The 45,041-nt window shown below is 71.6% G+C and carries 36 protein-coding genes (1 of these 36 only partly in view); 22 read left to right on the top strand and 14 right to left on the bottom strand.

Annotated features, from left to right (window positions below):
- Positions 1 to 165: 165 nt before the first annotated feature.
- On the bottom strand, positions 166 to 1,128 hold the full coding sequence (locus ACFXMF_RS09025) for an alpha/beta hydrolase (RefSeq protein ID WP_360312759.1): 963 nt from the start codon (positions 1,126 to 1,128) through the stop codon (positions 166 to 168).
- A 171-nt stretch (positions 1,129 to 1,299) separates the two neighbouring features.
- Here ACFXMF_RS09025 and ACFXMF_RS09020 point away from each other — a divergent pair, with 171 nt between their 5' ends.
- Positions 1,300 to 2,514 (top strand): hypothetical protein, encoded by a 1,215-nt coding sequence (locus tag ACFXMF_RS09020; protein WP_380020588.1) that lies wholly within the window; start codon positions 1,300 to 1,302, stop codon positions 2,512 to 2,514.
- 43 nt (positions 2,515 to 2,557) lie between these two features.
- Here the strand turns inward: ACFXMF_RS09020 and ACFXMF_RS09015 are convergent, their stop codons facing one another.
- From ACFXMF_RS09015 to ACFXMF_RS08995, 5 genes are all read right to left on the bottom strand, one after another.
- Complete coding sequence (locus ACFXMF_RS09015; protein WP_360312763.1) at positions 2,558 to 4,267, bottom strand: FAD-dependent monooxygenase; 1,710 nt, start codon at positions 4,265 to 4,267, stop codon at positions 2,558 to 2,560.
- A 143-nt stretch (positions 4,268 to 4,410) separates the two neighbouring features.
- Entirely contained in the window at positions 4,411 to 5,292 is an 882-nt protein-coding gene (locus ACFXMF_RS09010; RefSeq protein ID WP_360312765.1) for an amino acid ABC transporter permease, read from the bottom strand.
- Positions 5,289 to 5,936 carry an amino acid ABC transporter permease gene (locus ACFXMF_RS09005; RefSeq protein ID WP_360312767.1) on the bottom strand — a complete coding sequence of 216 codons (648 nt, stop codon included), beginning with the start codon at positions 5,934 to 5,936 and terminating at the stop codon, positions 5,289 to 5,291. The genes ACFXMF_RS09010 and ACFXMF_RS09005 overlap by 4 nt, the downstream gene beginning before the upstream one ends.
- A 167-nt stretch (positions 5,937 to 6,103) precedes the next feature.
- Complete coding sequence (locus tag ACFXMF_RS09000) at positions 6,104 to 7,054, bottom strand: glutamate ABC transporter substrate-binding protein (protein ID WP_360312769.1); 951 nt, start codon at positions 7,052 to 7,054, stop codon at positions 6,104 to 6,106.
- Positions 7,055 to 7,160: 106 nt separating this feature from the next.
- A complete protein-coding gene (locus ACFXMF_RS08995) occupies positions 7,161 to 7,919 on the bottom strand; it encodes an amino acid ABC transporter ATP-binding protein (protein WP_360312952.1) in 759 nt (252 codons plus the stop codon).
- A gap of 244 nt (positions 7,920 to 8,163) precedes the next feature.
- On the opposite strand from ACFXMF_RS08995, the gene ACFXMF_RS08990 reads away from it, so the two are divergent.
- Both ACFXMF_RS08990 and ACFXMF_RS08985 read left to right on the top strand, forming a co-directional pair.
- Complete coding sequence (locus ACFXMF_RS08990; protein WP_360312771.1) at positions 8,164 to 8,841, top strand: response regulator transcription factor; 678 nt, start codon at positions 8,164 to 8,166, stop codon at positions 8,839 to 8,841.
- Positions 8,842 to 8,877: 36 nt separating this feature from the next.
- Positions 8,878 to 10,293: a HAMP domain-containing sensor histidine kinase gene (locus ACFXMF_RS08985; protein WP_360312773.1), complete on the top strand. Its 1,416-nt coding sequence runs from the start codon at positions 8,878 to 8,880 to the stop codon at positions 10,291 to 10,293.
- A 28-nt stretch (positions 10,294 to 10,321) separates the two neighbouring features.
- Here ACFXMF_RS08985 and ACFXMF_RS08980 read toward each other — a convergent pair whose 3' ends face one another.
- Both ACFXMF_RS08980 and ACFXMF_RS08975 read right to left on the bottom strand, forming a co-directional pair.
- Positions 10,322 to 12,229, bottom strand: a complete 1,908-nt coding sequence (locus ACFXMF_RS08980; RefSeq protein ID WP_379988896.1) for a bifunctional serine/threonine-protein kinase/glutamate ABC transporter substrate-binding protein — start codon at positions 12,227 to 12,229, stop codon at positions 10,322 to 10,324.
- Between the two features lie 211 nt (positions 12,230 to 12,440).
- Entirely contained in the window at positions 12,441 to 13,433 is a 993-nt protein-coding gene (locus tag ACFXMF_RS08975; protein ID WP_379988900.1) for a TAXI family TRAP transporter solute-binding subunit, read from the bottom strand.
- Between the two features lie 77 nt (positions 13,434 to 13,510).
- Here ACFXMF_RS08975 and miaB point away from each other — a divergent pair, with 77 nt between their 5' ends.
- Entirely contained in the window at positions 13,511 to 14,989 is a 1,479-nt protein-coding gene (gene miaB / locus ACFXMF_RS08970) for a tRNA (N6-isopentenyl adenosine(37)-C2)-methylthiotransferase MiaB (protein ID WP_360312779.1), read from the top strand.
- Positions 14,990 to 14,996: 7 nt separating this feature from the next.
- Here miaB and ACFXMF_RS08965 read toward each other — a convergent pair whose 3' ends face one another.
- Positions 14,997 to 15,584, bottom strand: a complete 588-nt coding sequence (locus ACFXMF_RS08965) for a histidine phosphatase family protein (protein ID WP_360312954.1) — start codon at positions 15,582 to 15,584, stop codon at positions 14,997 to 14,999.
- Positions 15,585 to 15,645: 61 nt separating this feature from the next.
- On the opposite strand from ACFXMF_RS08965, the gene ACFXMF_RS08960 reads away from it, so the two are divergent.
- Positions 15,646 to 16,365 carry a hypothetical protein gene (locus tag ACFXMF_RS08960; RefSeq protein WP_360312781.1) on the top strand — a complete coding sequence of 240 codons (720 nt, stop codon included), beginning with the start codon at positions 15,646 to 15,648 and terminating at the stop codon, positions 16,363 to 16,365.
- On the opposite strand, the gene ACFXMF_RS08955 is transcribed toward ACFXMF_RS08960, so the two are convergent.
- Positions 16,341 to 16,850, bottom strand: coding sequence for an antitoxin (locus ACFXMF_RS08955; RefSeq protein ID WP_380020586.1), 510 nt, complete (start codon positions 16,848 to 16,850; stop codon positions 16,341 to 16,343). The genes ACFXMF_RS08960 and ACFXMF_RS08955 overlap by 25 nt on opposite strands.
- 232 nt (positions 16,851 to 17,082) lie before the next feature.
- Between ACFXMF_RS08955 and miaA the strand changes: the two genes are divergently transcribed.
- From miaA to hflX, 6 genes are all read left to right on the top strand, one after another.
- Complete coding sequence (gene miaA, locus ACFXMF_RS08950; protein WP_360312785.1) at positions 17,083 to 17,991, top strand: tRNA (adenosine(37)-N6)-dimethylallyltransferase MiaA; 909 nt, start codon at positions 17,083 to 17,085, stop codon at positions 17,989 to 17,991.
- A gap of 102 nt (positions 17,992 to 18,093) precedes the next feature.
- Positions 18,094 to 19,881 carry a gamma-glutamyltransferase gene (gene ggt, locus ACFXMF_RS08945; RefSeq protein WP_379988901.1) on the top strand — a complete coding sequence of 596 codons (1,788 nt, stop codon included), beginning with the start codon at positions 18,094 to 18,096 and terminating at the stop codon, positions 19,879 to 19,881.
- Positions 19,882 to 19,969: 88 nt separating this feature from the next.
- The gene (gene dapF, locus ACFXMF_RS08940; protein ID WP_360312787.1) at positions 19,970 to 20,824 is read left to right on the top strand and encodes a diaminopimelate epimerase; all 855 of its coding nucleotides are present in this window, start codon (positions 19,970 to 19,972) and stop codon (positions 20,822 to 20,824) included.
- 121 nt (positions 20,825 to 20,945) lie between these two features.
- Positions 20,946 to 21,689 carry a hypothetical protein gene (locus ACFXMF_RS08935; RefSeq protein WP_380020584.1) on the top strand — a complete coding sequence of 248 codons (744 nt, stop codon included), beginning with the start codon at positions 20,946 to 20,948 and terminating at the stop codon, positions 21,687 to 21,689.
- A gap of 222 nt (positions 21,690 to 21,911) precedes the next feature.
- Positions 21,912 to 22,625, top strand: coding sequence for a DUF4097 family beta strand repeat-containing protein (locus ACFXMF_RS08930; protein WP_360312791.1), 714 nt, complete (start codon positions 21,912 to 21,914; stop codon positions 22,623 to 22,625).
- 165 nt (positions 22,626 to 22,790) lie between these two features.
- Positions 22,791 to 24,293 (top strand): GTPase HflX, encoded by a 1,503-nt coding sequence (hflX, locus tag ACFXMF_RS08925; RefSeq protein ID WP_360312793.1) that lies wholly within the window; start codon positions 22,791 to 22,793, stop codon positions 24,291 to 24,293.
- 88 nt (positions 24,294 to 24,381) lie between these two features.
- Here the strand turns inward: hflX and ACFXMF_RS08920 are convergent, their stop codons facing one another.
- Positions 24,382 to 25,464 (bottom strand): trypsin-like serine peptidase, encoded by a 1,083-nt coding sequence (locus tag ACFXMF_RS08920; RefSeq protein ID WP_379988898.1) that lies wholly within the window; start codon positions 25,462 to 25,464, stop codon positions 24,382 to 24,384.
- 215 nt (positions 25,465 to 25,679) lie between these two features.
- Here ACFXMF_RS08920 and ACFXMF_RS08915 point away from each other — a divergent pair, with 215 nt between their 5' ends.
- From ACFXMF_RS08915 to ACFXMF_RS08875, 9 genes are all read left to right on the top strand, one after another.
- Positions 25,680 to 27,278: a diaminobutyrate--2-oxoglutarate transaminase gene (locus ACFXMF_RS08915; protein ID WP_360312797.1), complete on the top strand. Its 1,599-nt coding sequence runs from the start codon at positions 25,680 to 25,682 to the stop codon at positions 27,276 to 27,278.
- Complete coding sequence (locus ACFXMF_RS08910) at positions 27,275 to 28,825, top strand: aspartate aminotransferase family protein (RefSeq protein ID WP_360312799.1); 1,551 nt, start codon at positions 27,275 to 27,277, stop codon at positions 28,823 to 28,825. Before ACFXMF_RS08915 ends, ACFXMF_RS08910 begins: the two co-directional genes overlap by 4 nt.
- A gap of 151 nt (positions 28,826 to 28,976) precedes the next feature.
- Complete coding sequence (locus ACFXMF_RS08905; protein WP_360312800.1) at positions 28,977 to 30,746, top strand: IucA/IucC family protein; 1,770 nt, start codon at positions 28,977 to 28,979, stop codon at positions 30,744 to 30,746.
- A 27-nt stretch (positions 30,747 to 30,773) separates the two neighbouring features.
- Entirely contained in the window at positions 30,774 to 31,469 is a 696-nt protein-coding gene (locus tag ACFXMF_RS08900) for a GNAT family N-acetyltransferase (protein ID WP_360312802.1), read from the top strand.
- Positions 31,466 to 32,938 (top strand): lysine N(6)-hydroxylase/L-ornithine N(5)-oxygenase family protein, encoded by a 1,473-nt coding sequence (locus ACFXMF_RS08895; protein ID WP_360312804.1) that lies wholly within the window; start codon positions 31,466 to 31,468, stop codon positions 32,936 to 32,938. Before ACFXMF_RS08900 ends, ACFXMF_RS08895 begins: the two co-directional genes overlap by 4 nt.
- Entirely contained in the window at positions 32,862 to 34,727 is a 1,866-nt protein-coding gene (locus ACFXMF_RS08890; RefSeq protein WP_379988899.1) for an IucA/IucC family protein, read from the top strand. The genes ACFXMF_RS08895 and ACFXMF_RS08890 overlap by 77 nt, the downstream gene beginning before the upstream one ends.
- A gap of 87 nt (positions 34,728 to 34,814) precedes the next feature.
- A complete protein-coding gene (locus ACFXMF_RS08885; RefSeq protein ID WP_360312806.1) occupies positions 34,815 to 35,672 on the top strand; it encodes a carbon-nitrogen hydrolase family protein in 858 nt (285 codons plus the stop codon).
- 170 nt (positions 35,673 to 35,842) lie between these two features.
- Positions 35,843 to 36,817: an SGNH/GDSL hydrolase family protein gene (locus ACFXMF_RS08880; protein ID WP_360312808.1), complete on the top strand. Its 975-nt coding sequence runs from the start codon at positions 35,843 to 35,845 to the stop codon at positions 36,815 to 36,817.
- A gap of 116 nt (positions 36,818 to 36,933) precedes the next feature.
- On the top strand, positions 36,934 to 38,994 hold the full coding sequence (locus tag ACFXMF_RS08875) for an ATP-dependent DNA helicase (RefSeq protein ID WP_379992099.1): 2,061 nt from the start codon (positions 36,934 to 36,936) through the stop codon (positions 38,992 to 38,994).
- 113 nt (positions 38,995 to 39,107) lie between these two features.
- On the opposite strand, the gene lexA is transcribed toward ACFXMF_RS08875, so the two are convergent.
- On the bottom strand, positions 39,108 to 39,764 hold the full coding sequence (gene lexA, locus ACFXMF_RS08870; protein ID WP_360312960.1) for a transcriptional repressor LexA: 657 nt from the start codon (positions 39,762 to 39,764) through the stop codon (positions 39,108 to 39,110).
- Positions 39,765 to 40,445: 681 nt separating this feature from the next.
- Here lexA and nrdR point away from each other — a divergent pair.
- Positions 40,446 to 40,940 (top strand): transcriptional regulator NrdR, encoded by a 495-nt coding sequence (nrdR, locus tag ACFXMF_RS08865; protein WP_360312812.1) that lies wholly within the window; start codon positions 40,446 to 40,448, stop codon positions 40,938 to 40,940.
- 119 nt (positions 40,941 to 41,059) lie between these two features.
- A complete protein-coding gene (locus tag ACFXMF_RS08860; RefSeq protein WP_360312814.1) occupies positions 41,060 to 43,912 on the top strand; it encodes a vitamin B12-dependent ribonucleotide reductase in 2,853 nt (950 codons plus the stop codon).
- A gap of 85 nt (positions 43,913 to 43,997) precedes the next feature.
- Here the strand turns inward: ACFXMF_RS08860 and def are convergent, their stop codons facing one another.
- Both def and ACFXMF_RS08850 read right to left on the bottom strand, forming a co-directional pair.
- On the bottom strand, positions 43,998 to 44,675 hold the full coding sequence (gene def, locus ACFXMF_RS08855; protein ID WP_360312816.1) for a peptide deformylase: 678 nt from the start codon (positions 44,673 to 44,675) through the stop codon (positions 43,998 to 44,000).
- A 56-nt stretch (positions 44,676 to 44,731) separates the two neighbouring features.
- On the bottom strand, positions 44,732 to 45,041 hold the final stretch of the coding sequence (locus tag ACFXMF_RS08850) for a hypothetical protein (RefSeq protein ID WP_360312818.1). The gene runs 1,310 nt beyond the window's last position; 310 of the gene's 1,620 nt are visible here — the last part of the coding sequence; its start codon lies beyond the right edge, outside the window — the gene reads right to left on this strand; its stop codon occupies positions 44,732 to 44,734.

The following is a 45,041-nucleotide window of genomic DNA, read 5'->3' as shown; positions in this document are numbered from 1 at the left end:
CTCTTTCCACATGCCGCCCCACCTGGGCATTGACCGGGCGCGGTTTGTTTTTCCGGCCCCCCACAGGCGGTGCCCGTGGGCCCGTCCCGCCGAGCGCAAGCTCGACGGGACGGCCGCCGCATGTCCGGGTGACGCGGGGCAGGGTGAGGCGGCCCCGCGTCCCGCTCAGCCCAGCGTGCGCTTGAGGAACTGCGCCATGGTCGAGCGATACTCGCGTGCCTGCGGAACCAGCGCGGTGAGTTCGCCCGCGCCGTGCACGAAACCGTCGAAGCGCTTGGCCTCGACCGGCACGCCGGCCGCCTCCAACTGCTTCGCGTACGCCTCGCCCTCGTCGCGCAGCGGGTCGTACTCGCCGGTGAGCACCAGCGCGGCGGGCAGCCCGGCCAGGTCCTCGGCGTGCAGCGGCGACGCGAGCGGATCGGTGCGCTCGCTGCGCGGGCTGGTCAGGTACAGCCCCACGGCCTCCTCCAGCGCCGCGCGGGTGAGCAGGTAGCCCTCGCCGTTCTCCGACACGGACGGCAGCGACAGGGTCAGGTCCAGGATCGCCGCGTCCAGCACCTGGGCGACCGGGGTCGGCTGGCGGCGGTCGCGCAGCATGATCGAGCAGGCGGCGGCCAGATTGCCGCCCGCGCCCGTGCCGCCGATCGCCACCTTGTCCGCGTTGACACCGAGCTGGAAGGCGCGCTCCTGCACCCAGATCCACGCGGCGTACGCGTCCTCCAGGGGCCAGGGGAACTTGAACTCGGGTGCCAGGCGATACTCGACGGAGATCACCACGGCGCCGCTCTCGGCGGCGATGTGCGCGCAGTGACCGTCGAACCGGTCCACCGCGCCGAGCCACCACGTGCCGTCGTGCAGGTACACGTAGCCTGGGCGACCGCCCTTGGGGGCGGGGCCGGCCGGTGTGTACACGCGAGCGGTGATCTTGCCCGGCTCGGGCTCCTTCACCGTGATGCTCACATCCCGCGTCGTCACACCTTCCGGCGCGGCCTCGGCGAACGCGAGGATGGACGACTCGAGGGCTTTGTTCGACGCGGCGCGGCGCTCCGCCAAGGGCAGGTCGGCCAACAGGGGCGGCGCGGCGGCGACAGCGTCGAGGATCGGCTGGATCTGCGGTGCGACGGGCATGCGACTCCTCCGAACGGATTACGAAGAAGCACAGTAGAACTTCGCGCCCGGAGTTGACAGAGCGTCAGACTCCGGACGCGTGACATAGGCCACACAGAAAGCGCGCGAAGGGCGTCAACCGTGTCAGTTGCCCCTGGCGTTGAATAGACCGAACCCACTGAGGAGTACGTGTTGACCGTCATCGACGAGCCCCGGATACCCGGCGCCCGGGCGTCCGGCGCGGACCGCGGTGCCCCCGACGAGAACTCGTCGGGGGCCCGTTCGTTCGCGGAGCGCGGCTTCCGGCTGCTGTGGCCGCCCTTGGCGGTATACGCGGGCACCGCCGTGCTCCAGTTGCTGGTGCTCTCGTGGATGATCCCGCCGGGCGGCCCGAGCCTGCGGGATCGGCTGTTGCAGTGGGACGCGCACTGGTACGTGGACGTCGCCGCGCACGGCTACCCGGACAGCTTCACGTACACCCCCGAGGGCGACCTCACCGGCAACACGCTCGCGTTCTTCCCGCTGTATCCGGGCCTGGTCCGGATCGTGCACTACCTCACCGGCACCGACTACGAGACGGCCGGCCTGATCGCCGGACACCTGGCCACCGCCGCCGCGTTGTGCGTGTTGTACGTGTTCATGAAGCGGCTGTACGACCGGCGCGCGGCGCTCGTGATGACCGTGCTCGTGGGCGGCGCGCAGCCGATGGGCGTGGTCTTCTCGATGGCCTACAGCGAGACGCTGTTCCTGGCGCTCGCGGTGGGCACGCTGCTCGCGGCGCACCGCAAGGCCTGGCTGACCGCGGGTCTGCTCGCGTGCCTGACCAGCATCACCCGACCGGCCGGCATCGCGGCGATCGCCGCCCTGGGGGTGGCCGCGCTGTTGGAGATGTGGCAACACCGGCAAATCGTGTACCGCCCGATCGCGGCGTGCGTGATCGCGTGTCTGGGCATGCCGCTGTACCTGCTGTGGGTGGGCACCCGGCTCGGCGAGATCGACGCCTGGTTCACCATCCAGGACGCCGGCTGGGGCACCAAGTGGGACAACGGCGAGGCGGTTCGGCACTTCCTGACCGACACGCTGCGCAACGGCGACCAGTGGATAGCGGTCAGCACCGCGGTGTTGATCATCGCGGCCGTGATCGGCTCGCTGGTCGCGCTGAATCGACGGATCTGGCCGCCGCTGGCGGTCTACGGCCTGTCGATCCTGGTGATGACGCTGTGTCAGAGCAACTACTACCACTCGAAGTTGCGGCTGATGATCCCCACGCTGCTGTTCTTCGTCCCACTGGCCACCGTGCTGGCGCGCGCTCGCACGCGTACCGCCGTGCCGGTGCTCGCCGGGATGTGTCTGTTCGGCATGTGGTACGGCGCGTACATGCTCACCACCTGGCACTACGGGATCTGATCCGGGCTCGGGCCGTGGGCCGGCCCGCGCCCGGACGCCCGGGTCAGTGCCCGGCGCCGCGGGCGCGGTCGATGGCCTCCTCCAGGATGTCCAGGTGCTCGGGGGGCAGGTGCGCCGCTATGTAGCCGTCCGGGCGGATCAGCAGGATCGTGTGCGCGCCGGCGCCCGGGTACTCGGGGGTGACCACCAGCTCGGCCGGCGCGGCGAGCTTGTCCAGGCGTGCGCGCAGTCGTGGCATCAGGCCCGCCTCGCGCCAGCGGTCGCCGTGCCACACCTCTATGCCCGGGGCGATCAACAGCACGACCAGCCCTCGGTCCAGGCACTCGGTCAGCCACCCGTCGGCGCCGTCCGCCCGCACCACCGCGACGTCGCGGATCCACTCGCCGACTCCGGGGCCGGGGGTGAGCAGCGGCGAGCCGCTGTAGTCGGGGCCCGACGTGCTCGCGGCCGGACCGCGCGGGTCGAGCCGGCGCAACGTGGTGCCCTTGCCGCGCGCACCCATCAGGGTCAGTCGGCGGCCCACCTTCTGCGCCGGGCTCGCCGGAGCCAGGAAGTGCAGCGCGTCCTCGCCCAGCGCCAACCGGCGTCGGGCGGCCCCCCGGCGTTCGCCGTGGTAGGTCTCCAGGAGCCGGATCGGGGCGTAGCCGCGCAGCGTGAAGGCCAGCTTCCAGGCCAGGTTGCGCACGTCCTGGAGACCGAGTTCGACCGCGTCCGCGGCGGACGGGTGGACCAGGTGCGCCGCGTCCCCGGCGAGCAGCACCCGGCCGACCCGGAAGCGGCGGGCGAGCCGCTGGTGCACCTCGTACTCGCCGCTCCACAACAGGTCGTGCGCGGGATCCTCGGCCGAGTCCGAATCGGGGGAGAGCGCGTCCAGGGTGCGCAACACCGAACGCACCCGGGCGGAGACCCGCTTGGGGTCGGCCAGGTCCCCGGTCACCGGGATCACCCGGGTCTCCTCGGCGGCCTTGGCCACTCCGTGCGCCATCGGGAGTTGCCAGGTCAGCCGCCACACGTCGTCGGGCAGCGGCTGGGCGAGCACCGTGCCGCCGCGGTGGAACGGCGGGTCCACGAACAACCACGGGGTGGCCGGCCCGCCGGTGTCGGGGGTCGGGGGCTCGTCGGCGAGCGAGGGATCCGGGGGCACCAGCGAGGTCGCGGTGATCCGGCGCGGCAGCCGTACCTTCACGTCCGCGCACAACAGCCGGTCCACCCGCGGCCGGCCGGGAAAGCGCACGTCGACCGCGCGCCGGACCACCGAGCGGGCCCCGTCGCAGCCGAGCAGCCACTGCGCGCGCCACTTGACCGGACCGCCCGGGCCGCGGGCGAGCAAAGTGACCGAGGTCTCGTCCTGTTCGACCCCCTCGATCCGGTGCCGCCACGCGGTGGTCACCAGCGGACTGGCGTGCGCGGCATCCAACAGGGCGCGCTCCAGGCGCTGTTGGGAGAGGCCGTAGCGGACGGGCGCCTCCGGCTCGTCGACCGGCTGCGGTACGTCGCGGGTGCGCCGGCGGATCCGTTGCACGCCCCACGGTTCGGCGGCGCCGTCCAGGCGGGTGCCGGTCAGGTCGTAGACGAAGGCCAGCGTCGCGCCGTCCAGCGCACACGCGCGCGAGCCGGCCCGCGGCGTGCCGTTGCCCGAGTCCACCACGACCGAGCGCACCCCGCGCCCGGCCAGGGCCAGGGCGGCGGCCAAACCGGCGGGCCCGGCGCCCGCGATGATCACCGAGTCCGCGCGCGGAGCATTGCCCGCCATCGTGGCCCCCCCAAGTGTTGCAAGACGTGTCGTACTCGTCGCCCATCATCCGGCACCGGGACCCCGGCACGACAAAGCGACGCCCCGCGGGTGGTGTGCACCGCGGGGCGTCGGTCGTCGGTGGTGCGGGTGTCGCGGCGCGCTCAGACGCCGGCACCGTCCAGGGCCGGTGCGACCGCTCGTGGCTCGACGGCGATCGGCTTGCCCTTGCGCGAGGTGCGCAGTCGGCGCTCCAGCCAGGTGGCGAAGGCGGACAGGATCATGCACATCGCGACGTAGATCGCGCCGACGATGATCGTCACCGGGATGAACGGCATGTGGTAGTCCTGGTAACCGCCGATCAGCTTGGCCGCCGCGAGCAGCTCCGGGTAGGTGATCAGGAAGCCGAGCGAGGTGTCCTTGAGGGTCACCACGATCTGGCTGATGATCGTCGGGAGCATGGTGCGGATGCCCTGCGGGACCAGGATCATCGTCATCACCTGGGTCTTGCGCATGCCCAGCGCGTAGGCCGCCTCGCTTTGGCCCTTGGGCACCGCGAGGATGCCCGCGCGGATGTTCTCCGCCTGCACGGTGCCGTTGTAGATGGTCAGACCGACCACCAGCGGCCACATCGGCTCCCACTTCCACCAGCCCTGGCTGGCCGGGACGAGGTAGAGCATGAAGATCAGTACCAGCAGCGGCATCGCGCGGAAGAAGGTCACGAACGTGGTCGCGGCCCAGCGCACGATCTTGTGATCGGAGAGCCGGCCGGCGGCCAGGAAGGCGCCGAGCACGATCGAGAACACCGCGGCCAGCGCGAACGCCTTCAAGGTGGCCTTGAGGCCGTCGAAGATGAACTGCTGGACACCCGTGTACTGGAACGGGTCCCACTTGGCCGACTCGAACTGGCCGGTGTCCTCGAACCGCATGATCACGAAGACCAGGAAGCCGGCCAGGGCCAGGGTGCCGACCACGCCGATGATCAGGTTGCGTCGGCGTGCCTTGGGGCCCGGTACGTCGAACAGCACGCTCGCTTCGCGGCTCATCGGACCACCGCCAGCTTCTTCTCCAGCGCGGCCAACAGCGCGCTCATGGTCAAGGTGATGATCAGGTAGCCGATCGCGATCCACACCAGGACCCACAACGACTTGTAGCCGTTCTCGATCATCGTCGAGCTGGTGCCCATGAGTTCGGTGGTGTTGAAGGCGCTGGCGATGGCCGAGTTGCGGACCATCGCGATCAGCAGGCTGCCGATCGGCGGGACCGCCGCCCGACCGGCCTGCGGCAGCACGATCTGGCTCAGCGTCTGGGTGAAGGACATGCCCAGGCTGCGGGCGGCCTCGGCCTGGCCGATCGGGACGGTGTTGATGCCCGAGCGGATCGCCTCACAGATGAAGGCGGCGGTGTACGTGCTCAGCGCGATGACCGCGAACTGGAAGAAGGAGAAGTTGAACCGCAGCTTGGGGAAACCGAGCGCGACGGCGAAGAAGATCAGCGTCAAAGGGGTGTTGCGGAAAAGATTGACGTACGCGGCGCCGAACCAGCGCAGGGGCGGCACCGGCGAGACCCGACACGCGGCTATCAGCGTGCCGAGCAGAAGCGACGCGATCCCACAGACGACGGTCAGCTTGAGCGTCCCGACGAAGCCGTGCCGCAAGAGATCCCAGTTGTCCTGGATCACTTCGAGCATCGTGATCGAGCCCTCCTCTCCGTGATCGTGGGGTCAGGGGTTGGGTTGACGGCCCGTTCCCCTGCTCACCTGCGGCGGGGACGGGAGGGGTCGTGCACCGGCCGGTCCCGGGGGAGCCGGAACCGGACGGCGCACGACGTGCGAGCGGCGACGAGGCGCGAGGTGCGTCAGTAGCGAACGAGCGCCGGGATGGCCGGGGCGGCCGAGCCGGACAGGCCGAGCGTGGCGTCGTACGCCTTCTTCCAGTCGCCGTTCTTCTCGTGCGCCTCCAGGGCGTCGCTGACCGCGTTGCGGAACACCGCGTCGTCCTTGTTCAGGCCGACGCCGTAGTTCTCCACGGTGAACGGCTCGCCGACCACCTTGAGCGCGGCCGGGTCCTTGGCCGCGTAGCCCTTGAGGATCGCGTCGTCGGTGGAGACCGCGTCGACCTGGTTGGAGAGCAGGTTCTCGACACACAGCGAGTAGGTGTCGAACACCCGGGTGGTGGTGTCGGGGAACTTGGACTGCAGGTTCTGCAGCGGGGTGGAGCCCTTGGCGGAGCACACCGTCTTGCCCTTGATGGTGTCCTTGCCGGTGATCGAGGTCTCGTTCTTGCGCACCAGCAGCGACTGGCCCGCGATGTAGTACGGACCCGCGAAGGACACCTGCTCCTTGCGCTTGTCGGTGATGCTGTAGGTGCCGACGTAGTAGTCGATGTCACCGTTGACCAGCGCGTTCTCACGGTTGGTCGACGCGATCGCCTTGAACTCGATCTTGTCCGGGCCGAAGCCGAGGTCGGCCGCGATCATCTTGGCGATCTCGATGTCGAAGCCGGAGTACTTGCCGGTGGCCGGGTCCTTGGAGCCGAGGAAGGGCTGGTCCTCCTTGGCGCCGACGATCAGCTTGCCGCGCTTCTTGGCGTTTTCGAAGGTCTTCGAGCCGGTGAGCGCCGCGTCCGCCTTGGGCGTGTAGGACGGCAGCTCGGGCTTGGCGGCACCGGGCGCGCCGGGCGCACCCTGCGAACCGCCGGTGCTGCCGCCCGGAGTCTTGGCCTCCGGCGAACCGTCCTTGCCACACGCGGTACCGAACAGGGCGAGCACGGCGATGCCGGCGACGGCCACGGATGAGCGCATCTTCATGATCAACGTCCTTGGGTGAAAGAGGAGAGCGGCCTGACGACAGACGAACCGCGGGGTGCGAAGCGTGAGTTGCGCGATCGGGCGCACTGGGGGCGCCCGATGCGGCTCAGTGGTGCAGGATCTTGGAGAGGAAGTCCCGAGCACGATCGCTGCGCGGGTTGCTGAAGAACTCGTCGGGCGTGTTCTCCTCGACGATGCGGCCGTCGGCCATGAAGATCACCCGGTTCGCGGCGGAGCGCGCGAAGCCCATCTCGTGGGTCACCACGACCATCGTCATGCCCTCGGCGGCCAGGTCGCGCATGACCTCCAGGACCTCGTTGATCATTTCCGGGTCGAGTGCGGAGGTGGGCTCGTCGAAGAGCATCACCTTGGGCTCCATGGCCAGCGCCCGGGCGATCGCGACGCGCTGCTGCTGACCACCGGAGAGCTGCGAGGGGTACTTGTCCGCCTGGCTGCCCACACCGACCCGGTCCAGCAGTTCGTGTGCCCGGCGGGTGACCACGTCGGCCTTCTCGCGACGCACCTTGAGCGGGCCCAGCGTCACGTTCTGGAGCACGGTCTTGTGCGCGAACAGGTTGAACGACTGGAACACCATGCCCACGTCCGAGCGCAGCCGGGCGAGGTCGCGGCCCTCCTGCGGGAGGAGGTTGCCGTCGATGGTGATCCGGCCGCCGTCGATCGCCTCCAGCCGGTTGATCGTGCGGCACAGCGTCGACTTTCCCGATCCGGACGGACCGATGACGACGACGACCTCGCCCTTGTGGATCGTCAGGTCGATGTCCTGCAACACGTGCAGGGCGCCGAAGTGCTTGTTGACGTTCTCCAACACGACGAGGGGCTCGCCGGGGTGCGCGTCCTTGCCGATGTCGCGCTTGGTGAGCACCGGCGGCTTCGGTGCGATGTCAGAGGCATCCGTCGTCACGATGGCGGGCTCCGTCCAGAGTCGTCCCGTATCTTTTTGCGCGACCGGGTGGCAGGTGGGTTCGAGAGTCTCCCGGCGAGGCCGGGTGGTGCGTGACACTAAGGCAGGCAACACCCCCCCAGTCAGTGCACTTGAGCTTGTCTTGAGGTCAAGAGTCGGTAACGGACCGTCAGATGTGAGGAACCACGTGCGCCTCCTGCTCGTCGAGGATGATCTGCGAGTCGCCGCGCCGCTACGCGCGGTTCTGGGCCGGCACGGCTTCACCGTGCGGCATGCCACCACCGGCGAGGAGGCCCTCGCCGCGCTCGACGACGTGCCGGACGTGGTGCTGCTCGACCTGTCGCTGCCCGACCACGACGGCTTCGAGGTGTGCAGTCGGATCCGCCGGCTGTGCGACGTCCCGGTGATCATGGTCACCGCGCGCGCGGACATCCGATCGCGCATACACGGGCTGAACCTGGGCGCCGACGACTACGTCACCAAGCCCTACGACATCGGCGAACTCCTGGCCCGCATACACGCGGTGAGCAGACGCACGCGCAGTGACGCACCCGCTGCGGAGAGTGCGCCGGCCGCCAAGGGGCCCGGCGGCATCGAGTTGGACCCGGCCACCCGGCGGGTCACCGTGGGCGGAGTCGATGTGGTGCTCACCCGCAAGGAGTTCGACCTGCTCGCCCTACTGGCACAACGCCCGGGCGTGGTGTTTCGCCGCGAACAGATCATCAGCGAGGTCTGGCACACGAGCTGGGCGGGCAACAACCGCACCCTGGAGGTGCACGTCGCGTCGCTGCGTTCCAAGCTCGGCAATCCGGCGATCGTCGAGACGGTGCGCGGCGTGGGCTACCGTGTCGTTCCCGAGGCCTGATCCCACCGGCTTCCCGACGGATCGTCACCGGCCCCTGTGCGTACCCGCCTGCTCGCCCTGCTCCTCGCCCTGATGACCGCGGTGCTGATCGCGCTCGGCATCCCGTTGGCGATCTCCCGCGCGTCCGCGCATCAGCAGGAGCTGATCCGCGATCGGGTGGACGACCTCACCCGCTTCGTTTCGGACACCCAGCTCACCGTCGTCTCGGACACCCTGCGCGCGCAGACCGACGTCGGCCGACCGCCCGGCCCGGACGCGACCGACCTGGACATGTTGCGCTCCGAACTGGAGCGATACCAGGACGTCTACGGCATCCGGGTCGGTGCTTTCGATCGACGCGGCCAGCCGATCGCCGTGTCCCGCCCGGGATTTCGGGTCGATCCGCGCTCGCCGGCGTTCACCGAGGCGCTCGCCGGGCGGCGCAGCGACGACCCCGGGCAGGTGTGGCCCTGGCAGCGGGATCGCATCGTGGTGGCGGTCCCGGTGATCCACCGCGGCGACGTGGTGGCGGTCGTGTTGACCGACTCGCCGACCGGCCGGATGCGTTCGCAGATCCAACGGGTATGGCTGATTCTGGTCGCCGGCGAGGTGGTCGCGGTGCTGGCCGCGCTGCTGCTCGCGACCCGGCTCACCGGCTGGGTGTTGCGCCCGGTCCGGGTGCTCGACTCGGTGACCCACGAGATCGCCACGGGTCGGCTCGGAGCGCGCGTGGCCGGCGCCCAGGGGCCGCCGGAACTACGGCGGCTGGCAAGGTCGTTCAACGAGATGGCGGATCACGTGGAGACCGTCGTGGACCAGCAGCGGGCGTTCGCCGCGGACGCCTCGCACCAACTGCGCAACCCCCTGTCCGCGCTGTTGTTGCGGATCGAGGAGCTGGGGCTGTCGTTGCCGCCCGGCCACGGCGAGACGCTGGACGGCGTGCGCGACGAGGGTCGGCGGCTCACCCATGTCCTGGACGAACTCCTGGAGTTGGCCCTGGCCGAGAACGCCCGCCCGTCCGCCCGGGCGGTGGACGTGGCGGCCCTGGTGCACGAACGGGTGGACGCCTGGCAGACGTTGGCCCGCAGCCGCGGTCGCCGGTTCGAGCAGGAGGGCCCGCTCGCGCTGACCGGCAACGTGGACCCGGTCACCCTGGGCAGCGCGCTGGACGCGATCCTGGACAACGCGCTCAAGTTCGCCCCCGAGGACACCACGATCACCGTGGCGTGTTCGGCGGTGGGCAGCGAGGTGGAGATCCGGGTCAGCGACCGCGGCCCGGGACTCACCTTCGAGGAGATGCGCCGGGTGGGCGACCGGTTCTGGCGCAGCCCGCGACACCAGAACGTGGACGGCTCCGGCCTGGGCCTGTCGATCGCCCGCACGCTGCTCGCGGCGAGCGGCGGGCGGATCGACTTCGCCGCGCGCGAGGGTGGCGGGCTGACCGTCACGCTGACCGTGCCCCGGGCCGACTGAGCCGCCCGGGACCGGTCGACGGCCGCCGCTATTCGGCCACCCGGCACTGCGGCGCGCGCGGCTGGGGCAGGCCCAGCGGGCGCAGCCGCACGTCGTAGGCCCGCTGCCAGTCGCCGTTGGCGATGTGCCGGTTCAGCGCCCCGCACACCGCGTCCGCCAGGGCGACGTCGCCCTTGCTCAGGCCCACCCCGTACGGCTCGTCCGAGAACGGCCGGCCCAGGATCCGCAGCGTGCCCGGATGCTGGGCGACGAAGCCGGACAGGATCGCGTCGTCGGTGCTGACCCCGCGCACGTTCTTGGCCAACAACTCGTCCACGCACTCCGAATACTTGCCGCGTTCCTGCACCTTCATGGTCGGGAACTCGGAGCGGATCCGGTTCGCCGACGTCGACTCGCGCACCACGCACACCGCGCTGTCGGCGAGGTCCTCGGGACCGTTGACGTCCGGCTCGTCCGTGCGGACCAAAAAGTCCTGGCCGGCGATGAAGTACGGCCCGGCGAACGAGACCTTCTGCGACCGGGCGGCGTTGATCGTGTAGCTGGCCACGACCAGGTCGACCTGACCGCTGGTGATCCGGTACTCGCGGTTCTGCGTCTCCACGTCCATGAACGTGACGCGGTCCTTGAAGCCGAGATCGTCCGCGATCATCCGCGCGACGTCGTCGTCGAAGCCCTGATACGCCTGCTCGCCGGTGCGCACGCTCCACCCGGGCTGGTCCGGCTTGACGCCGATGATGATCCGACCCCGGGCCACCATCTCCCGGTACGTCGGCGAGTTCTTGCGCAGATTGGCGAGCGGGTCGGGGGCGTGCGTGCCGCCCTCGGCCCGGTTGTTCTCCACCGCGAGCCAGGACGCGCCGACCGCGACCAACAGGAACGCCAACGCGGCGGGCAGCGCGATCCGGGTGCGCCGCCACCACCCGGCCCGGCCCGCGGGCCGCGACGCCGGTTCCTCGGGTGGGCCCTCGCCCGCGTAGGTGGCCTCGACGCCCTCGTCCGGCTCGCGCCGGGGCAGCGGGTCGCCGCCCCAGGTCACCGGCACCGAGTCCTGCACCACTCGGGTGAGCAGCGCGTCGGTCTCCTTGGCGTCCAACCGCCGGAGCGGATCCTTGCGCAACAGGCCCATGATTACCGGCTCCAGCGGACCGGCGTGCCGAGGCGGTGCGGGCGGCGCGTTCACCACCGCGTCCACCACCTCCACGGGGGAGGCCCGACGAAACGGCGCGAGACCCTCGACCATCTCGTACAGGGTCGCGCCGAGCGACCACAGGTCGGAGGCCGGATCCAGCGCGTCCGGCGGGTCGGCGAGCGTGTGCTCGGTCGAGCCGTTGTCGGTCAGCACGCCGCCGCGGCCCCGGGCGAACTGTTCGGCGCGCTCGGGCGCGAGATAGCCCGGGGTGCCGAGCAGTTCGCCGAACTGGGTCACCTGGGGCGCGTCGGCGAAGGTGGCGATGCCGAAGTCGGTGAGCACCACCCGGCCGTCCATGCCCAAGAGCACGTTCGCCGGCTTCACGTCCCGGTGCAGGACGCCCTTGGCGTGCGCGGCGCGCAGCGCGCGTAGCACGTCGAGGCCGATCCGGGCCGCCTCGGCGTGGTCGAGCCGACCCTCCGCGCGGATCACGTCGGCCAGCGAGCGCGAGATCACCAATTCCATGACGATCCACGGCAAACCGTCCTCTTCGAAGACGTCGTGCACCGTCACCACGTTCTCGTGGCGGATCCGGGCCGCGGCGATCGCCTCGCGCTTGCTGCGCTCCAGCCAGGACCGCTGCGAGCCCGCGTCCAAGGACTTCGGCAGCAGCAACTCCTTGACCGCGACCTCGCGGCCGAGGGCGGTGTCCACAGCCAGCCAGACCTCGCCCATACCGCCTCGGCCGAGACTGCGGCTGAGGCGGTAACGATTGTTCAGTATTCGGCCGATCTCCCCCTCGGACACCGCGGTCGCACCCTCCTCCCGAGCAAGCGGGCCTCCCTGACCATGTGTGCGGCCTTCCCCCCGGTCGGCTCACAGCGTCGGTTCGGGGACCGCGGACGGTCTGGCCTACAAGCTCAGAGCGTAGATGTCGGTCCCGAACACGATGACACGAACCCAGCATGTGCCATCGGAGCCGCTTCGCGCGACGCCCTGGGCATCACGATCTGTCCGATCAGGGTTTCACCGATCGGTACCACCGCTGGGCACCCGTGTGCAGCGGGAGCGGATCGGTGAAGATCGCCGTCCTGGGGTCGACCAACTGGGCGGCGTGCACCTCGCGTCCGATCGCCTCCCGGTTCTCCATCACCGTCTCGGTCACCCGCCTGATCAGCTCCGGATCCTGCGCGGCCCGGGTGACCAGCAGGTTCGGCACCGCGATGGTGGGCGTCTCGGTGCCGCCGGGATAGGCGTCCGCGGGCACCACCGCCTCGCGGTAGACCGGCCCGTAGCGATCGCGCAGCTTGCCCGCGAGGTCGCCCAGCGGCACCAGCCGCAACGACCAGTGCTCGGCCAGGTCGGAGACCGCCCCGGTGGGCAGCCCACCGGACCAGAAGAACGCGTCCACCGTGCCGTCGCGCAGCCGCTGGGTGGCCTCGCCGATGCCGATCGGGACCGGGGTGACGGCCCGCTCCAGGTCGCCCATGCCCACCTCGCTCAGCAACCGGCGAGTGATCAACTCCACGCCCGACCCCGGCAGTCCCACCACCACCCGACGCCCGCGCAGGTCGGTGATCTTTTGCACCGGCGAACCGACCGGCACCACCAGTTGCACGTAGTCGTCGTACAACCGGGCGACCGCGCGCAGTCGTTCCCGGTCGCCCGGCCCCAGATCGGCCACCGCGTCGGCGGTGGCGATGCCGAAGGTGTCCACGCCCTCGATCACCCGGCGCAGGTTCTCCACCGACCCGCCGCTGGAGTCCACCGTGACCTTGACGTCCAGGTCCGCGGACAGCCGAGGTCGCAACAGTTCGCCGTAGCGGTGGTAGACACCGGTCGGCACTCCCGTGGCCAGCGAGACCGGTCCACCCGGAGTCGGCCGGTCCTCCCGCGAGAAGATCAGATACCCGCCGACCAGGCACAACAGCACCAGCGCGATCAGCCCGACCCGAACCGGGCCGGGTCGGCGCGCGCAGGCGTCGCGCAGGGAAACGGGGAGGAACGACAAGGAGGGCACGGCCGCGATATTGCCATGGAGGTCGGCCACACACGCTCGGAAGCAAACCCCGTACCCTGTCGGGTGTTATGACTGCGCGAAGCTATGAGGTCCGCACCTACGGGTGCCAGATGAACGTCCACGACTCCGAGCGGCTGTCCGGTCTGCTGGAGGACGCGGGATACGTGCGCGCGCCCAAGGGGGAGTCGGCCGACGTGGTCGTCTTCAACACGTGCGCCGTCCGCGAGAACGCGGACAACAAGCTGTACGGGAACCTGGGCCACCTCGCGCCCGCGAAGGCCGAGAACCCGGACATGCAGATCGCGGTCGGCGGCTGCCTCGCGCAAAAGGACCGGGACACCATCGTGCGCAAGGCGCCGTGGGTGGACGTGGTCTTCGGCACGCACAACGTGGGCTCGCTGCCGGTGCTCCTGGAGCGGGCCCGGGTCGAGCAGGAGGCCCAGGTCGAGATCCTGGAGTCGCTCGACGTCTTCCCCTCCACGCTGCCCACCCGGCGCGAGTCGGCGTACGCGGCGTGGGTGGCGATCTCGGTGGGCTGCAACAACACCTGCACGTTCTGCATCGTGCCCGCGCTGCGCGGCAAGGAGAAGGACCGCCGCCCGGGCGACGTGCTCGCCGAGATCGAGACGCTGGTCGGCGAGGGTGTGATCGAGGTCACCCTGCTCGGCCAGAACGTCAACGCGTACGGCTCGGACATGGGCGATCGCGAGGCGTTCTCCAAGCTGCTCCGCTCGTGCGGGCGCGTCGAGGGCCTGGAGCGGGTGCGCTTCACCTCGCCGCACCCGCGCGACTTCACCGACGACGTGATCGCGGCGATGGCCGAGACGCCGAACGTGATGCACCAGTTGCACATGCCGCTGCAATCCGGCTCGGACACGATGTTGCGCGCGATGCGCCGCTCCTACCGCCAGGATCGGTACCTGGGGATCATCGAGCGGGTCCGGGCGGCGATGCCGGACGCGGCGATCTCCACCGACATCATCGTGGGCTTCCCCGGCGAGACCGACGAGGACTTCGAACAGACCCTGCACACCGTGCGCGAGGCCCGGTTCGCCGCCGCGTTCACGTTCCAGTACTCCAAGCGCCCGGGCACCCCGGCGGCCACCATGGACGGCCAGGTGCCCAAGGAGGTCGTCACCGAGCGCTACCAGCGGCTGCTCGCGCTCCAGGAGGAGATCTCCTGGACGGAGAACCGCACCCAGGTCGGCCGCACCCTGGAGGTGCTGGTCGCCGAGGGCGAGGGGCGCAAGGACCACGACACCGCGCGGCTGTCCGGGCGGGCCCCGGACAACCGCCTCGTGCACTTCGAACGCCCCGCCGACGGGGTGCGCCCCGGCGACATGGTCTCGGTCGAAATCACCTACGCCGCGCCGCACCACCTGCTCGCCGAGCGGCCGCCCCTGGCGATCCGGCGCACCCGCGCGGGCGACGCGTGGGAACGCCGCAACGCGGCCCCCGCGGCCAAGCCCGGCGTGCTGCTGGGCATGCCGCAAATCGGCGCCCCGGCGCCGGTGCCGGCGCCGACCGGGGTCGTCTGCTGCGACTGAGCACCGCTCAGCTCACGTTCCACCCGAGCAGCACCGGCTGTTCGCGCTCGAAGCCGAGCGTGGACAGCCGGGCGGTCTCCAGCCGGAACAGCCGGCCGTCCCGGGGCGGCAGGCCCAGCCAGCGGGCGGTCAGCACCCGGAGCAGGTGGCCGTGGGCGACCAGCACCGCGTCCTCGCCGCCTTCCAGGACCGGCCGCACCAGATCCAGCACCCGGTCCACCCGGCGACCCACGTCGGCGATCGACTCGCCCGGATGCGCGGCGTCGCCGGGAACGACCCCGTCCCGCCACAGGGACCAGCCCGGGGTGCTCTCGCGGATCTCGTTCGTGGTGATGCCCTCGTAGCCGCCGTAGTCCCACTCGACCAGATCCGGTTCGAGCCGCCCGCCGGTGATCCCGGCCAGCTCCGCGGTGTGCCGGGCCCGGCTCAGCGGGCTGATCAGGGTGAGCCCGAACTCGCGCCCGGCCAGCAGATCGGCCACCGCCTTGGCCTGGGCCTCGCCGTCGGGGGTCAACGGGATGTCGGTGAGGCCCGTGTGCCGCCCGGACCTGCTCCACTCGGTCTCACCGTGTCGTACCAACATCAGTTCTCGCATGTGATCCATCCCATCACGCGACCCGAGAGGCGTCGCGGCGGCCACTTAGTACTCTCCCTGAATGCTCGTAGCCGCCGCGGTAGTCCCGTGCCCCCCGATGATCGTGCCCGAGCTGGCCCGCGGGGCCGTAGCGGAGCTGGACCCGCTGCGCGCGGCGTGTGATCAGGCGCTGGCCGCGCTGGTCGACAGCGCCCCGGACCGGCTGGTCGTGCTGGGCGCGGGCGGTGCGGACGCGAGCCTGGAGGCCGGCGGGATCGGCACGTTCGCGCCGTACGGGCTGGACCTGGAGGTCACCCTCGGCGCCGGCGCGCCCCAACCGCTCTCGCCCGCGCTGACCGTCGGCGCCTGGCTGCTGGGCCGCTCGCCGTGGGCCGCCGACCGGATCGCCGCGGGGACCGCGCCGAGCCCGGTGAGCGCGGCGCAGATCGCCGCGGACGCCGATCCGGCGCGCTGTGCGACCCGGGGCGCCGAACTGGTCGCGGGCCCGGATCGGGTCGCGCTCCTGGTGGTCGGGGACGGGTCCGCGTGCCGGACCGAGAAGGCACCGGGCTACCTCGACCCGCGCGCCGAAGCGTACGACCGCGCACTGGGCGCGGCGCTCGCCGACGCCGACCCGGACGTGCTCGCCGCGCTGGACCCGGCGCTCGCCCGGGAGTTGTGGGTGGCCGGCCGCCCCGCCCTGCAGGTACTGGCCGGCGCCGCGGGCCCGGGTCGAGGGGGCCGGCTGCTCTACGCCGAGGCGCCCTACGGCGTCGGCTACTTCGTGGCGCTCTGGTCCTGACGGGGAAACGCTCCGCTCCCCGACGAAAAAGCGGGCGGTGTCGCCTCGGGCGCGTCGCCGCCGGCCTTGCGGTCCAGCGCCTCCTTGGCCTTGTCCGAGGCACCCCGGATCTTGTCGGAGTGCTTGCCGCCGGTCTTGCGGTCGGCCATCTCGGCGGCCTTGTCGATGCCCTTGTCGGCCTTGTCGCCGTGCTGACCGAGCAGCCCCTCGGCCTTGGCCTTGATGTTGTCGAAGACACCCATGTCCTGCTCCTTCTCGGATGCGCCCGCCGCGACCTGCGCTGCGGCTGCGTCCCCAGGAGTCCGGGGAGCGGGCGTGGTGGCCGCCGCCTCGACCGGTTCGGCCTCGGCGTCGGCCGATGGCTGCGTCGCGGGCCGGTCCTCGACCAGCGTGGCGGTGTCCGGGCCCGCCGGGTTCTGCGAGCAGCACGAGCCGCTCTCCTGTGCCGTACTCGGACGTCGCTTGAACCAGTCGAAAACACTCACAATTTCTCCTTGACCGTATGTCTGTGGTCGTTGTCGTGCATTTCGGCGGCGGGCCGGGATCGGTCCGCTGCGCCATCCGGGGCACTGCCGCGCCGCCCGGAGTACCGCCGCCCGGAGTACATGGGTCGCCGGAGATCAACGAGAGCGCGCGGAGCCGGTCACGACCTCGCGCCCGGCCGTACCGCAACGAGGGACGGCACGAGCGGGTGCGGAGATCCGGCAGACTTGGGGGGTGAGTCCCCGTGTCATAGCCGTCGTCGGCCCCACTGCGGCCGGAAAGTCCGATCTGGGGGTCGCCTTGGCCCGCGCGCTGGACGGGGAGGTGATCAACACCGACTCCATGCAGCTCTACAAGGGCATGGACATCGGCACCGCCAAACTGACCGTCGCCGAGCGCGCCGGCGTCCCGCACCACCTGCTCGACGTGTGGGAGGTGACCAGCTCCGCCAGCGTGGCCGAGTATCAGCGCGACGCGCGGGCGGTGGTGGACGACCTGTTGGCCCGCGGCCGCACGCCCGTGCTGGTCGGGGGTTCGGGGCTGTACGTGCGCGCGGTGCTGGACGACCTGGAGTTCCCCGGCACCGACCCCGAGATCCGGGCCCGCCTGGAGGCCGAGGCCGAACGGGTGGGGCCCGGGCCGCTGCACGCGCGGCTGGCCGCGGCCGATCCGCCCGCCGCCGCGGCGATCCTGCCGGGCAACGCCCGCCGGATCGTGCGCGCGCTGGAGGTCATCGAGCTCACCGGGCGCCCGTTCACCGCCACGCTGCCCACCCACCGCTCGCTCTACGACAGCGTGCAGATCGGGGTGGACGTGCCACGCCCGGTACTGGACGAGCGGATCACCGCGCGGGTGGACCGGATGTGGGCGGCGGGGCTGGTCGAGGAGGTGCGCGAACTGGTCGGGGTCGGGCTGCGCGAGGGCCGGACCGCCTCGCGCGCGCTGGGCTACGCGCAGGTGCTGCGGATGCTCGCGGGCGAGTGCTCCGACGAACAGGCCCGCGAGGACACCGTGCGCACCACCCGTCGGTTCGCCCGCAGGCAGGACACCTGGTTCCGCCGGGACCCGCGGATCCAGTGGTTGGAGCACTCCCGGGACGATCTCCTGGACGCCGCGCTCGAACGGGTGATCAGACCCGGATAGGGGTGTTGCGGGTGGGGTGTGCGTGGCACGGTGGGAGGTCCGTGACATACCCGAACACACCTCTCGGGGGAGGCGGTCGTGATCCGCTCTGTTCGTCGCGCCATGGCGCTGGGTACGGCGCTGGGGCTCGCATTGACCATTCCGGGAGTGGCGTCCGCGCATCCCGGCGAGTCGGCCGGCCCGCCGACCAAGCAGCCGGTGGTCACCGGCCGGGGCGGCGCGGTCTCCAGCGTCGACCCCGACGCCACCCGGATCGGACTGGACGTGCTGCGTCGAGGCGGCAACGCGGTGGACGCCGCGGTGGCCACGGCCGCCGCCCTGGGGGTCACCGAGCCGTACTCGTCCGGGATCGGCGGCGGCGGCTACTTCGTCTACTACGACGCGCGCAGTCGCACGGTGCGCACCCTGGACGGCCGGGAGACGGCGCCCGCCCGGATGGACAAGGACGCCTTCCTGGATCCGGCCACCGGGTTGCCGATCCCGTTCGACCAGGGGGTCAACTCGGGGCTCTCGGTGGGCGTTCCCGGCACCCCGCAGACCTGGGACACCGCCCTGCGCAGGTGGGGCACCACCAACCTGCGCGCGGCGCTGGAGCCCGCGCGGGCGTTGGCCGAGCGCGGGTTCGTGGTCGACTCGACCTTCCACGACCAGACCGCGGCGAACGCGACCCGGTTCGACGACATCACCCCGACCGCGCGCCTGTTCCTGCCGGGCGGCGCGCCGCCGGTGGTGGGCAGCGTGTTCCGCAATCCGGATCTGGCCCGCACCTACGAGCAGTTGGGCCGCAACGGCGTGGACTGGTTCTACCGGGGCGGGCTCGGCCGCGAGGTGGTGCGGACCGCGCAACAACCGCCGGTGGCGCCGGGCGCCGACCGGGTCTTTCGGCCGGGTCTGATCGACACCGGCGACCTGGCCCGCTATCGGGTCCTGGAACAGCGCCCCACGCATGTCGACTTCCGCGGCCTGGACGTCTACGGCATGGCGCCGTCCTCGTCCGGCGGGTCCACGGTGGGCGAGGCGCTCAACATCCTGGAGACCACCGATCCGCGTCGGCAGGACGAGGTCGCCGCGACGCACCACTACCTGGAGGCGTCCCGCCTCGCGTTCGCCGACCGCAACCGCTACGTCGGCGACCCCGCCGCGGTGGACGTGCCGCTTCGGGGCCTGCTCGCGGACGGCTACGCGAGGGAGCGCGCGTGCCTGATCGACCCCGAACACGCCGCGGTGAGTCCGGTTCCGCCGGGTGATCCCAGGCCGCCGTACGACCGGGGTTGCCGACCCACCGGCACGCCGGAGGCGAGCGAGCCGGCCGAGGGGTTGTCCACGACGCACCTGGTCACCGCCGACCGCTGGGGCAACGTGGTGTCGTACACGCTGACCATCGAGCAGACCGGCGGCAGCGCGATCACCGTGCCCGGGCGCGGTTTCCTGCTCAACAACGAGCTGACCGACTTCAACTTCGCGCCGCTCACCCCCGGTGTGTTCGACCCGAACCTGCCCGCGCCGGGCAAGCGCCCGCGCAGCAGCATGTCGCCGACCATCGTGCTCCGCGACGGCCGTCCGTTCATCGCGGTCGGCTCGCCCGGCGGCGCGACCATCATCACCACCGTGCTCCAGGTGCTGACCGGGCGGCTGGACCGGGGCCTGTCGTTGCCGCAGGCGGTCGCCGCACCGAGGTTGTCCCAACGCAACGGCGCGGCCACCGAGGTCGAGCCCGGCGTGCCCGCGCCGCTGCGCGCGGCCCTGGAACAACGCGGGCACGTGCTCAAGGCGAATCCGGAGATCGGCGCCGCCGCCGCGCTGGAGTTCCTCCCGGGCGGCCGGGTCCAGGCCGTCGCGGAGCCCACCCGCCGAGGCGGCGGCGCGGCGGGAGTGGTTCGTCCCGGCTGATAACGGGCCGGACGGCCCACGACCACCGAGCGCGGCCCCGGTACGAAACCCATCGGGGCCGTGCTCGGCCACGCCCTAGGATTGTCGGGTGAGCACTCTGCACTTCTTCAAGGGCCACGGCACCGAGAACGACTTCGTGATCGTGCCGGACGCGGACGGCGAGTTCGTCCCGACCACCGAGCAGGTCGCCGCGCTGTGCGATCGGCGCGCGGGCATCGGCGGCGACGGGCTGTTGCGGGTGGTGCGCTCGGCCAAGGATCCGGCCGCCGAGCGCATGGCCGGCGAGGCCGAGTGGTTCATGGACTACCGCAACTCCGACGGGTCGATCGCCGAGATGTGCGGCAACGGCGTGCGGGTGTTCGCCCGGCATCTGGTCGAGCAGGGTCTGGCCGAGGCGGGCGAACTGCGGGTGGCCACGCGCGGTGGGATCAAGACGGTCACCGTGCCGATCGAGGGCCCGGTCACGGTGGACATGGGCGTGCCCCGACTGCCCGATTCCACCGGGATCGGGGTCGACGTCGAGGGGCGGGTGCGGCCCGCGACCAACGTCGACATGGGCAACCCGCACGCCGTGGTCTTCGTCGAGGACCTGGCCCAGGCGGGGCACTTGTACACGGCGCCGACGGTCTCTCCCCAGGGGGCGTATCCGGACGGGGTCAACGTCGAGTTCGTGGTGCGCCGGGCGCCGGGGCACGTGGCGATGCGGGTGCACGAGCGCGGCTCCGGGGAGACCCGGTCGTGCGGCACCGGGGCGTGTGCGGTGATGGTCGCCGCGGCGCGGGCCGACGGCGCGGAGCCGGCCGTGTCCGGCGAACCGGTCACCTACACGGTGGATCTCCCCGGTGGTCGGCTGCTGATCACCGAGCGGGTGGACGGCCACATCGAGATGACCGGCCCGGCCGTGATCGTCGCCGAGGGACGGGTGGATCTCGACCGCCTGTGAGGCACGATCCGCGACGTCGCCGCGCGGGACGAGGGTGCCGCGGAGCCCTGTGCACGTCCGATGCTCCGTGATAGGTCTTGCATGATCCGGTCAAGCAAGGCTGTCTTGGGGAGACACCAGCATGAGCAGCATGGACACGGCACGTGAGACCACCCGCGCGGTGAAGAAGACGGTGCAGGCGGCGGGGGCCTTCTTCTTCGCGCCGCACACGCTGGAGCGGGGTGCGGAACTGGGCCTGGACGGCGTGACCCTGTACGTCGCCGGTCGCGGCGGGGTGCTGGGTGACGTGGACGACGACGCGGTGGTCCGCGCGTTCCACCACTTCACCGCCGAGGCCCTGCTGGCGCTGTGGGAGGCGGGCCGCAAGCTCGCGCCGCCCGCGCGGGTGGGCGAGTTGTACGCGGACTGCGCCCGGGAGTGGGGCCGCACCCACCTCGCGGACCTGCCCGAGGTGGAGCGACTCGCCGAGATCACCACCTCGATCGTGCGCGCGAACGACCTGGCCGGCCTGGCTCCGCTGTACTCGGCCTGGCGCGATGTACCTCTTGCGGATGACGCCCCCGCCCGGCTCGCGCAGAACCTGCAGACGCTGCGTGAGCACCGGGGCGGCCTGCACATCGTGGCGCTGGCCGCACACCGCCTCACCGCGCTGGAGGCGCAGGTGGCCGAGGGCAGTCCGTACCTGGAGTTCTACGGGCACCGGAAGCCGTTTCCCGAGGTCACAGCCGAATCGGCGGAGCGGTATCGGGCCGCGGAGGAGCTCACCGACGAGCTCGTGGCGGCCGGTTACGCGGTCCTGAGCGAGGCCGAGGCGGCCGATTTCGCCGCGTTGGAGCCGGCTCTGGGTGCCCGATTGGCGCACTGACGCGGCCGGTCGGTCCCGGTACCGGGGTCCGGGAGAACCCCGAGACGTGTCCTGCCTGGAGGTGGACCGCCTCGGGGGTCTCTCCTGCCAGGGAAGGACTCGGCTTACCCGACGCCGGACCGACGCGGGGCGGGGGCGGTCCTTCCTAGCCTGGGTATCAGGAAAGCGGGGAAGTGGTCGCGCGTTCGGGCGGCGGGCCCCGCCCCGACCCAAGGAGAAACCATGTCTGCCCGCAACCGTCGATTGGCTCTGCTGGTCCCGCTGGTCGCGCTCCCGTTGGCGCTCACCGCGTGTGAATTCAACGTGGACACCGACGGACACGAGGCGGAGAAGAAGACCACGTCCTACGACGTGTCGCAGAGCGTGCGCTCGATCAAGGTGGACAGCAACGCGGGCAACGTCAAGGTGACGGAGGCCGACGTCAAGACGGTCAAGGTGACCGAGAAACAGCACTACGACAAGACCGCGCCGACGACCACGCACAACGTGGACGGCAACGGGCAACTGGTGCTCGACTACGACTGCGCGAGCAAGAAGGCCTGCTTCGTGGCGTACGAGGTGACCATTCCGCGCAGTGGCGCCGCGCTCGACATCCGCACCGACGCGGGCAACGTGACCCTGCGCGATGTGACCGGCACGCTCAACCTGCACACCAGCGCGGGCAAGATCGACGGCGAGGGGGTCACCTCGGACAAGGTGACCGCGCAGACCGGCGCCGGGTCGATCGACCTGACCTTCACCAAGGCGCCGAACGACGTGGACGCCAAGACCAACGCGGGCCGGGCGACGGTGCGGGTGCCGGGCGGGCAGCAGTACGCGGCGGACGTGTCCACCACGATCGGCGACACCGACGTCAAGGTCTCCCGCAACGACCAGTCGCAGCACAAGATCAAGGTGCACACCGACGCGGGGCAGGCGCGGCTGCTGACCTCGTGAGGTAGAGGTTCGGCGCGGTCGTGGTCGAGCCGCCGACGCGTTCGGGGTGAGCCGGTGGACGAACCGGCCGAAAACCCGGATGCCCCCGTGCGGGCCGTCGTGGGACCATCATGACGGCCGCCCCGGGGAATGGAGCGGCCCGCCGACTACGTTGAACAGGACGATATGACTTCTCGCTCACACCGCGCCGGACACGACGACACGGACTCGACTCATCTCGACGACGCCGACGGCTTCGACGACGGAGCGGCCTTCGACGGATTCGGATCGGGCGATGACGTCGGGGTTCGTCCGTTCGACTACGACGGCGATCAGTTCGACCGCGAGGACCGCGGGGCGTTGCGCCGGATCGCCGGTCTCTCCACGGAGCTGACCGACGTCACCGAGGTCGAATACCGACAGCTTCGCCTGGAACGGGTCGTGTTGGTCGGGGTCTGGACCGACGGCACCGCCGCGGACGCCGAATATTCACTCAAGGAACTCGCCGCGCTCGCGGAGACCGCGGGCTCGGAGGTGCTGGACGGGCTGATCCAGCGCCGGGACAAGCCGGACCCGGCGACCTACATCGGGTCCGGAAAGGCCAAGGAACTGCGCGACGTGGTGATCGCCACGGGCGCGGACACCGTGGTCTGCGACGGTGAGTTGACCCCGGGTCAGCTCATTCAGCTCGAAGACGTGGTCAAGGTCAAGGTCGTGGACCGCACGGCGTTGATCCTGGACATCTTCGCCCAGCACGCCAAGTCCCGAGAGGGCAAGGCGCAGGTCTCGTTGGCGCAGATGCAGTACATGCTGCCGCGCCTGCGTGGCTGGGGCGCCTCGCTGTCGCGCCAGATGGGTGGCGGCGGCGGTGGCGGGATGGCCACGCGTGGTCCCGGTGAGACGAAGATCGAGACCGATCGTCGGCGCATCCGGGAGAAGATGGCCAAGATGCGCCGCGAGATCGCGGACATGAAGAAGGCCCGGGACACCAAGCGGCAGGAGCGGCGTCGCAACGCCATCCCGTCGGTGGCCATCGCGGGCTACACCAACGCGGGCAAGTCCTCGCTGCTGAACCGGTTGACCGGTGCTGGTGTGCTGGTGGAGAACGCGTTGTTCGCGACGCTGGATCCGACGGTGCGCCGGGCCGAGACGCCCAGCGGTCGTGGGTACACGCTCGCCGACACGGTCGGTTTCGTGCGACACCTGCCGCACCAACTGGTCGAGGCGTTCCGCTCCACCCTGGAAGAGGTCGCCGACGCGGACCTGATCCTGCATGTGGTGGACGGCTCCGATCCCACGCCGGAGGCGCAACTGGCGGCCGTGCGCGAGGTGTTCACCGAGGTCGAGGCGCACAAGGTGCGCGAGATCGTGGTGGTGAACAAGGCGGACGCGGCCGATCCGGAGGTGCTCGCGCGGCTGTTGCGTCGGGAGAAGCACGCGATCGTGGTGTCGGCCCGTACCGGGCAGGGCATGGACGAGCTGCTCGCCTTGATCGACGAGGAACTGCCGCGCCCGGATGTCGAGATCGAGGTGGTCGTGCCGTACGAGCGCGGCGACCTGGTGGCGAAGGTGCACGCGACCGGCGAGCTGATGGCCACCGAGCATCGCGAGGCGGGCACCTGGCTGCACGCTCGGGTGGGTCGGCAACTCGCCGCCGAGTTGGAGCGGTTCGTGGTCGCCAACCGCTGACCGTCGGCCGGTCGGGCCCGGGTCGCACACGATGTTTGTGTGCGACCCGGGCCTTTGTCGTGTCCGAAGGCGGCTGTGCCGGGCGTGCTCAGCGTTTGCGTTTGAGGTTGTCCAGCATGCGGCGGGCGTCCTGGTCCAGGTAGGGGCCGGCGATCCAGGTGTGGCCGGCGCCGCTGAGCGCGCTGTTGCCGATCAGCCGCAGGGTGCCGTCGGGGGCGGTGGCGTACCAGCCGCCGCCGCTGGCGCCGGCGGTCATGGTGCAGCCGATCCGGAGCAGGGGCGGGCTGTTCGGGTCGACGGTCATCCGGCGCGGGTCCTGGGTGCAGGCGAACATGGTCAGTCCGTCGAAGGGGGCGTCCTGCGGGTAGCCGTACGCGCCGGCGTCGGTCAGGTCGCGTGGGGCGTCGAACCACACCGGCAGGGCGCGGCCGACGACCTCCTCCAGGCTGCGCGCGCTGCGGTCGGGATTCTTGACCTCGACGACCGCGTAGTCGTAGGCGGTGGCGGGTGACGTGGAGCCGGTGCCGCCGGCGCGCCATTGATCGGAGGTGGACACCGAGGTCGCCCACCACTGGCCGAACGGTGCGACCGGGCCCGGGTTGCCGAGGTTGGCCAGGGTGGCCTGGCCGCTGCTGTTGAACGCGGGTACGAATTGCAGGCTGTTGAACCAGGTGCCGCCGCGGCCGGCGTGTACGCAGTGGCCGGCGGTCCAGACCAGGTTGCTGCGGCCGGGGCGTTTGGGGTCGGCGACCACGGTGCCGGAGCAGACGGATGGGCCGTCGGGGGCTTCGAAGAAGAGTTTGCCGGCGGCGACGGTGCCGGCCGTGCCGGTGTAGGGGCGGGTCACCTGACGGGCTTGGACGGGTGGCGGTTTGGCCTCGGCGAGCACGTCCGGCAGGGGTCCTCGGGGCGGTTGCGGGCCGGGTTGCTCGGGTGCCGCGGTCGGGGCGGGTGGGCCGTCCTCACCCCTGGGGTCGCGGGGCTTGGCCCGGCTCATGCGTTCCGGGGTCCAGTGCGCGGGATCGCCGGGATCCGCGAGTGCCTCCGGCCCTCTGCCGTTGCCGTCGTCGTTGCTGACTCCGTTGAGTGTCAACGCCATGACGGTGCCCGTCACCAGCAGCGACACCGCCACCGTCAGCGTGACGAACAGCGTGCGAACGCCGCGCGTCAAGCGCCTACCTCCCCGTGTGCGCCCCCCGTATATGACCGCCCGACAGTATCGGAGGGCGTCGCGCCCGTGATCGGGCGGCGGTTCGGTCGTTGTCTGGGACAGGGGGCAGTCGACCCGGAGGCTGTCACTCGTTGTGGTGAGCATGTTGCTCCCGGTCATTCCTTCAAGGTAAGCCTTACCTAAATTCCGATCGCCCTCGTGGAGGTGCCGCAGTCATGACCGCCGCCCTGACCAGGCCGGACGACCGCTCCGGCATCGAGGACCCGGCGCCGGGCGCGCCGCCCGCCGATACCGCCGCGGCGGGCACGTCCGCGCCGGCCGGCACGCCGCCGGACCCCGCCTCGGCGGACGCGGCGTTCGTGCGTCCGGCGACCGGGGACACCGCTTCGCCGGCCACCACTTCCGGGCAGGCCGGGCGAATCGGTCATCAGCGCATCGGGCCGCCGCCCGCCGACGGGCCGGGCATCCTGCGTCGACAGGCCGCCCGCGAGTCGTCGGCGCGCACCTACGCGCGCTCGTTGCCGATCGTGCCGGTGCGGGCCCGGGGGATGACCGTCGAGGGGGCCGACGGCCGGCGCTACCTCGACTGCCTCTCCGGCGCCGGCACGCTCGCGCTCGGCCACAACCACCCCGTGGTGCTCGCGGCGATCCGCGCCGTGTTGGACACCGGCGCGCCGCTGCACGTGCTCGATCTGGCCACCCCGGTCAAGGACCGCTTCGTCGAGGAACTCTTCGCCACGCTGCCGCCGGAGTTGGCGCGCAACGGCCGGATCCAGTTCTGCGGGCCGGCCGGCACCGACGCGGTGGAGGCGGCGCTGAAGCTGGTCCGGACCGCGACCGGACGGCGTGGGGTGGTCGCGTTCACCGGCGCCTACCACGGGATGACCGCGGGCGCGTTGGCGGTCAGCGGCGACACCGCGATTCGCGACGCGATGGGCGCGGGCACCGGGGACACCGTGCGGCTGCCGTTCCCGCAGCACTATCGCTGCCCGTTCGGCACCGGCGGCGCCGAGGGCGAGCGGGTGGCCGCGCATTACGCGCGCACGCTCCTGGAGGACCCGAACGGCGGGGTGCCGGCGCCGGCCGGGATGATCGTGGAGCCCGTGCAGGGCGAGGGCGGGGTGTTGCCGGCGCCGGACGGCTGGCTGCGCGAGATGCGCCGGCTGACCGCGGAGCGCGGCATCGCGTTGATCGCCGACGAGGTACAGACCGGCCTGGGCCGGACCGGTGCGATGTGGGGCGTGGACCACGCCGGGGTGGTGCCGGACGTGATGGTCGTCTCCAAGGCGATCGGCGGCAGCCTGCCGCTCGCGGTGGTGGTCTATCGCGCCGAACTGGACCACTGGTGGCCCGGCGCGCACGCGGGCACTTTCCGCGGCAACCAGCTCGCGATGGCGGCCGGCACCGCGACGATCGCCTTCGTGCGCGAGCACCGGCTGCACGAGCGGGCGGCCCGGTTGGGGGCTCGGCTCGTGGGCGCGCTGCGCGACCTGATGCCCGGTCAGCCGGCGATCGGCGACGTGCGCGGGCGGGGGTTGATGCTGGGCGTGGAGATCGTCGTGCCGGACGCCGCCGCCGACGGGTGCGGGGCCCGGCCCGCGGCGCCCGCGTTGGCCCGCGCGGTGCGCCGCGAGGCGCTGGCTCGGGGGCTGATCGTCGAGTTGGGCGGGCGGCACGACAGCGTGGTGCGGCTGCTGCCGCCGCTGACGATGACCGACGTGCAGGCGGACGCGGTGTTGGAGCGGCTGGCGGAGGCGATCGAGGCGGCCCGGACCGGGCAGCGGACCTCGCCCGCCGGATCGGAGTCGGCGTGAGCGGCGCGCGGCCCGTCGGGCATCCGGTCGGGGCCGCGCTGGCGGGCGGGGTCGCGGGCGCCGACGCGCTGCGCACGCTGGTCGAGGTCGCGCTGGCCGCGCTCGCGGACGGCGCGGGCGCGCGGGGCGGCGCGCTGCCGGCGGGCGGTCCGGTCGCGGTCGCGGCCGAGGTGGCCCGGGTGCTGGGCGCGGGCGCGGTGGGTGCGGTACCGGCTCCGCGTGGGTCGGGCGCGGTGGGTCCGGGTGCGCTGCCGGCGGTCGGCGTGGGTGAGTTCGCCGCGCTGGGCGAGTTGTCCGCGCTGCTGGCGTGGGGGGCCGCGGATCCGGCCGATCCGTTCTGTGCGGGGCATCTGCACTGCCCGCCGCTGGCCGTCGCGGTGGCCGCGGATCTGATCGCCGGTGCGCTCAATCCCTCGCTCGACTCGTGGGACCAGGCCCCGGCGGCGAGTGCGCTGGAGTTGGAGGTGGTCGCCGCGCTCGCGGGTCTGGTCGGCTTCGCGCCGAAGGCGGCGGGCGGCACGATCACCAGCGGCGGCACCGAATCCAACCTGATGGGCCTGCTGTTGGCGCGGGACGCGGTGGGCCCGGGGGTGGGTCGGCGGCGGGTCCTGTGTTCGCAGGCCGCGCACTTCTCCATCCGCCGCTGTGCGGGCCTGCTCGGTCTGGGGGAGGACGCCGTGGTCACCGTGCCGGCGGGTGCCGATCATCGGATGGACCCGTCGGCGCTGGCCGCGGCCGGCCGCCGGGTGCTGGCCGGCAACGACCGGATCGCGGCGATCGTGGCCACCGCGGGCACCACCGACCTGGGGGCGATCGATCCGCTGCCGGCGATCGCCTCGGTGGCCCGCGAGTTGGGCGCTTGGCTGCATGTGGACGCGGCCTACGGCGGCGGCGCGCTGTTCTCGGAGCGGCTCGCGCCGCTGTTGACCGGATTGTCCCGGGCCCATTCGGTGGGCCTGGATCTGCACAAGCTGGGCTGGCAGCCGGTCGCCGCCGGGGTCTTCCTGGTCCGCGACGCGGCACTGCTGGCCCCGCTCGCGCAGCGGGCCGCCTACCTGAATCCGGACGACGACGAACAGGCCGGCTACTTCAGCCTGTTGGGCAACTCGCCGCGCACCACCCGGCGGGCGGACGTGTTCAAGATCGCGGTCACCCTGCGGGCGCTGGGTCGGGCCGGGTTGGGCGAGTTGGTGGAGCGCTGCCACGACCTGGCCCGGTTCGCGGCGCGGTCGGTGCGCGCCCATCCGCGCCTGGAGTTGGCCGCGGAGCCGGTGCTCACCTCGGTGGTGTTCCGCTATCTCCCCGAGCGCCACGACGGGCCGGGCCCGGTGGCCGCGGCCGAGACGGACCGGGTCAACGCCGCGTTGCGCCGTCGCCTGCTGCACGAGGGGCGCGCGGTGGTGGGCCGGACCGAACTGGGCGAGGGTCCGGGCTCGGTCCGGCTCAAGCTCACCCTGCTCAACCCGAACACCACCGCGGCGGATGTGGCGGCCCTGCTGGAGGCAGTGGTCGAGGCGGGGCGCACGGAGAGCGCGCCGCCCTGCTGACGCTCCGTCAACAACGATCCGTTCCGCGCGCCTCGCACGTTTGCGAGCAACACCGACAAACAATCGATACGGGTCGAAACCTCCATATCCCGAGAGCAACCTCATCCACGGGCATCGACCACCGGGTCGATCGACACCACACGGAGCAGCGATGACCATCGCGGGTCCCGACCCGTCCGCCGTGCGGACGGATCCCGAAGCGGACCACCTCGACGCGCCGCAGGCCCGGCGCGCCGCCGACGGGGCCACGGTCGAGTGCCTGCTCCGCTGCTGGGTGCGCGAACGGGCGCTGCCCAGGCCGCAGTCGAGCATGCTGAGCATCGAGTTGCCCGCGATCGGGCGCACGATCACCGTGCCCGTGCGCTATTGGTCGCCGGCCGGCTGGCATCGCTTCGGCGCCCCGCATCTGGTCGACGAGGGGCCGTTGAACGCGGTCACGCTGGCGCTGCTGCTGGGCGACGAGGCGAGCGCGAGCGGCACCCCGGCGGCCGGTGAGGCGTGCGGGGACACCGCGATCCGGGTCGCCGACTCGGTCACCCACACCGAGCGCTACATCGCCCACCGCCGGGCGCACCCCGAGGACCCGCCCGGGACGACGCCGTTCCTGGCCACCGAGCAATCGCTGGTCCTGGGCCACCCGATGCATCCCACGCCCAAGAGCCGCGACCGGCTCGATCCGGACGAGGACGCCGCGTGGTCGCCCGAGTTGCGCGGCTCCTTCGCGCTGCACTGGTTCGCCGCGGACGCCGACCTGGTCGCGCAGGACAGCGCGCTGGAGCGCGAGGCCGCCGACGTGCTGGCCGAGTTCGCGGGCGAGTTGCGCGCGCCGGAGGGAACCGTGCTGGTGCCCGCCCATCCGTGGCAGGCCCGGGACCTGCCCGGGCGGGCGCACCTGCGGGCGCTGTTCGAGTCGGGCCGGCTGCGCGCGCTGGGCCCCGCCGGCGCCCCCTGGCATCCCACCTCCTCGGTGCGCACCGTCTATCGACCCGACGCCCAGGTGATGCTCAAGCTCTCGTTGGGCCTGCGGATCACCAACTCGCGCCGGGAGAACCTGCCCAAGGAACTGCTGCGCGGGATCGAGGTGCACCGCCTGCTGCGTTCCGGCCTGGAGCACGAACTGCGTCTCGCGCACCCCGAGTTCGACATCGTCCGGGACCCGGCCTGGCTCTCGGTCGCGCCGCCGGAGCCGTTCCCGCGCCAGGACCGTCCTGCCGCCGGCCTGGAACTGGTGCTGCGGGCGAACCCGTTCGGGCCCCGGCAGCGGGTGTCGTGCGTGGCCGCGCTGGTGGCCGAGCGACCCGGGATCGGCCCCTCGCGGCTGGCCCGATACGTGCACGCGCTGGCCGAGCGCGGCGAGCGCAGCCTGGCCTCGGTCGCCGAGGAGTGGTTCGAGCGCTACCTGGCGGTGGTGGCCGAGCCGGTGTTGTGGCTGGACCGGCACGCGGGCGTGGCCCTGGAGGCGCACCACCAGAACACCCTGGTCCTGCTGGACGCGGACGGCTGGCCCGTGGGCGGACGTTACCGGGACAACCAGGGCTACTACTTCCGCGCCTCGCGCGCCGCCGACCTGGCCCGGCGGCTGCCCGCGGCCGGGGTGGCCAGCGACACCCTCGTCGCGGACGAGATCGCCGACGAGCGGCTGGCCTACTACCTGGGCGTGAACAACCTGCTCGGCCTGATCGGCGCGTTCGGCGCGCAGGGCCTGATCGAGGAGTCGGTGCTGCTGGCCCGGCTGCGCACGCTGCTCGCGGCGCACGCGCCCACCTGCGGCGCGGCGCGTTCGCTGCTCACCGATCCCCGGCCGCGCTGCAAGGCCAACCTGATGACCCGACTGCACGGTCTGGACGAACTCGTCGGTCCCGTGGCGACCCAGTCGATCTACGTGCACATCCGCAACCCGCTCGCCGACGCCCCCGCGTAGCCCGGTCCCAGGAGGTCCCGTCCCCGTATGAGCCCGTCATTCCTGTCGTCGCCCGCCGAAGCCCGGCGGCACGACCTCGCCGAGGCCCCGACCGTGCGTCTGACCAACACGCGCCGAAACACCGGGACCCTGGGCGCGGGGCCGGCCGGCCCGCTCGCCGAGGCGGCGCGCTGGGGAGCGGTCCTGCTCCCGGCGGGCCGGTTCTCGCTGCACGAGATCCACACCAAGCGCGACCTGCCGCTGCTGCACGCGTGGATGAACGACCCCGACATCGCCCGCTGGTGGGAGCTGGCGGGAGACGAGGAGGTGGTGCGCCGACACCTGGCGACCCGGGCCGTGCGTACGCAGACCAACGCCTACCTGGGCTGCCTGGACGACGAACCGATCAGCTACTGGGAGTTGTATCGCGCCGACCTGGACGACCTGGCCCGGTACTACCCGGCCCGCCCGCACGACGTGGGGATCCACCTGCTGGTCGGGCCGGCCGCGTGGCGCGGGCGCGGGATCGGCTCGCTGCTGCTGCGCGCGGTCACCGAACTGGTGTTGCGCGCGGCCCCCGACACGATGCGGGTGGTGGCCGAGCCCGACGTGCGCAACGAGGCGTCGCTGGCGGCCTTCGCCCGGGCCGGGTTCGCCCGCCTGGGCGATGTCGAACTCCCGGACAAGCGGGCCGCGTTGATGATGCGCGGACGCGCCGCCCGGGATTCGGGTGCCCGGCGGTGATCGAACGTCTGCCCGCGCCGCGCCGGGCGGCCGACCCCGGGACGGTGGTGTACGACCTGGTGGGGGTGGGCATCGGGCCGTTCAACCTGGCGCTCGCCGCGCTGGCCGACCGGGTCGAGCCGCTGCGCACGCTGTTCCTGGACCGGGCCCCCTCCTTCAGTTGGCATCCGGGGCTGCTCCTGGACGGCACCACCCTCCAGGTGCCGTTCCTGGCCGACCTGGTCACCCTGGTCGACCCGACCAATCCATGGTCGTTCCTGGCCTATCTGCGCGCGCACGACCGGTTGTTCCCGTTCTACTTCGCCGAGCGGCTGCATGTGCCGCGACGCGAGTACGACCACTACTGCCGGTGGGTCGCCGAGGCGCTGCCGGCCTGTCGGTTCGGCAGCGACGTCGGGTCGGTGTCCTGGGAGGGCGACCTGTACCGGGTCGAGTTCGCCGACGTGCGGACCGGCGAGCGGCACCACGTGCACGCCCGGCACGTGGTGCTGGGCATCGGCACCGAACCGGTGGTGCCGGAGCCGTTCGCGGGCCTGCTCGGCAACAACGTCCTGCACGCGGCCCGCTACCTCGACCACCGCGCGGATCTGACCGACGCCCGCGACGTCACGGTGCTGGGCTCGGGGCAGTCCGGCGCGGAGGTCTTCCTGGACCTGCTGCGCCGGCGCACCGGCCCGAGCCGGCGGCTGACCTGGCTGACCCGCTCGCCCGCGTTCGCCCCGATGGAATACTCCAAACTCGGCCTGGAGCACTTCACGCCCGACTACACGCGCTACTTCCACGCGCTGCCCGAACCGGTCCGTGACCGCCTGTTGCCCGAGCAGTGGCAGCTCTACAAGGCGATCAGCGCGGACACCATCGCCGCCATCCACGACGAGCTCTACGAGCGGGGCATCGCGGGCGGGCGGGTGCGCGCGACGCTGATGCCCGACGTCACGGTGACCGCCGCGCGCATCACCCGCGAGGGTGTGGAACTGGGCTGCCGACACGGCGAACAGGACCGCGCCTTCACCGTGCGCACCGACCGGGTGGTGCTGGCCACCGGGTACGCGCAGCGACATCCCGCGCTGTTGGATCCGATGCGGGACCTGATCGCGCGCGACGACGCCGGCCGGCCACTGATCGACGTGGATCACCGGGTCGTGCTCGCCGAGCACGTCACCGGCGGGCTGTACACGCAAAACGCCGAGCTGCACACGCACGGCGTGGGCACCCCCGATCTGGGCCTGGGCGCGCACCGGGCCGCGACCATTCTCAACTCCGTGTGCGGCGACGCGGTCTACCGACTGCCGATCCGTACCGCGTTCACCACGTTCGGCCTGGCCGCGGGCGACACCGAGCCCGCGCGTCGACCGCAGCGAGTGGGCGCGACCGACCCCGCAGAGGTACGCAATGTCGCAGTCGAACCCGGCAGCGGAGCCCATCGAGGCCGAACTGCCGCACCAGGGCGCCCGACACGCCGAACCTGAGCCCGCCTCCCGGGTCCCCGGCGCGCGGCCCGGCGCGCCCGCCGACGACCCGAACGTGTGGCGACGGGTCAACCGGGAGATGATCGCCAAGTCGCTCGCCGAGTTCGCCTACGAGGAACTGCTGACCCCGCTCGCCGACGGCGACACCTACACCGTGGACGTCGCGGGCGATGTGCACTACCGCTTCCGGGCCCGGCGCGGCGCCTACGAGGCGTGGCACGTGGATCCCGCGTCGGTGGTGCGCGAGTGGGAGGGCGGCACCGACCCGGCCGAGGACATGCTCCAGTTCCTGCTGGACGCACACACCGTGATCGGCCTCAGCGGCGACACCGCGGGCCACCTGGTGCGCGAATTGACCGCGACGCTGGCCGCCGACGCGGCCATCGCGGGCGGCGCGGCGGACGCGGCGACGCTGGCCGACCTGGGCTACGCCGAGTTGGAGGGGCATCAAACCGGCCATCCGTGGATCGTGCCGAACAAGGGCCGGGTCGGTTTCTCGGCGAGCGACGCGGCCCGCTACGCGCCGGAGGCGCGGCGGGCGCTGCGGCTGCCGTGGATCGCGGTGCATCGGGACCTGGCGGCCTATCGGGCGGTGCCGGGCCTGAGCGAAGCACGGTTGTACGACGAGGAATTGGACCCGGCGACCATCGAGGGCTTCTGTCGGGTGCCGGCCGCCCGCGGGCTGGAGCCGGACGACTTCCTGTGGTTGCCGGTGCATCCGTGGCAGTGGGACGAGACGATCGCGACGCTGTTCGCGCCGGAGATCGCCGCCGGACGCATTCTGCCGCTGGGCGAGGCCGAGGACCGGCATCTCGCGCAGCAGTCGGTGCGTACCTTCGTGAACCTGGACCGGCCCGCGCGGCGCACCGTCAAACTCCCGCTGTCGGTGCTGAACACGCTGGTGTGGCGCGGCCTGCCCAGCGAGCGCACGCTGGCCGCGCCCGCGGTCACCGACTGGGTGATCGGTCTGCGCGACGCGGACCCGTTCCTGCGCGACGAGTGCCGGGTGATCATGCTGGGCGAGACCGCGTCGGTGACCGTGCGCCACCCGGTGCTGGAGGAACTGCCGGGCGTGCCCTACCAGTACCGCGAACTGCTCGGCGCGATCTGGCGCGAACCGCTGGCCCCGCGGCTGGATCCGGGCGAACGCGCCCGTACCCTCGCCTCGCTGCTGCACGTGGATCCGGCCGGCCGGCCGTTCGTCGTCGAACTGGTCGAACGCTCGGGACTGGCTCCCAGGGTGTGGTTGCGCCGACTCTTCCACGCCCTGCTCCCGCCGCTGTTGCACTGTCTGTACCGCTACGGCCTGGTGTTCTCCCCACACGGCGAGAACACGATCGTGGTCTTCGACGAGCACGACGTCCCGGTCCGGCTGGCGATCAAGGACTTCGTCGACGACGTCAACATCAGCGACCAACCGCTGCCCGAACTCGCCGACCTGCCCGCCGAGGTCGCGGCGGTGTTGCTGCGGGAGCGGCCCGACTACCTGTGCCAGTTCATCCACGCCGCGCTGCTGGTGGGCCACCACCGCTATCTGGCCGATCTCGCGGTGGTACACCTGGGCATCCCGCAGCAGGGCTTCTGGGCGCTGGTGCGCGAGGAGATCCTGGACCACCAGCGGGCGTTCCCCGAACTCCAGGACCGGTACGCGCTGTTCGACCTGCTCACGCCGCGGATCGACCGACTGTGCCTGAACCGCAATCGGCTGCTTCTGGACGGCTACCGGGACCGCCCCACCCGCCCGCACGTGAGCGCGCACGGGAGTGTGCCCAACGCGTTGTGCGGGTGATCCGGACGCCGAGCCCGGCCAGGGTCGCGAACAACCTGTCCGGTTTGCCGATGGTGTGATCCCCATCACGATGCCAGAATGCGGCGGGTGACCGACGTCGCCGAAAACGCGAGGCAACCGCTGAGGGTCGCCGCCGCACAGGCCCAGGCGCGGCCGGGCGACATCCCCGCGAATGTCGCCACGGCCGCGCAACTCGTGCGCTTCGCATCCTCGGCCGGCGCCGACGTGGTGGTGTTGCCGGAGCTGTTCCTGTCGGGGTATGACCTCGATCTGTTCCGGCCGGACGTGAAACCGTGCGACATCGTGCCCGGCGACACCCGGCTCGGCGAACTCCAGGCCGCCTGCTACGCGACGCGCACGGTCGCGGTGGTCGGCGCCGCGGTGCGCCGCGGCGGCGCGCGGACCATCTCGCTCGTGGTGGTCGGCCGGGACGGCGACGCGCACGTGGCGTACGACCGACAACACCTGTGGCACGAGGAACGCGAGCTGTTCCGCCCGGGCGACCACGGCTGCACCATCGAGATCGCCGGCTGGCGACTGGGCCTGGGCAGCGCCTACGACGTGAGTTTTCCCGAACACGTGCGCGCGGCCGTGCACGACGGCTGCGACGCCTACCTGTGCCCGGGGGTGTACACCCGCGGCGACAGCGAGCACCGCCGCGACCTGTACTTCGCCGCCCGAGCGCTGGAGAACACCTGCTACACGGTGGTCGCCAACCACATCGGCGACACCGGGCCGGGCCCGGCGTGCGGACGCAGCGGGGTCTACGGCCCGGACGGGCGGGTGGTGATCGAGGCCGACGGGGAACGGGTGGACGTGGTCGCCGCGACCTTCCAGGACATCGAGATCGACGCCGCCCGCGAGTGCCTGACCATGCTGGAGGACCTGCCGGGGTCGCGGCGCGCGCGGCCGGGGGAGCGCCGCGAGACGATCAAGCTCGACTGAGACCGCGGCGGCGGACCGCGGTGGCGCCACGTGCCCACCGGCGCCCGAGTGACCCGATTCGATCCGGGGCCGTCGGTGCTGGAATCCACGTGCGGGAGCGCCTAGTCTCGCCGGACACCATGACCTACCGGCGGGTAACGGCGGAAGGCGACGACGAGGGGGGAGCGCACATGCGCACAACTCGCAGGGCGATCGCGGGACTGGCCGCACTGACGGCGCTCGTCGCGCTGTCCGCGTGCTCGGACGACTCCGACGGCTCGGACACCTCCGCCGACCGCAAGAGCGGTGCGCCGAGCGCGCCCGCCGCCCCCGGCGGCGACAAGGGTGCCGCGGCGAACCCCAAGGCACTGCCGGCCGCGGCGAGCGGGGCCACCTTCGTCGCGCTCGGCGACTCGTACGCGGCGGGCGTGCAGATACCGGTGATCGTGCCCACCGCGCCGCCCGGCTGCAGCCGCTCGGAGAGCAACTACGCGCACCTGGTCGCCAAGCAGCACAACATCGCCGGCCTCGTCGACGCCACCTGCGGCGGTGCCCGCACGCCGGACATGAGCGCCGGCCAGCAGACCAAGGGCTCGCCGCCGCCGCAGTTCGACGCGCTGCGCCCGGACACCGCGCTGGTCACCCTGGGCATCGGCGGCAACGACATCGGCTTCTCCGAGATCATCACCACCTGCCTGCTGCAAAGCCGCAGCACCACCTCCACCCAACCGTGCACCGACAAGTACACGGCGGGCGGCGGCGACGAGTTGGCCCAGCGCATCGCCGCGACCGGGCCGAAGGTCGCCGCCACCATCGCCGGCATCAAGGAGCGCTCGCCCAAGGCCCGGATCCTGGTCGTCGGCTACCCCACGATCCTGCCGGAGAGCGGCCCCGGCTGCCCCGCCCAGGTGCCGGTCGCCGAGGGCGACCTGCCCTACCTGCGCAAGGTGGTGCCTGCGCTGAACGACATGCTCGGCAAGGAGGCGGCCAAGCAGGGCGCGGAATACGTGGACACCTACACCGGCTCGGCCGGCCACGACGTGTGCCGTCCGGTGGGCACCAAGTGGGTCGAGGGGATCAAGCCGGAGTCGCCCGCCGCCCCGGTGCACCCCAACGCGCTCGGCCAGGAGGCCCTGGCCAAGGCGGTGCTCGCCAAGCTTGGCTGATCGAGGACCGATCCACGGGCCGCGCGACCGGGTGGGAGAAAGCACTCGGGGAGAAGCCGGGCGAAGCGGGCCGCGCGGTCAAGGATGTCGGACGGAGCATCTAGGCTTGTCGCCCGATGAGCGACTCCGACCGTCCCGCGTTGACCGAACTCCTGCACGCCGCCGTTGCCGCCGTCGGCGGAGCGGAGCGGCCCGGACAAGTGTCCATGGCCGAGGCCGTCTCCGGCGCGGTCGCCCGCGCCGAACACCTCCTGGTCCAGGCGGGCACCGGCACCGGCAAATCCCTGGCCTATCTGGTGCCGGCGCTGGCCGCGCGCCGCAAGGTCGTGGTGGCCACCGCGACGCTGGCGCTGCAGCGGCAACTGGTGGAGCGTGACCTGCCGCGCACCGTCGAGGCGCTGCGCCCGCTGCTGCGCCGCTCGCCGACGTTCGCCACGCTCAAGGGCCGAGGCAACTACCTGTGCCTGCACCGGCTGCACGACGGGCCGCCGGACGAGGGCGAGGTGCTCTTCGACCCGGCGCCCACGAGCAAGCTGGGGCAGGACGTGGTCCGGCTGCGGGACTGGGCCGACGAGACCGAGACCGGCGACCGGGACGACCTGAGCCCGGGCGTCAACGACCGGGCCTGGGCCCAGGTGTCGGTGTCCTCGCGCGAGTGCCTGGGCGCCTCGCGCTGCCCGTACGGCGACGACTGCTTCGCCGAGGCCGCGCGCGAGCAGGCCAAGCAGGCCGACATCGTGATCACCAACCACGCGCTGCTCGCGATCGACGCGTTGGAGGACGCGCCGGTGTTGCCCGAGCACGAATTGCTGATCGTGGACGAGGCGCACGAGTTCGCGAGCCGGGCCACCGGGGTGGCCACCGCCGAGCTGAGCCTGAGCGCGGTGGACCGCGCCGCGCGCCGTGCGGGCAAGCTGGCCAACGAGAGCGCGGTGGACAATCTGGACGCCGCGTCGGAGGCGTTCAAGAAGACCATGGAGGGGCGCGAGTCCGGTCGGCTGCGCGAGCTGGATCCGGACCTGGGCTGGACGGTGTCCGCGCTGCGCGACGCGAGCCGCGGGGTGATCACCTCGCTCGGCGAGGTCCGGGACAAGTCGCTGAGCAACGAGGACGCGGCCCGCCGCCAGGCGCTGGCCGGCGTCGAGAACATCCACGACACGTGCGAGCGCATCCTCAAGGGCTCGCCGCACGACGTGATCTGGCTGGAGCGCAGCGAGCGCACCGGCGCGTCGCTGCGGGTGGCCCCGATCGCGATGGCCGGGCTGCTGCGCGAGGCGCTGTTCGGCGACCGCACGGTGGTGCTCACCTCGGCCACGCTCAAGCTCGGCGGCGACTTCCGCGGGGTCGCCGGCAGCCTGGGGCTGACCGCCGAGGGCCTGCTCACCGACGAGCCCGCACCGGTGCCCACCGAGGTGGCGGTGACCGTGGACGCGGGCGACGCGGGCGAGGAGCCCGACGACGAGGCGGATCCGGACACCGATGCGGCGCTCGCGCAGTGGCGCGCGTTGGACGTGGGCTCGCCGTTCGACTATCCGCGCCAGGGCATTCTCTACGTGGCCCGACACCTGCCGCCGCCCGGCCGGGACGGGATGAGCGCGGACACCCTGGACGAGCTGGCCGAGCTGATCGAGGCGGCCGGCGGGCGGGCGCTGGGCCTGTTCTCCTCGCGGCGCGGCGCGGAGGCGGCCACCGAGGCGCTGCGCGAGCGGCTGGAGCTGCCGATCCTGTGCCAGGGCGACGACTCGCTGGCGGAGTTGTTGCGTCGCTTCGCGGCCGAGCCGCGTACCTGCCTGTTCGGCACCCTGTCGTTGTGGCAGGGCGTGGACGTGCCGGGGCCGGCCTGCCAGTTGGTGATCATGGACCGAATCCCGTTCCCGCGCCCCGACGACCCGCTGATGAGCGCGCGGGCGCAGTCGGTGCAGGAGAACGGCGGCAACGGCTTCATGGCGGTCTCCGCCACGCACGCCGCGCTGTTGATGGCGCAGGGCGCCGGGCGGCTGATCCGGGCGATGGACGACCGGGGGGTGGTGGCGGTGCTCGATCCGCGCCTGGCCACCGCCCGCTACGGCGGATTCTTCCGCGCCTCGATGCCGCCGCTGTGGTACACCGAGGACCGCAATCAGGTGCGCCGTTCGCTGGCCGCGATCGACCGGGACGGCCGGGGCGAGCCGAGCTGAACCACTACCGCCGCCCCGGGCGTCGGCGTGCCGCGCACGTGACACGGGCGGTGCCGCGGCGGGATCTCGCCGTAGCACCGCCCGTGGCCGGTATGTCGCCGTCCCCGCTCATCTCAGACCCGTCGCATGACGGCCACCACGCGACCCAGGATGGTCGCCTCGTCTCCCGGGATGGGCTCGTAGGCGGGGTTGTGCGGCATCAGCCAGCGGTGCCCGTCACGGTGGCGCAGGCGCTTGACGGTGGCCTCGCCCTCGATCATCGCCGCGACGATGTCGCCGTTCTCGGCGACCGGCTGGCGGCGCACCGCGACGTAGTCCCCGTCCATGATCGCGGCCTCGATCATCGAGTCGCCGCTCACCTTGAGCAGGAACACGTCACCGTCGCCGACGAGCTGGCGCGGCAGCGGGAACACGTCCTCGATGGACTGCTCGGCCAGGATCGGGCCACCGGCCGCGATCCGGCCGACCACCGGCACGTAGGACGCGGCCTGCGAGCCGCGTTCGGCGTGCGGACCGGCCGGCGCGAGCGGTCGGCCGCCGTCCGGCGAGCGCACCTCGTAGGCGCGCGGGCGGTGCGGATCACGGCGCAAATAGCCCTTGCGTTCGAGGGCCATCAGTTGATGCGCGACGGAAGATGTGCTGGAGAGGCCGACCGCCTCGCCGATCTCCCGCATGCTCGGCGGATATCCGCGGCTCTCCACGGAGGTGCGGATCACTTCGAGGACGCGTGTCTGGCGCGGCGTCAGCCCCCCCGCCGGACGTCGCGTCACACCCCCCTGGACCTGCGCGTTCTCGGTGCCCGGGGCGGGTGCCGGGGGCGGCACGGTGTTGCTGTGCGGGTGTTTCGCGGGGAGGGTTTCGGTGCGGATTCCGGGGTGGATGGCTCCGGTGGCTTCTCCGGTCACGGCTGGCCCTTTCGACGGATTGCTCGCACGTGGAGAACGGTAGTCGGGTTCGAAAGGTTGCGCCAAACACACGTTCGAGTGAATTTAGGCCAATCCAGTGGCGATCATTCGGTTCCCGCTGTAGTAATCGTACATACATTCGAATTCGGCGGGGAAAAGCCATCGTTTCCGGCGCCCGAAATGTCGCATCCGGGGTCGGTGAGCCGCGACACGCGGCCGGGCGAGTCAATTTTCCGCCACCGGCGGGCGGTGACCTGCGGGGATGACGAGAGGTCACCGAAGGCTCTCCGAGTGTCTGCGAGTCGGCTTGCAGCGCTCGGGGTCGCGGTCTACCGTAGCCACTACATCTTGTGGTCGAGGGCGTTGAAAGAACCCACAAGTTGTGGTTGCCGTATATACCATATTCCCGGAGCGCACCGGACGGGCCCCTTCGGGGCGGCCCGCGGGGCGAGGGCGCGGCAACGACCGGCACGCTTCGCCATACCGCGCGCGGCACGCACGGGCAACACGTACGACCTGCGTCTCATCGAGGGGGAGAGGAACCGCATGCACTGCCCCTTCTGTCGACGAGCGGACAGCCGCGTCGTGGACAGCCGGACCACCGACGACGGCGCCGCGATCAGGCGCCGGCGCTCGTGTCCGGACTGCGGACGGCGATTCACCACGATCGAGACCGCCTCGCTCACGGTGATCAAGCGCAGCGGCGTCACCGAACCCTTCAGCCGGGACAAGGTCATCGCCGGCGTGCGCAAGGCCTGCCAGGGTCGCCCGGTCACCGGCGACGCGCTGGCCCTGCTCGGTCAACGGGTCGAGGAGGCGGTGCGGGCCACCGGGTGTGCCGAGTTGACCACCCACGACGTGGGCCTGACGATATTGGGCCCGCTGCGGGAGCTCGACGAGGTCGCCTATCTGCGGTTCGCGTCCGTGTACCGGGCCTTCGAGTCCCTGGAGGACTTCGAGGCCGAGGTCGCCCTGTTGCGCGCCGGCCGCGCGGAGTCGGCGGAGCCCGTGGACGTGGCGGACAGTCCCGCCTCGGACTGACCGCGGATCACCAGAAATCAATTCGGTAGCACACGAACGACGGACCACCCGACCGGTCGGCGGGACATCCCCCGGGATGCTCCGGCCTGCCTACGGCGTTGTTCAAAAGAGGAGACGGCATGACAGAGACGACGAGCGGATCGGCACGCGGTTCCGGTCGGTCACGACCCGGCAAGGGCCTGCGGATCGAGCGCGTGTACACGACCCCCGGAGTCCACCCGTACGACGAGGTGGTCTGGGAGCGTCGTGACGTCGTCATGACCAACTGGCGTGACGGCTCGATCAACTTCGAGCAGCGCGGCGTCGAGTTCCCGGACTCCTGGTCGGTGAACGCGGTCAACATCGTCACGAGCAAGTACTTCCGCGGTGCGGTGGGCACGCCGCAGCGCGAGTCGAGCCTGAAGGAGCTGATCGACCGGGTCGTCAAGACCTACCGCAAGTCCGGTGAGGAGAACGGCTACTTCGCCGGCCCCGCCGACGCGGAGATCTTCGAGCACGAGCTGGCCTACGCCCTCCTGCACCAGATCTTCAGCTTCAACTCGCCGGTCTGGTTCAACGTGGGTACCGCGCAGAAGCAGCAGGTCAGCGCGTGCTTCATCCTGTCGGTCGACGACTCGATGGACTCGATCCTGGACTGGTACAAGGAAGAGGGGCTGATCTTCAAGGGCGGCTCCGGTGCCGGCCTGAACCTGTCCCGGATCCGCTCCAGCAAGGAACTGCTCCACTCCGGCGGCAACGCCTCGGGCCCGGTCTCCTTCATGCGCGGCGCGGACGCCTCGGCCGGGACCATCAAGTCGGGCGGCGCCACCCGCCGCGCGGCCAAGATGGTGGTTCTCGACGTCGATCACCCCGACATCGAGGACTTCATCGACACCAAGGTCAAGGAGGAGGAGAAGATCCGCGCGCTGCGCGACGCGGGCTTCGACATGGACCTCGGTGGCGCCGACATCGCGTCGGTGCAGTACCAGAACGCGAACAACTCGGTCCGGGTCTCGGACGAGTTCATGAACGCGGTCGAGCAGGGTCGCGACTTCGGGCTGCGCGCCCGACTCACCGGCGACGTGCTGGAAACGGTCGACGCCAAGGGCCTGTTCCGCAAGATGGCCGAGGCCGCGTGGGCGTGCGCCGACCCCGGCATCCAGTACGACGACGAGATCAACAAGTGGCACACGTGCCCGGAGTCGGGCCGGATCACCGCGTCCAACCCGTGCTCGGAGTACATGCACCTGGACAACTCGTCCTGCAACCTCGCGTCGCTGAACCTGATGAAGTTCCTGCGTGAGGACGACACCTTCGACGCGGTCAACTTCGCCAAGGTCGTCGAGCTGGTCATCACCGCGATGGACATCTCGATCTGCTTCGCCGACTTCCCGACCGAGAAGATCGGCGAGACCACCCGCGCGTTCCGTCAGCTCGGCATCGGCTACGCCAACCTGGGCGCGCTGCTGATGGCGACCGGCCACGCCTACGACAGCGACGGCGGCCGGGCCCTGGCCGGCGCGATCTCCTCGCTGATGACCGGCACCGCGTACAAGCGCTCCGCCGAACTGGCCGCCATCGTCGGCGCCTACGACGGCTACGCCCGCAACGCCGAGCCGCACAAGCGGGTGATGCGCCTGCACGCCGAGGCCAACGACGCCGGCAAGCGCATGGACGACCTGGACACCCCCGTGTGGGACCTGGCGACCAAGGCGTGGAAGGACGTCGTCAAGCTCGGCGACAAGAACGGCTTCCGCAACGCGCAGGCGTCGGTGCTGGCCCCGACCGGCACGATCGGCCTGATGATGGACTGCGACACCACCGGTGTCGAGCCCGACCTGGCGCTGGTGAAGTTCAAGAAGCTCGTCGGCGGCGGCTCGATGCAGATCGTCAACGGCACGGTCGGCCGGGCGCTGCGTCGGCTGGGCTACCAGCCCGAGCAGGTCGAGGCGATCATCGAGCACATCGCCGAGCACGGGCACGTGGTGAACGCGCCCGGTCTCAAGCTCGAGCACTACGAGGTGTTCGACTGCGCGATGGGTGAGCGCACCATCTCGCCGATGGGCCACGTGCGGATGATGGCGGCGATCCAGCCGTGGATCTCCGGCGCGATCTCCAAGACGGTCAACATGTCCGAGGACGCCACCGTCGAGGAGATCGAGGAGATCTACTTCCAGGGGTGGAAGCTCGGCATCAAGGCACTGGCGATCTACCGGGACAACTGCAAGGTCGGCCAGCCGCTCTCGGCCGGCAAGGGCGAGAACAAGGGCAAGGCGGACGACGGCAAGTCGGTCGTGGCGCCCGTGGTGGAGAAGGTCGTCGAGTACCGCCCGGTGCGCAAGCGCCTGCCCAAGGGTCGGCCCGGCATCACCACGTCGTTCTCGGTGGGTGGCGCCGAGGGCTACATGACCGCCAACTCCTACCCGGACGACGGCCTCGGCGAGGTCTTCCTGAAGATGTCCAAGCAGGGCTCGACCCTCGCGGGCATGATGGACGCCTTCTCGATCGCGGTCTCGGTCGGCCTGCAGTACGGCGTGCCGCTGGAGACCTACGTCTCCAAGTTCACCAACATGCGCTTCGAGCCGGCCGGTCTGACCGACGACCCGGACGTGCGGATGGCGCAGTCGATCGTCGACTACATCTTCCGTCGCCTGGCGCTGGACCACCTGCCGTTCGAGACCCGCTCGGCGTTGGGCATCCACTCCGCCGCGGAGCGCACCCGGCACCTGGAGACCGGCTCCTACGAGCCGGACGAGCCGGCCGCCGTCGAGGACATGCGCACGCTCGCGCAGTCCGCGCCGGTGGACGCCGCGCCCAAGGCCCCGGACCTCAAGCCGGTCCCGGCCGCCGTGCACTCCTCGACCGAGCTGCTGGAGGCCCGCCAGGGCCGCAGCGCGGACGCCCCGCTGTGCTTCTCCTGCGGGATCAAGATGCGCCCGGCCGGCAGTTGCTACGTGTGCGAGGGCTGCGGCTCGACCAGCGGTTGCAGCTGACCTTCGGGTCGGCGGCCGGAACGCCCGAAAGGGGCGGGGAACGGTATCCGTTCCCCGCCCCTTTCGGCGTCGGTGCCTTCGCGGGTCAGCCCGCGAGTTGCTTGGCCTTCGCGTCGCGCTTGGCGAAGACCTCGTCGCGCATCGACTCCATCTCCTTGAGCACGTTCTTGCGCTCGCGCTTGGAGAGGCGGTCGATGTAGAGGTAGCCGTTGAGGTGGTCGGTCTCGTGCTGGAGGCAGCGGGCGAAGTAGCCCTCGCCCTCGATCACCAGCGGGTTGCCGTCCTTGTCCACCCCGCGCGCGATCGCGCGGTCGGGGCGGGCCAGGTCCTCGTGTGGGCCGGGGACGGACAGGCAGCCCTCGCCCGCCTCCTCCAGGTGTCGCTCGGTCGCGGGCAGTTCGTCCAGGACCGGGTTGATCAGGTGGCCGACGTGACGGTGGCCGTCCTCGTCCACGCAGTCGTACACGAACAGCCGAATGCCGACGTCGACCTGGTTCGCGGCCAGGCCCACGCCGTCGGCGACGTACATGGTCAGGAACATGTCGTCGATCAGCGTGTTCAGCTCCTGGGTGCCGAACTCGGTGATCTCGGCGCACGGCCGGTGCAGGACGTCCTCGCCGACCACGGTGACGCGCAGGACCTTGCCGCGGGCGGCCTCGGGCGCCATGGCGGGGTACTCGTCCACCGGGCGGCCCATCACAAAGATCCGGCCTTCTTCGTGATCGTGGTGATCGTGGCTGGAGTGGTCGTGGTGCTCGGCCATCGGTTTGCTTTACCTTTCCACCAGGGCATGAACCCGAATCACCCTACCCGCACCGGTCAGGGCAGGACCGCCGATGCCTTGGCTGTGATGGTGACCTCGCCGGGCTCGGTGACGGTGATCTCGGTCCAACCGTCCTCGGTCTCGCCGATGCTCGTGTTGGGTTTGTCCGCGACGAACCAGCTCGTTCGGTGGATGCGCACGGTGAACGTGCCGGCCTGCTGGGCGAGCAGGGTGAAGCCGCTGGGGGTGATGTCCACGAGCTGGCCGGGGCCGTCCAGCAGCGGAACCGGGTCGGCCACCTCCCAGATCACCCAGTGCGGGTCGGACCACACCGGCACCAGCCAGTCGGCGCCGGCGCGCAGGATC

Origin of the sequence: Embleya sp. NPDC059213 (assembly GCF_042754445.1) — a bacterium.
Classification (GTDB): Bacteria; Actinomycetota; Actinomycetes; order Streptomycetales; family Streptomycetaceae; genus Embleya.
The sequence above is the reverse complement of the archived record's forward strand: the minus strand, read 5'-3'. Positions and strand labels throughout refer to the sequence as shown.

Coding starts and splice junctions, on each gene's coding strand:
- ACFXMF_RS09025 (WP_360312759.1), bottom strand. CDS start 1,128: ATGCCCGTCGCACCGCAGATCCAGCCGATCCTCGACGCTGTCGCCGCC.
- ACFXMF_RS09010 (WP_360312765.1), bottom strand. CDS start 5,292: ATGAGCCGCGAAGCGAGCGTGCTGTTCGACGTACCGGGCCCCAAGGCA.
- ACFXMF_RS08960 (WP_360312781.1), top strand. CDS start 15,646: ATGCTCGTAGCCGCCGCGGTAGTCCCGTGCCCCCCGATGATCGTGCCC.
- ACFXMF_RS08890 (WP_379988899.1), top strand. CDS start 32,862: ATGTCGCAGTCGAACCCGGCAGCGGAGCCCATCGAGGCCGAACTGCCG.
- ACFXMF_RS09015 (WP_360312763.1), bottom strand. CDS start 4,267: ATGGCGGGCAATGCTCCGCGCGCGGACTCGGTGATCATCGCGGGCGCC.
- ACFXMF_RS08860 (WP_360312814.1), top strand. CDS start 41,060: ATGACAGAGACGACGAGCGGATCGGCACGCGGTTCCGGTCGGTCACGA.
- ACFXMF_RS09005 (WP_360312767.1), bottom strand. CDS start 5,936: ATGCTCGAAGTGATCCAGGACAACTGGGATCTCTTGCGGCACGGCTTC.
- nrdR (WP_360312812.1), top strand. CDS start 40,446: ATGCACTGCCCCTTCTGTCGACGAGCGGACAGCCGCGTCGTGGACAGC.
- ACFXMF_RS08915 (WP_360312797.1), top strand. CDS start 25,680: ATGACCGCCGCCCTGACCAGGCCGGACGACCGCTCCGGCATCGAGGAC.
- ACFXMF_RS08930 (WP_360312791.1), top strand. CDS start 21,912: ATGTCTGCCCGCAACCGTCGATTGGCTCTGCTGGTCCCGCTGGTCGCG.
- ACFXMF_RS08880 (WP_360312808.1), top strand. CDS start 35,843: ATGCGCACAACTCGCAGGGCGATCGCGGGACTGGCCGCACTGACGGCG.
- ACFXMF_RS08905 (WP_360312800.1), top strand. CDS start 28,977: ATGACCATCGCGGGTCCCGACCCGTCCGCCGTGCGGACGGATCCCGAA.
- ggt (WP_379988901.1), top strand. CDS start 18,094: ATGGCGCTGGGTACGGCGCTGGGGCTCGCATTGACCATTCCGGGAGTG.
- ACFXMF_RS08965 (WP_360312954.1), bottom strand. CDS start 15,584: ATGCGAGAACTGATGTTGGTACGACACGGTGAGACCGAGTGGAGCAGG.
- def (WP_360312816.1), bottom strand. CDS start 44,675: ATGGCCGAGCACCACGACCACTCCAGCCACGATCACCACGATCACGAA.
- ACFXMF_RS08935 (WP_380020584.1), top strand. CDS start 20,946: ATGAGCAGCATGGACACGGCACGTGAGACCACCCGCGCGGTGAAGAAG.
- ACFXMF_RS09000 (WP_360312769.1), bottom strand. CDS start 7,054: ATGAAGATGCGCTCATCCGTGGCCGTCGCCGGCATCGCCGTGCTCGCC.
- ACFXMF_RS08900 (WP_360312802.1), top strand. CDS start 30,774: ATGAGCCCGTCATTCCTGTCGTCGCCCGCCGAAGCCCGGCGGCACGAC.
- hflX (WP_360312793.1), top strand. CDS start 22,791: ATGACTTCTCGCTCACACCGCGCCGGACACGACGACACGGACTCGACT.
- ACFXMF_RS08875 (WP_379992099.1), top strand. CDS start 36,934: ATGAGCGACTCCGACCGTCCCGCGTTGACCGAACTCCTGCACGCCGCC.
- miaB (WP_360312779.1), top strand. CDS start 13,511: ATGACTGCGCGAAGCTATGAGGTCCGCACCTACGGGTGCCAGATGAAC.